Origin of the sequence: Legionella sp. PATHC032, assembly GCF_026191185.1 — a bacterium.
Taxonomy (GTDB): domain Bacteria; phylum Pseudomonadota; class Gammaproteobacteria; order Legionellales; family Legionellaceae; genus Legionella.
Genome location: NZ_JAPHOV010000001.1, coordinates 3,187,843 through 3,245,513 on the forward strand (window position 1 = coordinate 3,187,843; position 57,671 = coordinate 3,245,513).

Sequence of the window (57,671 nt, forward strand, 5' to 3'; positions counted from 1 at the left end):
GCGCTTTGCACCGATTCATGACCATAGAAGAAAATATTCAGGAATTTAAGAAATGCAAGGGGCCTGTCTTTGTATCGGTTGGATGTACTGAAACGGAATTACAAAGAGCCGAAGCACTGCGAGATGCAGGAGCCGATTTTTTTTGTGTTGATGTGGCGCACGCACACGCCAAATACGTTGGCAAAACCTTAAAAAGCTTACGTCAGTTATTAGGAAGTCGCTGCATTATGGCCGGGAATGTAGCCACTTATGCCGGGGCAGATTATCTTGCGTCTTGTGGTGCTGATATTATTAAAGCGGGTATTGGAGGCGGCTCGGTATGCAGCACACGAATTAAAACCGGTTTTGGCGTACCGATGCTAACCTGCATTCAGGATTGTTCTCGTGCTGATCGCTCCATCGTTGCTGATGGCGGTATCAAAACCTCGGGTGATATTGTCAAAGCACTGGCCTTTGGCGCTGATTTTGTGATGATAGGCGGCATGTTAGCCGGCTCTGCCCCCACACCAGGAGAAGTTATTCAAAAGGATGACGGAACCAAAGTCAAACGTTATCGCGGCATGGCATCCAGGGAAGCGCAGGAGGAATTTCTTGGACAAATGCATGAATGGAAAACAGCAGAGGGTGTTGCGACTGAAGTGCCGTTTAAAGAGAATCCTGATGGCATTATTGCTGATATAGTGGGAGGCTTGCGTTCTGGACTTACCTATGCCGGGGCAGACTCCATCAGTGAATTGCAAAGAAAATTAAACTATGTGATTGTCACCCAGGCGGGGCGCATAGAAAGTTTACCCCACAAATTATTGGAGGGGTAACTCACCAACCTAGACAATCTATTTTACCATCTATCCAGGCATAGACTGACTGGGCGTCGGAACATCAGAAGATGAGCCTGAGCCAGAGGATTGACCACTCCCACTGTTAGAACTACTGGATGTTTCATCATACTTTGTTTGGCTACCAAGATCTGGTGTACTTGTATTTGTATTCGAGTCTGGCGGCGGACTCAGTTGTGATGAAGTATCACTACTGCTACTAGTGCTATTACTGTCTGTTGGCGGTGATGAAGACTGACTGTCGCTGCCACTGCTACTGCTGTCTGTTGGCGGTGATGAAGACTGGCTGTCGCTGCCACTGCTACTGCTGTCCGTTGGCGGTGATGAAGACTGGCTGTCGCTGCCACTGCTACTGCTGTCCGTTGGCGGTGATGAAGACTGACTGTCGCTGCCACTGCTACTGCTGTCCGTTGGCGGTGATGAAGACTGACTGTCGCTGCCGCTACTTGACGAAGTAGGGGTAGGAGTAGTACTGCTAGAACTGGGACTAGAACTGGAACTCGAACTAGAATTCGAGCTGGAACTTGATTGTTGTGTGGAAGAATTGGGGCTTGGTTTGGGTTCTTCTGAACCAGCCAGTTTATTTTTAATCCCTTCCACTGCTTTATCTACGAGAAAACTGGCGCCAGCTGATATTTTGCCACCCACCCAGTAAAAAGGTTTGTTGATGCCGCCTTGCCATTGCTCGACCAGCTTCATATACCTTTCAATCATTTCCATCTGCGGATCTTTTTTATCATCACCTGCCTTTTGCCCTTCCTGAGGCTTATTTTCAGCACCAGGTTGAGGAGCATTTGAGCCAAATTGCTTGCCGATATTGTCAGCTAATTTACCCAACCCCTTTTTAGCAAGTCCTCCGATTACACTGCCCACTTTCCCCAGCGTACTTTGTTGAGGAGCTGGCTCAACAGGCTGCTCATCTGTTGGTTTCGGTTTTGGTTTCGGCGTTGGCGTTTGTGATTTGGGTTTTGGAGTTTCTGCCATGTTAATTTACCATGTCTGTTGATATCTAAATTATAGTACCTCATCAGGATTTTGTCTGAGGTTACTTTTCCAGGTTTACTGTTCCAGGAATATATTTTTTATTTACTAGTAATATAGTAAAACAAATGAATCAATAGAGCACAATATGAATCAATAATTTACAAAAACTTTACTAAATTAAAATCATGCCTGTAACTCTATAAACCAAGAATAATTATTAATCTTGATTTCTATAAAATTAATCTTTAGATAATTTCCATTAACACAGTATCCTTACATATTTTGAAAAAGAAGGATTTACACTCTTGGATCTATTAACAAAGAAAAATAGTGCAGTACTTATACTAAAATTAAACTGATACAATTATAACTTTTACATTTGTATATTTGCTAATACACTTTCTTCTTGGAAAATGTGTTGGCTCCAAATCAAGTCAATTATTATACAACCACATGGCATGACAATGAACAATGACTACTCTATGAAAATCAATGATTTTCGGTATATGCGCCGCGGAAAACATCTTAGTGAATTACGCTCGGAAGAAGCAAATCTCCTCTCCCCTGTCAATCAACAAGGCAAAGGCACAGAACGAGCATTACTGGTATTGCATGGTTTTTCTTCTTCACCGGCAGTTTACCGATATCTGATTCCTAATTTAAAAAATTATAATGCCATCCTTTGTCCTATATTGGCTGGGCATGCTGAAAGTATAGAAGCCTTTTCAAAATCCACAGCAACTGATTGGCTTCAATCAGCAAAAAACGCCTGTGAACTCTTAATAAATCAATATCAAAAAGTTGATGTTTTAGGGTTATCCCTGGGAGGATTATTAGCCTGTCAATTGAGTCAATTCTTTACTATCAATCACCTCTTTCTTTTGGCTCCCGCATTAAAACTACGCATGCGCATCAACGCCATGCTGAAATTAGCCCAGGTTCTTAAGTGCCTGGGATTTCGGCAACTTCGCAACGCCGCGGGGAATATTATCACCGATGAGCATGCCGAAATCGCTTATAGAAAACTTCCCATTTCCACAATCATTGAAATGCTAACCTTGGCTCGGGAATATGAATGGCTCCCCCCAACTTGCCCGGCAGATCTTTTTCTTGGGACTCATGATCAAGTAGTTGCGTCTCAACAAGTAGAACAACTATTTTGCGATTTACCTAATGTCAAAATACATTGGCTAAAAAATTCCGCTCACGTACTGCCACTAGACAACGATCTCAATGAAATTATTGATTGTATTAATAAAAGCAAATGAATGGAAATCAAAAATTGCCATGATTGATTTGTAACCAATCAAACAACCTGGTATTGGAACTTGTACTCGCTATAACAATTTAGATATTGAATAAGAAAAAAAATCATTGTATTTTAACAACTCATTTTGTTCTTTAGGAATTAAACATGCTTTTTTATAATGCCTCATTAAAAAATGATGAATTAAATGCATCAAAAATTGCTATTTTCGTTACAGGATTAGCCTCATTATTACTCATTGGAAATTATAGTGATGAAGAGTCCTACGAGGATGTCTCTCCCTCTTTCCTTAGTCGGATGATGGAAGATACTCCTAATTACCCATTCACATCCGATGAGGAAGGATTTGAAGTCAACATAGGGATTCCGTTTCAACTGTAATTTATAGCAAGCTAAATTCACCAAGGGTTTACCCTAATGAATTTAGCTCTTTTATCCTGAATAAATGCTAGGGAAACTGCTTATTGTATCTATCAAAATCTTTTAGATCAGATTGACTCCATTCGCGCATATCCAGCACAGAACCATTAAATGCCATGAAATCAGCCCGAGTTTTTGATAAGTTATAATAGTAAATATCACTGGCATCGGTAGCAAGGCTGCTTTGATGATTCACAGCAGAAATTTCTGCTACGGATTTATCATGGGTTTTCACAAAACTACGTTGAGCTCGTAAATATTTCCCCTTAAATTGAGCAAAATCCCATAATTCAACATCCAGCCGATTCACAATTCCAGCCAATTGAATTTTGGCGGCCTTTTTTGCTCTAATGGTTAAAGTATCACTTTTTATCCAATACAAACTTAATGTACCCTTCCCATACATATCAAGCTGTCTTAGATTGACAAAACCAGATATCAGCACTTTGGGATCCCCTTTCAATACGATTTGCAGATTCCTGCTGGATACTCCATTGATTTGAGTCACACCATTACCGACTGCCTCCAGTTTTTGCAAGCCAATATTCCCTGCCAACCTGGTGGTACCTTCATTCGCCAAATACAAATCCAAATAGCTGGTGCGTATATTATTCCCTGTCACAACCCCAGCGCCCTCATAGCGGAAGCGGTTGAGGAATTTGGTTTTAATATCCACAGTCACAGCCCCATAATCCGGGTATCCTTGCCCCAATGATACATAGAGTGTATTTTGTTTTACTACTGTTCTTACTTGAACTAAATCTCTGGGATCACCGCGTAACATGACTTCCGGTTTATTATATCCGGTATGCAAATTAACATTCAGTCGCCCCTGAACCACAATTTGATTGAACGATGACACTTGGCGAAACTGCCGTGTGCTGCTACCTGATTTTTTAACTTCCGCAGGAGGTGTTTGAGGTTTATGGTGGGCGCAGCTTGCCAATACAAAGATAAGTAAAATCAATAAGTAGCACCGCTTTAGCATAATCTTAATTCCTATATCAATAATCTCTCTACATTAGAGGAAGTTTTGACAATGTGCAAGGCAGTCCCCTATAAGGAAACAAGACAATAGTGTTTCTATAGATACTTTGTAAAAAACTCATATCCGCAACGTGAACGCTTATAACCATTTTTCATTACTAAAATCAGAAATGGTGACATTGCTATTACAATAATCATGGTGCTGCGAATGGCTGGCTTTATCAACCAAAGACTCTATAGATTCTTTAAAGGGTAGGAGAGCAGGTAATTGAACATAAATATCCACCAAGACACCATTCTTGCAACTTAAAGTAACTTTACCTGTATTGTTTTCCCCAAAAGATCTTTTAATGAATTCACGTAAGGTAGCCAGCTTTACTGTCTCACCACGATGAGCCGTAAGATATTGGCCAAACTCTGTATCATTAACTTCTGCATTTAGGCGCATGGCCAAAGTAAAATAACTGTCTGTGCTTAAATCCTGACAACTTCCATGCTTGTTCCATTCATGGCGCTCCAGGCAACTGCCATAATTGTAGCTTGGCATCAGTTTTTTTAAATTTTGAGCAACATCAGATGATAAATCCAGCGGCGAGTAATCGCAATGGTTTGTTCGAGGGCGTATTCCACAATAGCCATAATTTTGGCCGCAAGCTTCCTGATTAGGCCATAATCCGTGCAGGATCAAATGATTGGCCTGATAGGCTGTCTTTGTTAACTTCAAACACTCTGGTTTACCTATTTCATACCCGTAAGTTTCACAAAAACCTGGCTGTGAGCTTAAAGCCAACACATAAGAATCAGCCATCCCAGGCGTAAGATCACAGCTCGCTTTGGGACGCTCAGTGTATTCAATAACCCCGCAATCAACACTCACCCAGCGCAGATTAGGTTGATGGTCTGAAAATTGTATACGCAACCAATCCGGTTTGGTTTTATTTATTTCCTTTAATTGATATTTCTGGTTGGGCTCAACCATTAAATTATCAGGATTTGACTTACGATTTTTGGAAAGGTAAGCAGGGCATGATTTTGTTGCTTCGAAAGTACCATTGACGAGAATTGAGGCATTAACACTGAAAGAACAAAAAAGCAAAAGCAGGGTGATTGGTTTTATCATTAAGACATCCTGGCTTGTCTTTGGTATGCTCATTATACCCTAGTCTGATATGAATGCCAGCAATTATTTTTTCATGAAATTGATTAATAAAGATTTTTTGAATACAACTCCATTCCCAATAAAAAAGGCTAATATAGAAGTAGGTACCGGAGAAAATAAATGACCCAACAAGATCCTGTAGTGCTTAAATCCGAGGGAGACAAAGCTTTAGAAAAAGGGGATCTGCCACTTGCCTTAAAATTTTATGAGGACGCTTTGGCCATAAACTCTCAGTTTTCTGGCGCTTATTATCAAAAGGGAACCGTTTTGCTGCGCATGGGTAAAGCCATTCAAGCAGCTGCCATGTACTGGCAAGCTTATTTATTCAGTGAATTCAAAACAGACATAGGATTAATGACGGCAAAAACCCTGGCCCACGCTAATTATTCCTTTTCAGCCTGCAAGCTTTTTGAATCATTTAAAATGGAAGAAATGGATGGCGAAAGCCTCGCCTATTATCTTTATGCTCTCAGGCAACAGGGAAGGGTACAAGAAGCATACTCCTTATTCCCTTATGTACACCAATTCAATATTCCCAAAACAAGTTGGGCAAGGGCAATTATTTTGCTTGATCTCAATAAAATTGAGGAAGCGCGATTCTTACTTGAACCACTTGAAGAAACAGACAAGGATGGACACATCACCATTTTACTTCATGCGGTATATCTGGCTTTAAATGATAAAAAAGCAGTAAAAGCTCTTTTAGACAGGGCAATTCAACGAATACCAGCTAATGATTATTTTTGCTGCCAGCGAATTGCAATTGACATCCTCGATGGCTTAAACAAGACACCGATAGAAACGTATCGCTCTTTCAAACGCTTTGATCTCATCGATGCGGCTGATTATTTTCATCAACATTCGGACAAGCATTTGCTGCATAGTGGGACAACTTATCAGACATTTGATTTATTAGCACCACAGGTTCTTTCTGAAGGCTTAATACTGGAATTTGGAGTGCGGTTCGGTTATTCGATTTCCCATATTGCTGAACTCTTTCCCAAACGCAAAATTTTCGGATTTGACAGTTTTCAAGGTTTACCCGAAGATTGGCACCACGAAAAGGCTGGCTCCTATTCTACCTATGGTAAAATCCCATCCGTAGCAAAAAATGTGACTTTAATCGCTGGATGGTTTAATGAAACTTTGCCCGATTTTAAAAAAAATAACAGGGAACCCATAGCTTTTATAAATATCGATTGTGATCTGTATTCTTCGACTAAACTGGTGTTCAACGAATTAAACTCCCAGATTGTTCCAGGGACTATCATAGTGTTCGATGAGTACATTGGTAATATCAATTGGCGCCAAGATGAATTTAAAGCGTTTCAAGAATGGGTAAAAGAAAATAAAGTGGAATATCGTTATCTTACTGCCAGCTTTTATACCAAGCAGGTTTCAGTACAAATTCTTAAGAGAAAGTGAAAAAAAATTCAATAAAATAATGCCATTTATTGGCATAAAAAAACCACCTTCCTTTTTGTCGCTTTGAGACAAACAATAAAGGAAGGTAATTCAGTGAATACGGGATTATATAGCAGTTACTTCTTCTGCTTGCAAACCTTTAGCTCCCTTAGTAACAAGAAATTCCACACGTTGTCCCTCTAACAAGGTTTTGCGCCCGGCGCTGCTAACGATAGAGCGGAAGTGTACAAATACATCGTCTTGACCATTATCACGACTAATGAAGCCATAACCTTTATCATCATTAAACCACTTAACGTGGCCAGTTTCTTTCACAGACATTTCAAAGTTCCAAATAAAATTAAACAAACACTTGTAACGAGCGATAAGAGAAAAAATACAATGTAATTATCGAGAGAAATTCACGACCAAGGTAAGTATGAGGAAGGAGTTTGTCGAAAAACAAGATTTTAACCAATAATGCTCATAGAACAAGTGACTATAATTATAATACACTATTCTACAAATAGCGAGCATTATGTACAATATCTTCGATAAATGTACCACTTTTATCTTGTTATCTAAGGCCTGTTACAGTGATCATCCAACATTGCAGGCTTCTCCAACGATGCCAGTGGGGATTTCGTTGGTGAAGTAAAAAACTGCCAGGCTCTATGCACATTTTTCCAACTGAAATCTTCTTCATAGCGCATAGTCGGAGCATACATTTCCGTCATGGCATCGGTTGCCTTATTGGCCACACAGGCTACGTCTTCAAAACTTCCCAGAACATAGGAGCCCAAATACATAGTATTGGTACGCTGCTGTTCTTTATCCAGTTGCAAGCGCAAATCCCAGGGAAGAGTTGACATGTAATCTTCCCAGATTTTATCTTTTATAACCGTGACATCAGTTACTCCCGGGATTGATTCCAATTCTTTTCTTAGCGCTTCATGATCAAATTTAAATTCCTTGTTATTGGGCGGCAAATTGACATAAACCGTGCACAAGCGCCCGTCATCGGGATTACTCCGGTTATCTCTGGTTGTGATAAGTGCCAAATGTCCAAAACCTGTTTCCTCAAGCGCTTTTGTAAAAAAATATTGTTGCGGTGGTAATCCCTTGATTTTGTAAACAGCAACCGGATAGCGATAATAATCCAAGCTCACTATACAATTCTTTTCAACTTCAGTTAAATCCAAGCCCAGAGACTCCCAATTTCTTGGCGAAGTAGCTAAAACCAAAGTATCGGCAGTTTCGGTTTGCTCGATGCCGTTATGCACATAAGTCACCGTAACCTTATCTTTTTCTCTCTTAATCTGGGAAACAGCAGCATTGACACGCACATCAAATTGTTCTGCGATTTTCTCCATTAAAAGTTGAAAACCACCATGTATTGCTAACAGAGAAGGCCTGCCAATTAATTGTTCAGCCAAAAGAATATCCGGCATGGTTAGTTTGCCCATGTACTCAAGGACACAATAAGCTGGGCAAAAATTTAAATCCCCATAACCAAATCCAGGCACAAATGGCTTTAAAAAAACAGGTAAATACGTCATGTTGTTTAGCTTGCAATATTCAGAAAAAGGGACTAACAATTTATTTGGAAGTGCTTTTTTATTCTGCTTTGCCTTTTTATAACCATCGTAGTCACTATTAAAAGTCCATAATTCTCCAAACAAATTCATTTCCATACTTATTTTTTCTAAAGAACTGGCTTTTTCAAATAATTGCTTGATTTCTATCGTTTCAGAAGCCGTTGGCATGACTTTTTCGAATTCAATGCCATGCTCAGATAATGCATCAAGAACAACACCATAATTGGGGGCAACCAATGCAGCTCCCCACTCCGTTTTTAACTCAGGGTAATCAGCATCAGAATAAGTATGGCATTTACCACCTACCACAGGCTCACGTTCAAGGAATATACATTCCACTGTCTTATTTTGTAATTTTGCTATTTCCTTTAATCGACGCGCTGCAAATAAGCCACTAGGGCCTGCTCCTATAAAAATTACTTTGGATGGTAATGTCTTCATTGAAATCCTCTTTGGTGAAATCGATTTACAACTTACCTTTGTTAACTACAACCACTCAAATTGGAACTAGTTTCTGTCTATGCAAAATGCCCTGAAATCGAAAAAATATAGTGACTTGATTTTTAAACGACGCATTAAGCAGCTACATGCCTCGGCTTATCCGAAGCATCCAGCACCCACTGCGTGGATACCGCTGACAAGCAGCGGTAAATAGACAATCGATTCTTTAAAATTCAAGCGACTATAACTATAAAAAACAATCACTTATTCTTACTTTGATGAAAAACTACAGTTAACTTAACACAAGGATGGATAAATGAAAACTAACAAAAAATCAGCATCCAGGAATTGATGCAGGCACTAGATTTTTTGGCAGCACAAACTGTAATTCATGAGCCAATTCCAATAGTAACCAATCATTACCTTTTGCCGAACCCATTTGAACAGAGACAGGCAAATGATGGTGGAACATAACCGGTAAAGTCATAGCTGGTAATCCGCCTTGATTAAACAAGGAAGTAAATGGTGAAAACTCTTTCTTTTTTTGTAGATAGTTATTGAATTCCTCATCAGTACGCAATTGACCTATTAATAGGGGTAATTGAGCTAATGCCGGAGTTAATACAATGTCTGTATTTTCCAATAATTGATGCAAAGGCCTAAGTAATTGGTATAGCTTATTTTTGGCAACAATTAATTCATAGGCGGAAACTGCTTTCCCTCTGTAATAAAATTCCCATGTTATGGGTTCCAGTTCATTAATCATTGGTTTTCTGCCACTGATCTGTTCTTGAATTTTTACTTTTGTATACGTATTTGCTGCAATTAAAGTGTGGGCGCATGAGCTTATAGCTTGTAGCTCTAATGGCAAGTGCGCTTCATTTAGTCTGTGGCCTGAATTTTTCAGTATTTCTTTTATTTTCTCTACCGCCTCCTGACATTCCTTTGCAATTGGTACCTCGGCAAATGCACCCTTCAACTCAGTAATGAGCAATTTTTTTTTCTTTCTCGATAATTTGTTAAGTCGCATTGGGTTTATTAAATTTTTAAATAACGCGAGAGTATCTCTAATGGAGCGAGTGAGTATAAAGCTGGTAGCCATCCCGGACCATGACTCATCAACCCATGGCCCGGAGGGAACCAGGCCTGATGTTGGTTTGAATCCAAACAAGCCACAACAAGCCGCTGGAATACGAATCGACCCGCCACCATCGCTTGCCGTAGCCACAGGAGCAATCCCTGCAGTTATTGCAGCGGCCGATCCGCCAGAAGACCCTCCTGCAGTTCTCATAGCATCAAAAGGATTTCTGCAAGGTCCAAATAAGCGAGATTCAGTAACACAGGAAAGACCTAATTCTGAGGTATTTGTTTTTGCAAAAGGTACAAAACCCAGGGCAATCAATTTATCAATTAAATCACTGTTCCTTTCCGCCAGATTATTGGCAAAAAACCTTGAACCCTCAGTTAGCCTAATACCCTCTATCGCATGCCCCAGATCTTTGACTAACAGAGGGACTCCATAATAGGGTTCATTGCCTCTCATTTTCCCAAGACATTGATGCGCATATTCAAAACAATCTGTAACTACGGCATTTAATGAAGGATTGACTTCACACAAGCGCTCTTGTGCACACCGCAACACTTCCTCAACGCTAACCTGTTGATCTTTTATCAGTTTAGCGAGCTCATGCACATCATAATAAGTGTATTCATTGACAAACATACCGAATTCCTGCGATAACGAGATAGCTTTTTATAAAACAGCGCATTTCTCTTTGCCAGATCATCTATAACATTATAGCTGTTGTTATCATAGTCATCTGATGGAGCTTAACCAAATTATGACGGCATACAATCCGGCAGGAGCTTCGTGATTACAAAAAAAGATATAAATAAATTGTCAGTATTGACAGTAAAAGAACAATCGTCACAAGCCATCGCTTTTATAGATTTAATTTCTAAAATGGATTAATAGGAGGTAAATTACTGTTTTTTCGCTTTTTCACAGATTGGTTACGTTTCACTGCATGCACAGCCCGTAATAATTCATCCCCACGCCATAATGTTTTTTCCTGACTTCGATACAACACTTGCGAAAGCAGATGCAATTGCCTCTTTAAATGGGCATCTCTTACCAATTGGGCTAAATCAGTTAAGTTAAGCATTGGGGCATCAGGCCATTGCAAAGAAGCCCATTTTAAAACAGCATCACGAGCTTTTTGGGGATTGCATTGATTACAAGCTTTATTTAAAGCATCCAAAGCTTTTTTATACTCCTTTTTACTGGAGGACCTTCTCGGCAGCTTTTGCCATATCCATAAACTTAAAGTGATTAACCAGGCCAAACCAAAAAATATTGCCAGTCCAACAGCCCAAACTCCTGATTCATGAGAAACCGGCTCAGAATCTGGGACTGATTGACTACTGGCTGAAATTTCTTTATCAGTCACTTGAGGGTTCGCAGTATTAGTCTTGACTGAAGTTGAAGGGATGATATCTAAACTTCTTGGAGGCAAAACGGCTATTTCTTCTTTACCTGTTTCAGTATTAAACCAGGGAAGACGCAATTCGGGTATTGTCGTTTTACCAGCTTTATTGAATAAATAAGTGACCTTGATTTCAATACTGCCAATAAGCTCACCCTGCCTCACCTGATTGCGTTCCGCTCCTTTCTCTGGATAAACGCTAAAGAAATTGGTTTCATCAAAGGCAAGAGAAGGTAATAATTGAGCTGGAATGCCTACTCCTTCCAATGTCACTGTGCGTGTTAAAGTGCTTCCTTGGCTAAGAGTCTGATTGCTGTTTTCGTATTGCTCAGATAGCTTAACTTGTTTTGCTGGCAACCATAGTTTGCCTTGAAACTTATCAGGGATTGGTTTGACAGTTAAGTTAATCGTTTTATCTGTGGCTTTGATGCGTTGAGGGTTATAATCATACACAAGAGCATTAAAAGTCGGTGATATGATTTTCAAAGAACCACTTTTTTGTGGGTATATGGCATAAGTTTGTTCCTCAACAACATAATTAATGTTGTTATGAACAGCATGGTAACGTTTCGCATCCCCTAACGGAATCAACAAGGCATCATCCACTTTTGGACCTTGATAATCAGCATCTAACAATCGTTTGCTATTGTATAATTTGACCGTATAAATAATTTGTTGATTAACATAAGGTTTTTTCTCATCCACTTCAGCCGTCAGAAAAACGTCCTGCTTTTGAATAGCATCATCAGGCAAAGGCTGTGTTTTGGCATTAGCCTGAACATTGATAGTGATGGGAAGACTTTGTTCAAGACCTACTTTTATTGGGGGAATAGTAAAAATGCCTGGCTTTAAGGCTCTCAAAAGTACAACCCATTGACTTTGTGATTGCGCCTGCCCATTAATAATGGAATAGTTGACATGCCTTTCTGTACCCAAAATCACAAAATCCTTTTGCAATGCAGTCAGGTCAGGAACTCCTCCACCCTGTTGATCTTCTTGGGTAATGGATAATTTAAAGGTTTCTCCCATCGTGACTTGAGAAGGTTCAAGCTCGACTTTGATTTCTGCAAAAGATAATAATGAAAATAAACTCAATAAAACCCATAGCATTAATTTCTTCATTGGTACCACCCACGTTCTCTACGTAAATGATCACGTAAAAATTTTTCTCTCATTAATCCACCCGGATCATCAGGTATTAATCGCAACCATTGCTCTTTAGCAAGTTGTTTCTCCTGATTCGATTCGGACTGAATGTCTCCCTCTTGCTTATCATTTTTCTTATTTTGATCTTTATTCTGCTTGTCCTGATTTTGCTGATTCTGGTTCTGTTGATCTTTATTCTGCTTATCCTGATTTTGCTGATCCTGGTTCTGTTGATCTTTGTTCTGTTTGTCCTGATTTTGCTGATCCTGGTTCTGCTGATCTTTGTTCTGTTTGTCCTGATTTTGCTGATCCTGGTTCTGCTGATCTTTGTTCTGTTTGTCCTGATTTTGCTGATCCTGGTTCTGTTGATCTTTGTTCTGCTGATCTTGGCTTTTTTTCTTTTCTTTATCTTTCTTCAACAATTCACTGATTAATTTTCGATTATATAAAGCATCCTGATTGTTTGGGTTAAATGCCAAGGCTTTGTCGTATGCTCGTATTGCTTCCTCATATTTCCCCAGGTGCGCTAAAGCATTTCCCTGATTATAATAGCCTTGTTCTGTTTTTAACTCATTAAATAATTTTGCTGCCTGTTCATAATCTCCTGCTCTGTATGCTGCACTTGCAGCCCAGTCACTGCGCTCAAAAATATCTTTAGCTTTTGCAAATTGCCCCTTTTCCATCAAATGTTGCGCTTGTTGATCGGGAGTAAACCATAAATCAGACCAACTAAATGCATTAAGTTGATTCGATATGAATGAAACTGCCACAATAGCTAAAACCCGCCACATCATACGGTCACCCTTTGCATCCAACCTCGCTGAAATACGGGTAATAATAAAAACAATGCCGGAATTAAAAACCAACGGCCTTCATCACGCCATAATGGAATGTCGTCATTTTTTTCAAGGGCAAATTTTTCTTTACCTTGAGAGGAGCTCAACCACCTTTCCAAATCACTTGAATCAGGGGAGTATGCCAATAAGTATCCATCTCCTGCGTTTGCGAAGCGTTGAAATAAGGGGTTCAAATTTTTATCGGATCTAATTGGCATAATTGAAGAGAATATGCCTGATTCAGCCAGCTTTTTTGCTTTTTCAATAGCGCTTGAGGAAGGGGTTTCGGCAGTTAAAACTAAAATTTCACCATGCTCATAACCTGCTTGCTTAATTAATTGGCTAGCCTCCTCCAAAGCACTGTCCAAATTATACCCGCCAACAGGCATGATATCAGGGGTCAACGTAGACAATAAGGAAGATATCGTTTGACCATCGTCTGTTAAAGGGGATACAACGAAAGGCTCACCTGTAAACACAATCAAACCAAACTGCCCTATATCCTTTCGGGTAAATAAATCATGTAATTTGAATTTGGCCCGACTAAGGCGATTTGGCGATAAATCCCCAAGCATCATTTTATCTGACATATCCAATAACAAAACCCTTGGTTGAATTGGCTTATAAGTAGATTGTGGCAATTTATACCAGGTTGGGCCCGAAACACTCAAAATCATAAATAAAATACTAAAAAACAGAAATGATAAGGATAAGGCGCGTTTACTCTGGCCCTTACTTAGTAATAAATGCTCCAGAAGATTGGGATCACATACTGCCTCCCAAGCATGTAATTTTGGTTTTTGCCGCCAGTAAATTACTGCCAACGCAAGCAAAGGCACTATCATTAATAAGCACCATGGTCTTAAAAAATGAAACTCAGCCATCATGACTTAAGCCCCTCTCTGCTTTTAAAAAAGACCTTAAGTACACAAACAAATCCGCCTTGCTAATCAGCCAATAAAAACATAGCAACAAGGCAAAAGCGACGAACCAGGGATAATATTCTTTTTGAGGTCGAACAGAGGCTTGCTCTTGCTTCACGGTTTCTAACTGATTGATGGTTTGGTATATGGATTGTAAAGACTCAGGATCTGTCGCCCTGAAGTAACGACCACCTGTCATTTTTGCCATTTCTTCCAATGTCTTTTCATCCAATTCGGCAGAAAGGGTGGGCGCAAAAAAATCACCTGTTAATGCTCTTGGATCTGCCTCGGAACCTAACCCTATAGTATAAATTTTGATTTCATCTTGCTTGGCTAACTCCGCCGCTTTTAAGGGGGCTAATACACCCGAATTGTTCGCTCCGTCCGTCAGTAAAATAATCACTCTTCCTTTGGAGGGAACATCTTGTAATCTTTTGACGGCTAAACCTACTGCATCACCAATCGAAGTGGTTTTACCTGCAAGACCAGCAGTTGCATCGTCTATCCTCATTAATACACTATGTCTGTCATAGGTTAATGGTGTTTGCAAATAAGCTCGAGTACCAAACAGAATCAAACCAATTCTATCTCCAACTCTGTCTTCAACAAATTGTTCTGCAGCCCTTTTCACGACAAACAAACGACTGACTGGTCGGCCATGTAATAACATATCCGTAATTTCCATGCTGCCTGAAAGATCCAATACCATCATGATATTATATCCTTCTCGTGTTACAGGTTTTGGTTCACCAACCCAGCGCGGACCGGACAGGGCGATAACCAGCAATATCCAGACTAAAACAGGAATTAATAGCAGCGTTTTAGCCGAGATTAACTGCCTCTCCTGTTCAACAATACCTGCCATTGCCTCAAAAAAAGGAACCTTCAATGCAGCAGGTAATTTTACTTTTGCCCGCGGTAACAAATACCAGAAAAACAAAGGAACAGGGATGAGTAACAAGACCCATGGGGTAGCTAATTCGAACATGCCCCCCCCCTTTGCTTAATCCATTTTTCCGCACGAGTAAATAAAGGATTTAAATTCAGTGTATCCGATGTTTTATAGGGTGAATCCAATAGCATCGATTTAACCGGAGTAAAATCAATCCCCTTGCCAGTCTGATTTAAGAATTCAAGCCATGCTTCACCATGCATACTGGCAACTTCTACTCTTGGATAATAAACCAAGGCAACTCGCTTTAGCAATTCAGAAATACGGGCACTGGCCAGTTGAGTGTTTTTATCTTTTTCATACTGTTCTTTGTAGATTTTTAATAAACCTAAAGCCTGTTTCTTGGGTAATGCATTAACATGTCTTTTATAAATGAAATAAGCAATTCCTGTCATTAAAACAACGATAAGAACCATTAAACCATACCACCCTGGCGCAAGAGGCCACCAACTGACAGGCTCAGGCAAATGAATGTCTCTTAATTGAGCTAATGGTTCCGCTTTAGCCACGAGACCTCCGGGGAAAGGTCAAGCGCGCCAATTGACTGAGATTAGTATCAGCCGTCACCTGGACATACTGAACTTGCAACCGCTTAAATTGATCATTTAAGCGTTCAATTCTCTGCTGGCAATAGAGCTGATAAGCTGTATTAACAGATTCCAGACCAGTATCTAATATGATTTCCTGTTTACCATCGCTAATGGCATATTGTTGTGGCTTTGGTGGGGTCAATTCAATTGCGTCACAAATATGATAGGCTAATATGTCATTATGGCCTCGTAAACGATTTAAATGCTTCTCGCACTCAGCATCCATAGAATAAAAATCGCTTATTAAAACAAGTATACTTCCAGGTCGAATGACCCGACGCAGCCTCATTAAGGCGTCACTTAACATACGCGGTTTTTCTTCTCGCTGAGCATCTGTTTGAGCGGTATATCGACTTAAAGAAGCCAATAAAGGGAGTACGCCTGAATCTCGTCCTCGCGGAATAAACTCACTGTGTTCCGTAGCTGAAAAAAAGAATCCTCCTACACGATCTCCTTGTTTTATCACGGTCCATGCCAAAAGAGAGGCCAATCGTGCAGCAACCACTGACTTAAATGCTATCTTGGTACCGAAAACCATGGAAGGATTAAAATCTACAAGTAGAACCACTGGCCTTTCCCGCTCTTCCTGATAAATTTTAACATGAGGTCTTCCTGTACGGGCAGTAACACGCCATTCCATATGACGAATTTCATCACCAGCCTGATAATTCCTTACTTCCGCGAAATCCATCCCCCGTCCACGAAATTTGGAAATATGGTTTCCAGAACGCAACGCCCTTCCTTGCGGCTTATAATGAACAGAATGAACATACCGTCTTAAATCGATTAATTCGCTTAATTCAGCTACAACTCCGTCAGTCATAAAAACCTCTAAGGGATGGCGACTAAACGTAATAAAGAATCTATAAAGTCATCACTGCTTATGCCCTCTGCTTCTGCTTCAAAACTTAGCAAAATCCTATGGCGCAATACATCATGAGCGATAACATGTATGTCATCGGGAGTCACATAATCTCTACCTGCAAGCCAGGCATGAGCCTTGGAACAACGATCCAGTGCGATAGTAGCGCGTGGGCTTGCTCCAAAGCGTAACCAGCGTCCCAATTCATCACTGTATACACCAGGATTGCGAGTAGCAACTACCAACTGTACCAGATAATTTTCAAGTGCTTCACTGGTATGTACCTTCAATACTTGTTTTCGAGCTTCAAATAAAGTTTTTTGGGATAATTTCGTCACTTTGATTTCATTTTCTGTTGAATTACCCAGTGCTTCTTTACGTGCCAAAGTTAAAATATCATGTTCTACTTTTGCATCAGGGTAGCTAATTTTCACATACATTAAAAATCGGTCCAATTGGGCTTCAGGTAAAGGATAAGTTCCTTCTTGTTCTATAGGATTTTGAGTTGCCATGACCAGAAATAATTCCGGTAGAGGATAAGTTTTTCCTCCAATAGTGACTTGCCTTTCTGCCATTGCCTCAAGCAGGGCTGACTGTACTTTGGCAGGAGCGCGGTTAATCTCATCTGCAAGGATAAGATGATGGAATATAGGACCTGGCTGAAAGACAAAGGAACCATTTTGCGGATGGTAGACGTCTGTACCAGTTAAATCACCCGGTAACAGATCGGGTGTGAATTGAATACGATGAAAATCACCTTCAACTACGTCTGACAATTCTTTAACGGCTCTGGTTTTTGCTAAACCTGGGGCGCCTTCAACTAACAAGTGACCATCTGCAAGCAAAGCGATCAACAGACGAGAGATCAAATCCTTTTGACCCAAAATACGCGAATTAAGGTGACGACTTAACTGTAGTACTTTTTGTTGCACATTATCTGCGACTTTATCGTCTAGTTGCTCCATGACAATTACCCTTTTAAAAAAATAATATCCTAACTTGAATCCATTGGGATGCCAAGTAGAATGAGTCTATTTTGTATAAAAATAAATCATTTTGATGTTTGATTAGAGCATCTTGGGTCATACACAACATAAGTAAACTCAAGCCCAGGGACTTAACAGGGTGCTAATTCAATCGCTCACTCCAGATAATCACTTTGCAATTCCAGAGGCATCATCGACTGTACTCTCTCATACAATGAAATAATTTCCTCACAAAATACATGCAATTGTTGCTGATTTTCCCAAAGGTCATAATCTACGCCTTTATTAAACACTTGCTGTCTTGATAAAGTTTTTAAAAGAAAAATATCATTGCTGGATAAACCAAGATGACTATTCAACTCAACCAATTCCATTAGATTTTTATATTCTTTTATTGGTCTGTGATCATGCAAACAATAAGCTTTGAAGGTTAGCTGAAAAGCAAGGTACATTAGTGAAGTGATTGGAGACAAAACTTCGATGGTTTCTCCACCTCGATACATTCCATTGGAAATTTGTTGCAACATATAATCTGCGGTATAGGCATGTTGCGTAGCAATATTAAGTAGCTCCAAAGGTGATAAATACCTCCTGTCCATGTGGAAGCCTCTCCCTTTTTTCTGGTTCTTCATGGTAAATCATGTTAAAATAAAAAGCGATTATAGCCTTTAATTTCATTGATGCACACTTTTATTAACAGCCCCTTGCAAATCGGCTCTTTAAAAATCCCTCATCGACTGATTCAAGGACCTTTGGCAGGATACAGTTGTGCCCCTTTCAGAGAATTGTTTAATATTTACACACCTCCTGCTTATTGCGTTTCTGAAATGAGTTCTGCCATCGACATTCTTCATAAACACTCCTCTCAATCCCGGTATATTTATAGAGCCCCCACAGAAAAACACCTGGCTTACCAAATCTCCGGAAATGAGCCACATGTACTTGCAGAAGCAGCAGCTAAACTACAATCACTGGGTGCTGATATAATTGACATTAATTGCGGCTGTCCTAAAAGCAAAATTCGTAAAAAAGGGGCTGGTAGCGCTTTATTGGAAGATCCACAAAAATTGATTGCCATTATCTCTAAGGTACGCGCAGCAATCAGTATTCCGCTGACTATTAAAATACGCATTCAAAACAATGAAAAGGATTTAACCTTGGCCAAACAAATAGAGGACGCCGGAGCTAATGCCCTGATAGTACATGGCAGACGATGGACAGAAGATTATGATATTCCATGCAATTGGCATCAAATTGCAAATATCAAGAATGCTATCAATATACCAGTCGTTGTGAATGGTGATATTAACAATATATTCAGCTTAAGAAGTGCCATGGAAATCAGCGCATGCGATGGTTTTATGATTTCTCGAGCAGGCACAGGCAAACCTTGGCTTTATCGGGATTTATTGAATCTGGAAACAAATGATGTAATTTTTGATGAGAAATTAAAACTGTTTATGCTCCACCTCGAAGGATTGTCATGCCTTGAAAACGAGCATAAAGCAGTACTGCAAAGTAAATCCCTGGTTCGCTATTACTTCAAAAAGCAACTGAATGAACAACAACTGCAACAGTTCTATCAATTAGATTCATTAATGGAAATTAAGGACTTTTTAGCCGAGGCAGCTCATAGGCTTTCACCATATTAGTTGCAGTCTGCTATGGGGACTGTTCTATATTATTAGGGTAAGCATTACGTTCCGCTATTTAGCTCAGGTCACGCTGAATTTCTCGCGCCTCCATTCTGGCCTTGGTAATATCTGACTTAAAAACACAAGAAATATCTTCTGCAAATTTCATATTATTCATTGAGACTGAAAGCTCTTGTTTAGCCCCCTTGTAATTCTCATAAACAATTCTAATTTTTGCAGAGAATATTTTATTTGCAGCTAACGCCAGTTTATGCCGACATATCCCCTTGTACTGGCGGGATTCCAATTCCTTTAATTCCTCATGAAGAATCTGACATCTTTGCACTAACTGCTCTTTATCAAAAGAATTGGAGTTAACATTTAAAGAGAATAAGAATAAAAAAAATGAGCCAGATAATAAAATCCATTTTGACATAATAGTAATCCCTGTACTGTAAATTGATTGTTTCCCATGAAATCTATTATACAATTCTAGCTTGTCAAACTTCTACCTCCATCTACTTTCAATGTTTGACCTGTGATAAATGAGTTTTCAGCCAGAGTAAGGACGGCTTGCGCAATAAAATCGGGGCTGCCATGTCTTTTTAGTGGTGTTTTCTCGATAATTTTTTGTTGTTCTTCTGCAGTTAAACTATTTTCATTCTCAGGCCAGGCAATGGCGCCGGGCGCGACTGCATTGACCCTTATTTCTGGCGCCAATTCACGAGCAAGCGATCTCGTTTGCATCTCCAATGCGGCTTTAGTTTGACAATATACCGAATATCCTTTAAGTGGTTTATCTGCATGAATATCAGTTATGTTAATAATGGAACCTTTACATCGAGCCAGTAAAGGACGAGCCGCCATACTCAGTAGAAAGGGAGCATGGACATTCACTGCAAAAAGATATTGCCAGTCTGCCTCATTCAAAAAATGACAATCCGTTCGTTTAAAAACAGAAGCATTATTGACTAACAAATCCAAACGACCTGCCCAATGTTTCACTTTGACTATGATCTCTTCTGCTGCATCAGGTTCAGTTAATTCTTTTTGCAAGACAATCACGCTATTCATGCGCACTTGATTCAAATGTTTGGCCAGAGTATCTGCCTCATGCAAAGCAGAACGACAATGGATGGCTACCTGATATCCAGAGAGATGCAATTTTTTAACAATTGCCGCGCCAATACGTTTAGCGCCTCCAGTCACCAAAGCAACCCTGGCTTCTTGCGTGTTTTTCTGATTCAAGGTATGTTCCTCATTTGGTAACAGGCTTTTTTCGAAACCTCACTGCAAAAAGTAATCAGACAGGATGCTCGAATCCTCATGTATTATTGTGTACACTTCAGTTTTTTCTTTGTTTCTCCTCGCACTTTCGTGTTCACAGCGAGTTTTAAAAGAAGTCTAACGATAGTTTAAGTGATTATGAATTTAAAACAAACTCTAATAAACCAGTTAAAGTTGCAAAAAGAAATCCCTTTTATAGAATTTATGCAGCAAGCACTCTATGCCCCCTATGAAGGCTATTACACTTCGGGATTGCAAAAATTAGGAAAACACGGTGATTTTATTACTGCTCCTGAACTAACCTCCTTGTATGGCAAAACGTTAGCAAACCAATGCCAGCAAATCCTTCCCTTGCTGGAGTCCCCCGTACTATTCGAGTTTGGCGCTGGAACTGGGAAACTCTGTATTGATATATTAACGCATTTGGAACAATTACAGTGCTTACCTGAATCGTATTTTATTCTGGAAGTAAGTGCCAACTTACGCCATCGCCAACAAGAATTGATTGAGCAAAAAATTCCGCAATTGGCCGGCTTGATTCACTGGCTGGACAAATGGCCAGAAGCTCCTTTTAATGGAGTAATAATAGCCAATGAAGTACTGGATGCCATGCCAGTTTATCGTTTTATGCAATCTGAAACAGAAATCCTGGAAAGCTATGTCACTCTGGATGAGCACGATCAATTTGCAGAAATTTTCAAACCGGTACAAAATCAACGATTATTGGCCTATATCAAAAATCATTTACCAACACTCGATTATCCTTACCTTACAGAGGCTAATTTGTTTCTTGATGATTGGTTGTTGAATTGCAGTCATATGCTGAAAAAGGGGGCTCTGTTTATTATTGATTATGGCTTCCCTCGCCATGAATACTATCACCCTGATCGTAATCAAGGCACATTAATGTGTCATTACCAACATTATGCACATCCCAATCCTTTACTTAACCCTGGAGAACAGGATATCACTGCACATGTTGATTTTACTCATGTCGCTGAGGCGGGTCAGCAGGCAGGGTTTCATATTGCGGGGTATACTAATCAAGCCTCTTTTTTGCTGGCGAACGGTTTGCTAAGCTTAATCCATACTCTTGATGATGAACAGGAACTGTTTGCAGCAAAACAGGCAATTAAACAATTAACTCAACCGAGTGAAATGGGAGAGCTATTCAAAGTCATTGCGTTAACCAAAGATCTGGAAATTGATTTAAATGGTTTTCTGATAAATGATAAGCGAGTGAATTTATAATGATGAAAAAATACCTGACTACTGTGGAGTTACAGAAAGAATCCATGAAGTTTTCTGCCGGGCATACCACCATCTTTTCGGCAACAGAAAGAGAACCTTTGCATGGTCATATGTATTCTGTTTATTTGGCTCTTACTACCTGGGTAGAAGAAAATGGTATGACCTTTGACTACCGTTATTACAAAGAGCGGATTCATAAATTATGCCGCTACTTAAATCAAACCTTTCTTATGCCGCAATTTTCACCTTTTTTAGAATACTCGGAAGATGCAGAATATTATTATTTCATCTTCAATAAGAAAAAAATCCCGTTTCTTAAAGAAGATGTCACCTTATTGCCCTTAACTAATATTACTGTCGAAGAGTTATCACGCTGGTTTGTTAATGAACTGATTAAAGAAAAAGAGGAATTGGATAAACATCGTATTGAAAAAGTAGTAGTCAAAGTTTTTTCTGCACCCGGCCAGTCAGCGAGTCATGAATGGCTTAGAAGTTAAATGAACGATATTTATCAGGTTTGCATCCCCCATACCAATCGAGATTGTTTTGACTACGAAGCCCTGGATTTAACTCCCTGCATTGGTGGAAGGGTATGGGTACCTTTTCGTAATCAAACTCGAGTGGGCATTGTAATAAAGAAAGTCTGCTGTCAACAAATGAGCCATTCATTAAAGCAAATCACTTCAATAATCGATGAAAAACCTCTGGTTTCCGAAGATCTTTTAGAGCTTTGTCTATGGGTAGGAAATTATTATCAGTCCCCATTGTCTGAAGTGATTCCTTTGGTAATACCAAAAAAATATCGTCTGGGTTTACCTTGCTCACTACCTACAGAAGATTTTTATCAATTGAATCTCTCTGTTGAAAAGGCAAAAACATTAATCTCGAAAAAAGCAAAAAAACAACATGAATTGATTGATTTTTTAAGCAGGCAGCAGAAAGGGATTTCCAAACAAACCCTAAAACAACATGGCTACAAGGAAGCTCAAATTGCAGCATTACTTGCTTGCCAAGCCATTAACCTGTCACAGCAAGTGACCTTGCCAACGAAAATTCCTGAAAAACTCAGTCCGCCATTAACACTCAACCCTGAACAAGCCATTGCCGTTGCTTCCATTTTAGAACATATCCATCATTACCAATGCTTCTTACTGCAAGGTGTTACCGGAAGTGGTAAAACAGAGGTTTATTTGCATGTCATTGCCAAAATATTGGATCAGGGTAAACAGGTATTGGTGTTGGTACCAGAAATCGGGTTAACTCCACAGCTTTTATCGCGTTTTACAGCCCGATTTAATCAGCCAATAACCGTATTACATTCCAATTTGAATGAATCAGAAAGGCAAATTGCCTGGCAGTTGGCAAAAGAAGACAAAGTTAAAATGGTGATTGGAACTCGTTCGGCCGTTTTTACCCCTCTGCCCAATCTCGGTTTAATTATCATCGATGAAGAGCATGACAGTTCGCTCAAACAGATGGAAGGAGTTCGCTATTCTGCGCGAGACACTGCTTTAATGCGCGCTCATCTTGCTAATATTCCTATCATTCTTGGTACAGCCACTCCCAGTCTGGAAACCATTTATAACTGCAAACAAAAAAAATATAATTTATTACGCTTAACGCATAAAGCCGCCTCCACTACACCATTACATTATCAACTGGTTGATTTGCGCTCGCAAATGGTACAGCATGGATTAGCTCTCCCAACACTTAAAATCATAGAAAATCATTTGCTGCAACAAAACCAGGTACTTGTTTTCATAAACCGACGCGGCTTTGCCCCAGTATTACTTTGCCATCAGTGTGGATGGATGGTTGATTGCAAAGCATGCGATAGTCATTTAACACTGCATAAACAGGCAGGACAAATGATTTGTCATCATTGTGGATTAACCCAAAGAATACCCGTATTTTGTAATAACTGCCAAAGCAACGAATTAATCCCAGTAGGATCTGGAACCCAGAGAATTTATGAATTTTTAAGCCATCAGTTTCCAGATACGAATATTTTACGTATTGACCGAGATGAAGTTCGTAAAAAAAACGCACTAAACAGTCATCTGAACAAAATTAATAAAGGGGAAGCTCAACTGATTATAGGCACTCAAATGTTAGCCAAAGGACACCATTTTCCCCACCTATCTCTGGTGGTTGTTGTAGATGCCGATGCCGGCTTTTACAACCAGGACTTCCGAGCTATCGAACATTTGGGACAATTATTAACTCAAGTATCTGGACGAGCAGGAAGAGCAGAACATCCTGGGCAAGTATTGATTCAAACTTATTTACCTGATCATCCGCTGCTTAATCTACTCATTCAGCATGGGTACGATGAATTTGCTAACGCTTTATTAATTTCAAGGCAAGAGGCTGAAATGCCTCCTTTTCAATTTTTGGCAGTCATCAGAGCTCAGGGCAAAACCGTCAACAAGGTGGCTCAATTCTTAAAAGCGACCAAAGATCAAATTCAGAAGCATACTCTCACAGTGCTAGGTCCTGCGCCAGCGCCTTTGCCGCGAAAAGCGAACCAGCATAGAATGCAACTATTAATTAAATCTCCTTCAAGAAAAGTTCTAAAAAGTTCATTGACGCAATTAAGAGAGTGGTTAACAATGAACAAATTAAGTAATGGCATCCGCTGGAATGTGGATGTTGATCCTATGGACTTATCATGAATGAACTAAACAAAATGATACATAAGAAAACTTTTGATATCGCTTGGGGCGATATGGACGCATTAGGACATGTTAACAATGCTCGTTATTTTGACTATTTTCAGGAAGCACGGATTGATTGGCTCAGGGAGCTTGACATCAAAATGACAGGCCAAACAGGTCCTGTTGTCATTCATGTCGCTTGTACCTTTCTGAAACCAATAGTTTATCCTGCTACTGTAGCCATACACAGCAAGGTACATAGTCTTGGCAATTCCAGCATGATTATGGATCATGATTTGTATCAGGAAGAGGTTCTTATGGCTCAAGGAGTGAGTAAAATAGTCTGGGTTGATTATACCCAAAACAAATCAGTGCCTTTGCCCGATATTATTAGGAATTTAGTGTAGAGCCTATTCGGACAATCGCTCCCTTACGGTCGCGGCTCGGTTTTAGTTATAATCTGAGCCGCGACCGTAAGGAAGCGGACGATAAATTAATAGGCGCAGAGAATATCTTCAGCCCAATCAACGCTCATCACACACTGTAAAATAACCATGTCGATAAGGATTGGATCGCCCTCTGAATTCGTACTCACGGCAACGTTGGCCGCGATCATCAACATAACGCTCTTTCAAACGAAAAGCATAATCTCCAAAATTCATATCCTGTTGCCATTCCTGAGCATCTCTCTGTTTTTGCTCAGCATCCATTTTATTCAGAAATTTACTCAATTTACTGGCAAAGCCTGTGCTACAAACAAGAGTCAGCAATACAAACACCATAATTTTTTTCACAGCACTGGGCCTCCAATAAACATTTGAGGCAATATTAAACCATAAGTGACAATAAAAATCCAATGCTGATAATAATTAAACGGCGATAGGTGCTTTAATCGCAGGATGTGATTGATAATTCACAAATTCAAAATCCTCATAAGCATAATCAAATAAAGAAACCGGTTTTCTCTTGATTGCTAAGGAGGGTAATGGCAAAGGTTCTCTTGTTAATTGAGTTTGCGCTTGCTCCAAATGATTAAGATACAAGTGGCAATCTCCCCCGGTCCAGATAAATTCAGCCACATCCAAATTACATTGCTGAGCAACCATGTGGGTAAGCAAAGAATAAGAAGCAATATTGAAAGGAACTCCTAAAAATACATCGGCTGAGCGTTGGTACAATTGGCAAGATAACTTGTTATTGGCAACATAAAATTGAAACAAGGCATGACAAGGCATTAAAGCCATTTTATCCAATTCCCCCACATTCCAGGCACTTACAATCAAGCGACGAGAATCAGGATTACTCTTGATTTGTTGCACTATTTCACTTAATTGATCAATAGTGCGTCCATCCGCAGTTGGCCAACTTCTCCATTGCTTTCCATACACTGGCCCCAAATCACCATTATTATCTGCCCATTCATCCCAAATGGTTACCCCGTTTTCCTTAAGATAAGAGATATTGGTATCACCACGCAAAAACCACAGTAATTCATGGACAATACTTCTCGTATGCAGTTTTTTAGTAGTGACGAGCGGGAATCCCTTGGCCAAATCAAAACGCATTTGATACCCGAATACAGATAATGTTCCAGTTCCGGTTCTATCCGATTTTTCTATCCCATGTTGTAAAATATGTTCCAACAATTGCAAATATGTTTTCATCGCTTAGCCCACCATAACCAAATTCCAATTAATAACATCGGGATGGATAAAACCTGCCCCATTGTCAGCCAGCCAAATGCCACAAAACCTAATTGCGAATCAGGTTGTCTAAAGCTTTCGGCAATTAACCTGCAAATGGCATATCCCATTAAAAATAAAGCGCTCACTCGTCCTTGTTGTCTTGGCTTTGACGCATAACACCAAATCAAAATAAATAAAGCGACTCCTTCCAAACCAAATTCATACAATTGAGAAGGGTGTCTTGGCTGATCATCCACATGAGGATATCTCATACCCCATGGAACATCAGTGACACGCCCCCATAATTCCCCATTAATGAAATTCCCCAGGCGACCTGCCGCTAATCCTAAAGGGACTAAAGGCGCAACAAAGTCTCCAACCTCCAAAAAAGTTTTTTTGTATTTACGGCAAAACAGCCATACAGCAATCACTACTCCAAGCAAACCGCCGTGGAAAGACATTCCGCCTTCCCATATTTTAAATAATAGCCAGGGCTGGTGTATAAACTCCTGAAAGTCATAAAACAGCATGTAACCTACCCGCCCCCCAAGAATAACACCAAGTGCACTATAAAAGATCAAATCACTTAACTGATCGTTATTCCAGTTCAATTTATAATGTTTGATACGCCAATAACCCAACAACCAGGCACCAACAAACCCGATTAAATACATCAAACCATACCAATGAACTTTTAATGGCCCTAAAGAAAAAGCAATTGGATTAATATTTGGATAAGTGAGCATGGTTATTCAAATTCCTTTCACAAAAACATATGAATTGCAGTGATAATTAAAATCACAATAAATCCATATCTTAAATAATTTACGGGTAAAAGATAATTTAATTTCGCCCCAAATGGCGCAATCAAACTACTCGGAATTGCTACTCCTAAAACTGCTGGCCAATAAATATAGCCTGTAGAATACGAGATTTTTGTCATTTCTAATGTGCCAGTAATCATAAACATAACTGTACCCACTATGCCAACTGCAAAAGTACCCAAATTGGATACTGCGGCAATTTTTCTGACTGGCACTCCACAATAGGTCAGATAAGGAACGATGATTACACCTCCCCCAACACCTAATAAACCGGATATCGAACCTATAGAACTGCTGACTAAAGTATTGAGCCAATATCCCGGAAATTTATCAGTATGACTCACTCGGACATCAAGAAGCATTTTCATTGCAACACCAAGCAAAAACAGTCCAAATAGTATTTTCAATAAATGGGTTGGAATCACAGAGGCCATTATGGAGCCTAAAATAGTGCCAAGCACCAAACCAGGCCATAACTTCTTAAACAGAGGTAAGAGTATATCATCCATTTTATTATGTGCTTTTAAGGATGCATAAGAAGTAAAAATCATCACCGCCAGCGAACAACCTGCAGCGACATGCATAAGGACATCTTCTGGAATCACCTGCGAGTGTTGAAAAATATAGACTAGTCCTGGTACTACGATAAGCCCGCCACCAATTCCTAGAGTGCCTGCCATTATTCCTGCAAAAGCGCCAATAATGATGTAAATCACTCCATTAATTAGCAACTCGCCTGATATCATGACTTTCCTGCTCTGATTAATCCCCCTAATCCTTCCTCTTCCAAAGCTTTTTGCAAATGAAATCGTATTTCAGCAGGATGTTCAAACTCCAAAACTTCTGCCAGAATTTTACGGGCATTAGCAATGGCAAAATTACGAATAACCCACTTCACCCTGGGTAAACTGGCGGAATTCATGCTTAACGTGTCAAAACCCATAGCAATTAACAAGATCACCGCTAAAGGATCGCTAGCCATTTCACCACAAATACTCACCTCAACGCCAGCCGCATGCCCTCCTTCCACTATTTTTAGCAATGTACGCAACATGGCTGGATGCAAGGGATCATAAAGCGCGGCAACTCGGGCGTTATTTCTATCCACAGCCAATAAGTATTGAGTGAGATCGTTACTACCCACCGAAATAAAATCTACTCGTTTCGCCATTTCTCTTGCCAGATAAGCAGCAGCAGGCACTTCAATCATCACACCAATTTTAGGTTTTACTATTTTGCACCCCTCTTCCACCAGCTCTTCAAATGCCTGCTCAATCAAATAAACGGCTTCTTCTACTTCGCTAAGTGTTGTGACCATAGGCAACATGATACGTAAATTATCCAGTTCCTCACTGGCACGCATCATGGCACGGACCTGAATCAGAAAAACATCAGGATGATCAAGAGTTATTCTTATTCCACGCCATCCCAAATAGGGATTTTCCTCTTCAACTGGGAAATAAGGCAAAATTTTGTCGCCACCAATATCCAGGGTGCGCATAGTCACCAAACGTGGAGCAAAGGCCTTGAGAGTCTGTCTGTAAATAATGGTCTGCTCATCTTCTGAAGGGAATCGATCCCGACTCATAAATGGCACTTCGGAACGATACAAACCAACACCTTCTGCGCCAACACTCATTGACAAACCAGCATCCATTGCCAAGCCGGTATTGACTTGCAAGGACACTCTGTAGCTGTCAGTAGTTTCAGCTGGTTTATCACGCAAGCTTACCAGGCTTTGGTTTAATTCCTGTTCTTCTTGAGCTAATTGCTTAAATTCCGCTAATAGTGATTTGGAAGGTGAAATATAAACATGTCCATAATAGCCATCAACAATTAAAGCCCGGCGCGATACCAGTTCTACTTTTAATCCTCTCAACCCCATCACAGTAGGTACACCGAGAGCTCTTGCCAAGATAGCAACATGGGAGTTATTGGAGCCTTTAGCTGAAACAACACCAGCCAATTGGCCTTCTGGAACTTCTGCCAAAGCGGCAGCAGTAATTTCTTCGCCGATTAAAATGGTTCTCTTCGGATAAACGATTTCTTCTCTTTGGGTCCGTTGTAATTCCGCCAAAACTCTTCTGCCCAAGTCACGGAAATCACTGGCTCGTTCACGCAGATAATCATCACCCATGCTTTCAAATTGCTGCACATGTTTCTTAATAACCGTAGCCAGGGCAGCTTGAGCGCTAATTTGCTCTTCACGAATCACATGCTCGACTTCAGCACCCAAGCTATCTCTCTCCAAAATTCTTAAATACACATCGAATAAAGCATGCTCTTCCTCAGCAACAGTTTCTTTCATGCGTTTACTTAAACGCCTGATATCATCTCTTGTCGTTTCCAATGCTTCATAAAACGCATTGATTTCATCTTCCAATTCCTCAACTGGATTACGAGGGACCGCATCAATATCGGCAGGTGGGTACACAACTACAGCCGTACCAATTCCTATACCAGGAACACTGCCTATTCCAGTAAGAGCAGTGTAAGCCGCGTCTACCTTGTCGACTCCTATACCCTTTTTAGGTTGTGTTAACTCGGCCAGTTCACCTGTTGCCTCTGCATGAGCAATAATTCCGCCTAATTGAGCCGCCAAGGTAATAAGAAATGATTCTTCAGCATCATCAAAATAACGTTGTTCAAGCTGTTGAACAACTAAAACACCATATAATTTTCTATGCTGAATAATAGGGACGCCTAAAAAAGCGTTCAGGTGATCTTCGCCAATTAATGGATTATGGTAAAAATCCGGATGAGAAGGGGCATTTTCTATATTGATAGGTTCTTCTCTTCGTCCTATCAACCCGATAAGACCGCAATCAAGAGCAATTCTGACTCTAAACTCCGCTTGCTTGTTCAAACCTTCCGTGGCTATCAATACGTATTCGGCATTTTTATTATCAATAAGATAAACGGAAACAGCCTCCGCATTAATGGCTGTGTTAATACGTTGAACCAAAATGCCAAGTGCTTCTTTTAAATCACTGGCAGCGGTAACATCTTGTACTATCCGTTTAAGTATTTTAAGCATCTAAGCTCTTTGATTACCTCTTTTACGTTTTAAGCCATAAGGGGTACGGCGTTCTTTTTTTAACAAAGGTTCTAATTCTTTTAACGCTTGAATGTAGACCTGCCTCTTAAAGAAAATAACTTGTTGTTCGGGCTCATGAAAGTCTACCCACCGCCAGCTATCAAATTCGGGAGAATCACTCAAATCCAATCTCACTTTTTGCTCGCTTGTTACAAGCTTTAACAAATACCATTTTTGTTTCTGGCCAATAACCAAAGGCTCACTGCCATGACGCAAATATTGTTTGGGAAGTCGATACTTTAGCCAACGTCTGGTCGAACCCAATATTTCAACATCACCTTTATCTAATCCTACTTCTTCATGCAATTCACGATACATTGCTTGCATGGCCGTCTCGCCTGGTGCCAATCCACCTTGCGGGAATTGCCAAGCGTCATGCCCGCTTCGTCTCCCCCAAAAAACTCTATCGGAATCGTTGACGAGTATAATACCTACATTCAAGCGATATCCGGCACGATCGATAACCATGATGTCACTGCTTAGAATAAACCGTTAATAACTTGATTTTTCCACAAAGTACAAGAGCTTACAATTAAATCTGTAAATATTATTTGGACTAATTTATTCCTTGTTTTTATATTGCATTTTCTGATTCATTATAGAACAAAAATTGCTCATCATAATGACTCTCAACACCTTCGAGACTTATGGTTTTATTGTACTTAATAACATCACACATTATTCGCTTCCTAATGGTTACAGGCCTTATTGTGATAAGCCGAGCCGCGACCATTAGAGAGTACATAATAATATGGCAACATATTGATGATTTACGAAAAACCCCAAAATCAAAGCAAAAAATGTTTTTAATGAAGGAGTTTAGATAAACTAAATGACCGAATTAAAAACTTTTTTAACGAAAAGATTGGGGTTATTCGTGAGTCCTAAAATTAGTTGTTATTGGTATAGCCAAGTTTTCGCTATACTTATCGAAACAATAGCAAATCATTGATTATAAATCCGCATGAAAAAACGAGTTTTAATTATCAATACTGGTGGCACAATCAGTAGCATAAAAACATCGCATGGTTATGAGCCTTCACCAGGATTCATTCAAAAAGCGTTGGCAGGCATTCCTGCACTAAAACATCAAGACATGCCTGACTACATTATTAAAGAATATCAGCCGCTACTTGATTCCTCTAATATGACCGTCACGGAATGGAACAGGATTGCCAGAGATATTGCTCACGAATACGAACAATTTGACGGATTTGTTGTTTTACATGGCACCGATACTATGGCTTATACTGCTTCCGCTTTGTCATTTATGTTAGAGTATTTGGGAAAACCAGTCATAGTCACTGGTTCACAGATTCCTTTATCCGAGATCCGTAATGATGCGACAGATAATCTCATTACCTCCTTGTGGCTTTGTGCTCATCAGCCTATCCATGAGGTATGCATCTATTTTAATCAACATTTGTTTCGAGGCAACCGCACTCAAAAGATTAGCGCCCAACGCTTCAATGCTTTTGATTCGCCCAACTACCCACCTTTGGCATCGATTGGTATCAATATAGAATTACATCAACATCGTTTATTGCCACGTCCCAAAGCACCGTTCCATCTGCAAACTATTACTCCTCATTTTATCGCCAATTTCCGCCTGTTTCCAGGTTTTGCCTCTGACGTTCTTGAATACATTTTAAATCAACCTTTACGGGGTTTAATCCTTGAAACCTATGGGGCAGGTAATGCGCAGAACAATGATCCAAGATTTTTACATTTGCTTAAGGAGGCTTGTGGCAGGGGGGTTATTATTATTAATTGCACTCAATGCCACCAGGGAAAAGTGGAAATGAATCAATACGCAACAGGACATACTTTAAAAGAGGCGGGCTTGATTAGCGGTCATGATATGACACCTGAAGCGGCTCATTGCAAATTGCTGTACTTATTAAGCAAGAATCTGGAAATCCCTGAAATCAAAAAACTTATTGAAACCAATTTGTGTGGTGAACTGCAGGTTTAAGAACGAGGGATCTCCTTGCTCCAGCAGAAAATATCTTTTGGAGACCTCTCGCATAGATTTGAGCCTGAAAAATCAACCCATATCTATTACATTCCAATGTTGTCAGAAGGTGACTTACATCGTATGAGTCTGATCGGATGAATGTTCCTCATCCTCTTCTTCTGTTGCCTCTGTTTTTTTTACATCGGATGGTTTGCTGTCTTCTTGCTTTGTCGTTGTTTGTTTTACCACTGGTCTTTCAAATTGGCTTTCCGTCATTCCTTGAATAGTGCGAACAGCCGTATTAAATTCAACTCCAAAGCGTCCTTCTCCTGAACTAAACCAATCCGATGGCGTAACCACTGAAACACCCCAAAAGCTTAAACCAGGAAGCGAAAAACCTTTATCTTTCTTGATAGCGTTTTGATTGTCTTGGGCAAGATCTTGCAATACTTGCAACGCTCTTTTTCTTTGTTCTTCCAGATTGTGGGTTGGATTAATTCGCTCACTTAACGCTTGCAGTCTTACTGCCAATTGCCCTTCTTTTTTGGTTCTGATTTCGTAATCGATCCCTGTTCTGGGACTAAAAATTTCATCACCCAGATAGATGGCAGCATGGTAATAGACAATATTTTCAGGCGTTTCTGTATAAGCCCTATTTAACAGATCAAAATCAAATTTCTTTAGTTTGCCAAGAAAATCGTTGGAATGATTTTTCAAATTATTGAGACAAGTGACAGACTCTCCTTTATCTCTCGGCTCACCATAGGATTCTCTTATGGATTGAATTTGTATTCGGGCAGTATCTATCAATGTATTGATTGACAGCAAATCCGCTTCGTCATTGCCTGTATCTTTAAAGAGAACGATACTTTCTTCCAGTTTATCAATGACATTCTTTTGATCGATTGATAATTTTGTATTATACCCAAGGGTTTCTGACTTCCATTTCAAATTGGCAGATAACTCGCTCAATTTTTCCTTTATTAATTTCTTTAAAACCTTTAGAAATATATTCATTGCTCTACTCCTTTAACTGCAACTTATTTATCATATAACTCTTTACATCATTCATAACATTGGGGCAGACTGTTTAAATCAGCACCGATTATGATATTTAACTTAGGAAAACACAAATCTCATGAATTTACAAATTATTATTTTAGCTGCAGGGCAAGGTAAAAGAATGTATTCGGACACGCCCAAAGTTCTTCACCACCTAGCCGGCAAACCGATGCTAACCCACGTCGTGGAAACCGCTCGGCAACTAAGCCCCGATGCAATTCATGTCATTTATGGTCATGGTGGTGAACAAATTAAAAATTCACTCCCCGACTTACCTGTTCATTGGGTGCATCAGGCAGAGCAACTAGGAACTGGCCATGCCGTTTTGCAAGCCATACCCTATATCCCTGACGATGCATACGTTCTGGTTTTATCTGCTGATGTTCCCCTGATTCAAGTAGAAACTCTTCAATCATTAATTGAATGCAGCCAACGTCAAAATCCAGATCATCCTGTTTTAGCACTCCTGGTTGCAGAACTAGAAAATCCAAGCGGTCTTGGGCGTATTATCAGAAACAACCAAGGTGAAATTTATAGCATTGTAGAAGAAAAGGATGCAAGTGAGCAAGTAAAGAATATAAAAGAAATTTATTCTGGAGTTTGTTGCACTTTGGCAAGTAACCTGAAGAAATGGTTGCCTCAACTAAGCAACGACAACGCACAGGGTGAATATTATTTAACTGAAATTATCTCATTGGCTGTACAAAGTAAAATGCCCATTACGTCATTAACAGCTAAAAATAATTTTGAAATCCAGGGCATCAATAATCGCCAACAATTACAGCAACTGGAGCGCATCTGGCAACAAAGAATGGCTAATCAACTCATGGAAAAAGGCGTCACTCTGGCTGATGCCAATCGCTTTGATTTGAGAGGTGAGTTATATTGCGGCAAAGACGTCTACATCGACATTAATTGCATTTTTACTGGTAAGGTGGTTTTAGGCAATGGCTGCAAAATTGGCCCAAACTGCAGTCTGACAAATGTCACATTAGGCGATGGATGTGAAATTTATGCCAATAGCGTATTGGAAGGCTGTCATATAGCAAATGACTGCCACATTGGCCCCTTTGCCCGCTTGCGCTCAGGAACGCAATTGGCTTCCCATTGTAAAATTGGCAATTTTGTCGAAACTAAAAAAGCGATTTTTGATGAAGGCACGAAGGCCAGTCACCTCAGTTATTTAGGGGATGTTTTACTAGGGAAAAATGTAAACGTTGGCGCTGGAACCATTACTTGTAATTACGATGGGGTTAATAAACATCAGACCATTATCGAAGATGGTGTTTTTATTGGGTCAGATACTCAATTAGTTGCTCCAGTTACTGTGGGCGCTAATGCAACAATAGGAGCAGGGAGTACCATACGCAGGAATGTGCCACCTGATGAGTTAACATTAACCGAATCACGACAAAAAACCATCTATGGCTGGAAAAGGCCGGTAAAAAAGGAGAGAGGTTAAATAAAAGAGGACAGAAATGCCTTACGCTGTCATCATTCTTCTGATTGTTCTTATTGCGATTGCTTTGCGCCAGGTTGTCAGGGTTGTCATTCCAATTTGGGCAATTATGGCAACAGGAGCTATTGCTGTTTTGCTTTGTCAACAGATAACTCCATCACGCGCTTTTACTGCCATTGAACCGGATGTCATGCTTTATTTGTTTGGCGTTTTTTTTATTTCGCAAGCCGCAGAGGAAAGCGGCTACCTCGCCTTTCTTACCGATCAAATTTTTTATTATGCGACTAATGGAAAACAAACGTTAATGCTGATTGTTTCCATTCTCGGTTTAAGCTCCGCGTTGTTAATGAATGACACCATTGCCATTATAGGTACACCTATCATTTTACAACTGTGTCAGTCACACAAAAATTTAATTAAACCCCTGCTGTTGGCATTGGCATTTTCCATTACCATTGGAAGTACCATGAGTCCTATAGGCAATCCACAGAATTTATTAATTGCTATTAAAGGAGAGATGGCTTCGCCATTTTTTGAATTTTTCAAATATCTGGCTATGCCTACCTTGTTAAATCTGGGTATAGTTTATTTTTTTATTCATTTTTTATACAGAAATGAATTAAGAGTACCCATTAAAAAACCAGTCCTCCCACTGATAAATGACCGTCGCAACCTTACTTTGGTTAAAATGAGTTTGATCATGATGTTAGTTCTAACCATGATCAAGATATTGACAGATTTCCTGCATTATTCAGAGTTTCAAGTGAATTTTAGTTACATCGCGCTCTTGTCGGCTGTACCAATCTGGTTTAGCAAGCATCGATGGAATTATATAAAAAAACTGGATTGGGGAACTTTAGTTTTTTTTGCAAGTACCTTTATTTTAATGCAAAGCGTATGGGATAGCGGCTTTTTCCAAACCAGAATGAGTAATTTTCATATTGATGTCAGCCACATCATAGTGATTTTTATAATGAGTATTATCCTGAGTCAATTTATATCTAATGTCCCATTAGTAACAATATACTTGCCTTTATTGATGAGTCATACTCATTCCAGTATAAACCTGCTGAGCCTGGCTGCGGGAAGTACTATTGCCGGTAATCTCTCGATCCTGGGGGCAGCAAGTAACATTATTATTATTCAAAACAGTGAAAAACGTGGTATTAGAGGTTTTGGATTTCTGGAATTTATAATTGTAGGAGCTCCTCTCACCTTATTTAATCTATTAGTGTATATCTCATTCCTGCAAAAAGCATAAGAGAATGAGCGATGAGGTATTCATAATCTGTACAATTAAATCTATTATTTAATTTCTCTCTGCTTGCACAACTAATGAATAATTTTTTTCTAAAATCTTGCACATCCATAAAATAACAGGGAGAGAAATTAATGCCGTCAATAGTTTGTATTGCCAAACACTCACCGCTAAATTAATAATTTGTTCATAAGGATAAATGCCGCCATAAAGCAAACTGTAATCAACCAGACATAATAACGAGTTGACTGATATATTAGCGATTAATATTCGCAAGGAGCGGTTAATTTTCCATTTTGAATACTTTAAATAGTGCAACAACATTGCATTACCAAGAAAAGTGACAAACAAAGACAACGATGCCGCAGATAACCTGCGTGGCATAATGTAATGATAAAAAGGATTCAAATTAAAAAAAGGAGGAGAAGGCAAAGCAACGCTCCCCATCAATAAAATGTCAAAAATAAATTGTGCTGCAAGAAGAGCCAAGGCTAATTTCAAATTGGCCTGATAACCCCACAATTCGCCAACTATAGAACTAATAATGATAGTAATTGGAAAAAAAATACAGCTGGCAGATAAAACCAAGTCTTTATTGATTGCTATGATTCGATACTCACAAGCCAAACAAACCAATATCACGGTCACAGCGAAGCAAATCAAATATTGATAGATTGGAAAAAGCGTTACTTCTGTGGCTTCAATTAATGCTTTGCCCTTATATTGTTTGTCGTTCAATAAAAATGTTAAATAAACTACGCCAATAATTAGGAGTAAAAGAGACGCGATCATGAATGAATCGATAAAAATTTGTTTGAAACTATGAGCATGTGGAGCAGAAAATAATAGATAAAAGTCCAGGCAAAAAAAACTCACTCCTCCCAATAAAGCTAATAATACACATTGCTTTGGCGTTGATAAAACCCTGTCAGCTTTAGTACAAAACAATAAATGAGGCAAATAGAAACTGAGTGCAAAAGCAATAGTTGTAGCAAAAAATTTCTTGGGAATTTCTTCAAAAATAACTTGATAGGCAGGATTATCATGCATGTATTCAGCAGCAGGTAAATTGACAAGCACATAAACCCCAATACAAAACATATATAAGGTCATCAAACAAATATTAAGTAAATGACGTTGTTCTTTGAAGGTACAATTTCTCAATGCGAATAAAAACAAGGCTGCGATAAGGGGGCAAATCAAACTGTTTATTGCAAATACCAGTCCCCCGAGTAGAATAATTTTGAAAGAAACGTTAATTAATAATATCAGACAAGTTATCATGCTCACTGCGATGAATAAAAACCCAGGTGACTGTTGGGGTGATAACGATTGATTCATACGACAAGAGCTTCCATAGTATATAACAACTCATTCTACCTTTTGATAGATACTGGCTATAGGGGGTTAATTCTTTACGATTTACTTGGGAGTATTAACAACATCCCTATACGCTTCAAATAATAATTGCCCTTTATTAAGCTAATCAGGTCGCAAATATAGCATTATAGTCCTTTGCATAGCAAGATAAACAAAAGTAGTCAACTGTCGACTTAAACGATGACTAAATGATAAGTTAATAAAAAAATACATAGGCTGAGATAATTTCATGAATACTCATAAAACAAAAGCTTCAGCAAAAGCGGGACTATTACCGGGAACTGCCGTATATATAGGTGAACACCCACCGCAACCGACTCAAATTACTATACATATTTATGACAAAAAACATTATAAACGATTAGATTCCTTCGATACCCAACAAGTGAAAGAGGCTTATGAAGCTGGACATAATATTTGGATTGATATTTCAGGTCTTGCAGACGTCGAAAAAATTACTAAAATTTGCTCACAATACAACATACACCCCTTGGTTATTGAGGATTTGCTTAATACCAAACAGAGACCCAAACTGGATATTGTAGATGATTATATTTTTGTTGTTTTTAAATTATTACAATCCCCTCCCAATCATTTATCCTATAATACAGAACAGTTCTGTTTAATCATCAAACAAAAGCTCTTACTCACATTCAGAGAGTCGGGAAAATATAATTTATCCTCTATTTATCAACGTCTCAATGGAGAGCATTCATTAACACGGGAATACGGAAGTGATTATTTGACCTATCTGATCATGGACTATATTGTTGATGATTATTTCAACTTTGTTGAAACCTCAGCCCAACTGCTTGAAACGTTGGAAGATCAATTAATTAATAAACCTGAAACAATTAAGTTACAAACGTTATACACCATCAAAAGAAGAACCATTACCCTTAGAAAAATCATTCCTCCGTTGAGAGATATTGTCCATTTGTTACTTACAGATGATGGGGGGCTAATCAATAAAAAATATAATCTTTACTTCAGGGACTTATATGATCATTGCATTCGCCTGGTAGAATCGATCGACTTGCATAGAGAAATGTCGGCAAGTATGCTGGATATATACCTGTCTACTATAAATAACCGGATGAATGAATCCATGAAAATTTTGACCTTGTTTGCCAGTATTTTTATTCCGTTAAGTTTTATTGCAGGGGTTTATGGAATGAATTTTAAATTTATGCCTGAGCTGGATTGGCAATACGGTTACCCTATGATTCTGGTTACCATGATACTTCTGGCGATACTCATGCTGTATTTTTTTAAACGAAAAAAATTATTTTAAGCTGCAACAAGCGCCTCGTTTACACTCAGCATAATATCATCGATAAAAATGGGTAATCGACTTTACCAGGCAACAACTCCATGTTGCCCTTGTGTCAAAGCAACCCGGAAAATCTTATTTGGTCATGCTAAGTTCTGTTATCGCAACCTTTTCCTGATCTGGATTAACCCGACGTCTTCTGGTTGAAAATAAACTATCCGGGTTAATAGTCACCACAACTCCAGGCTGAGGCTGAGATCGAACAGGAACCAGGCTCTTGGCTGGCACCACTTCCTTCGTATCTTTTTCCGTAATGAGTTGATGGGGAGAAACTATAGGACCCTTTTCAACAGATATTGGAGTAGGCTCAAGAGGTGTCACCCCATTCAAAGCCAGATTGGAGCCTGTAATTAATTTGGGTTCACCTTTGATATTGTGTCTCTCAAACCACAACTTGAACGCTGTAGCCAGATTCCAGAAATCTTCTTCTTTGCTTAACATTAAAACAAAGCGTGTTACTTTTTTGGGGATCCCAAATTTGAGATTGATGGCAGCCGCAACAGTTTTTGGTGCCCATGCCAAAGTAGCCATGGTTTTGGTTTTTCCAACTCCCTCTACAAATTCAACAGCAGAAATAGCTCCTGAACGTATCGTAGGCCAGTACATAAATACAATTGGATCATTGATTAAGCCATTTGCACCCCGAAATACAGGGGGTAAAACCAAAACATACGCTTTATCTATGGCTTTCCTAAAAAATCCTGGAGTTGTTTTCTTTTCCTTCTCCAAATCCATGTTTAATACCATAGTGCCAAATTTTAAGGCGGGAGATAAAGGAATTAATGGTTCAGCATCTTTATCAGGTTTGAAATCAATGGGTATTCTCTTGATTAAACCGGAAAATATGACATCCGCCACAAAGCGATTGACACGTTCATAAACATTAAACGGATCGAAAGACGATGCTTTGTCTTTCAAACTTGACTTGGGTAACTCCATATGTGCTGCAACATTAATATGCAGCAGTAGCAATAAATGACGCAGGGCTCTGTAATATAAAAATGGAGGCATGCCTACAGTAGACTCCAATGCCTTATCCATTAACATGCTTGTCGCTTCAAACGTTAATCCAAAACCTAAAACAGACTCTGGTTTCATTGCCAGATATTTATGGCGCTCGCATAATTCTGGTGTGGTTAAACGAATAATATAGCGACCATTGAAATACACTCTTAATACTTGCGAGAGAGGCTCACCTACATAAGGAATTAAACTCACCCCGTAAGTCAGTGCATCATTACCCATTAAAACAAGAGGCTCTCTTCCCCAACCTTTAATTTTACGTTTATAGTTGCAATCCAATTCATCACAGATTGAAGGAGGAAGTGATTTTTTATTTGAATTAAATGAGGAAGGGCCTAATGAGTCAAGAACCGCAACATGGGCTACGGTTTGGACTCCTTGCCGCCAGGTGTATGCTCTGACAAAATAGCTCGCTAGAGTTAATCCCGATAAAAAAATAGAATAAGGGGCATACCAAGAAGCGTCCTCATCGTAGCCCTCTCTGAAATAATTTTGTGCCGTATTGTTTGCAAAATTCAAAGCTACTAACGGCAAAACATCGTTAACAAGAATATAACCCATGCCATAGGCAATTTTCTTTGCCTGAGGATTATTGACCAGGGTGGGCACAGCATCGCGCAACGCTATTGCCTGTTCTAAAACTTGAAAAGTTGTATTTGCGGTATAGCTAAATAAGCCAGTCGTCATTTTTGATAATGAGGCGTTGTTCCAAACCCATTTTGAACCTTCCCACAGACTTGACCCAATAGTTTTGACTCCATTTACCACCGATGAAAACCACTTCATAATGCTCTCCTGCAACAGCGGAATTTCATTTTATGAGTAAAAATTGGGAAATACCAGAGGGAAAGAGCACTTTTCTTGAACTTTATTGAAATTTTTTATAAGAGCTGATGGTCAATTGAACTTTTGTGCTTTAATTTTACAAAAATTAATCCCAACTCAGATGATTTGTTAGCATGAATTTAAAATACATCAGTCAGTCATTTTTGTGAGGAATAGATTACTTATTATTGTTTGACTTTCCTTCATGCTGGCTTTGTTAAAGTAAATTCTTGTCTGTGTATTCGCAAAGATCCTCAATGATGCACGTCTTGCAATGTGGTTTACGTGCTGTACAGACATAACGGCCATGTAATATTAACCAGTGATGAGCATCATGTAAAAACTCATGGGGCACTTTTTTTAATAACTCCTGCTCAACAGCCAGGGGTGTATTACCCTTCGCAATGCCAATCCGGTTAGCTACTCTGAAAATATGGGTGTCGACAGCTATAGTTGGCTGACCAAATGCTGTATTCAAAACCACATTTGCAGTTTTTCGGCCAACACCAGGCAATGCTTCCAGTGCCTCTCTCTGATTAGGAACTTGTCCCTCATGTTGTTCAATAAGTATTTCACAGGTTTTCATGATATTTCGTGCTTTGCTATTATATAGACCTATGGATTTAATATAATCTTTTAATCTATCTAATCCCAAATCCAGTAGGGCTTGTGGAGTGTTAGCTACTGGGAATAGTTTGGCTGTCGCTTTGTTCACACTGACATCCGTTGCCTGGGCTGAAAGCATGACGGCAATTAATAATTCAAAAGGGGTACTATATTGCAACTCAGTTGTAGGATGAGGGTTTTGCTCTTGAAAACGTTTGAAAATTTCTTTTGATTTTTGTTTATTCATATAGTTTTTTTGCTTTCACCCTAGCCAAAGCCTCAAGAATATAATTTTTTTTTGCTTCTACGTCTTGAGTATGATCTTGCGGGTGGGCTGAAAGTTTCTTTCTTTCCCTGTATATTTGCTGTTTTTCATGCTCATCCCGCAACTGGCGCATTTGTTTGGCATTATAACGCTGGCGGGCCAAATCCTTATCATATCCAGCCGCAGGCAAACTAACCATCTCAATGCAGTCAACAGGACAAGGATCCACACACAAGCCGCATCCAGTGCACTCATGAGTAATAATGGCATGCATTAATTTACTACTACCAATAATTGCATCAACAGGACAGGCCTTGATGCATTTAGTACAACCAATGCATTCATCCTCTTTGATAGCAGCAACTGAAGGAGGCCGAGTATTATCTATTGCTTCTTTCAAATATGGAGATGCATCAACATGCAGTAATTTTCCCAAAGCATTTACAGTTTCAACACCACCAGGAGGGCATTTATTAATAGGGGCAGCTCCTTGGGCAAGCGCTTCAGCATAAGGCAAACAACCTGCATATCCGCATTCCCCACACTGGGTTTGCGGCAATAGGGCATCAATTTCTTTAACAGAGGCCATTACTTCACCTTCATGCCAGGAAGTGCTCCAGCATCAGGCTGTAATAAATAAATTCCCTGTCCATCCCCTGCCGCCAATACCATGCCTTCAGAAACTCCGAAACGCATAGTGCGGGGCTCCAAATTAGCAACCATTACAGTCAAACGCCCAATCAACTCTTCAGCATCATAAGCCTTTTTTATGCCGGCAAAAACCTGCTTTTGAGCATCACCCAAATCTAAAATCAAGCGCATTAGTTTATCAGCTCCTTCCACAGGCTCTGCATTGATAATTTTTGCAATCCGTAGATCGACTTTGGCAAAGTCCTCGATACTGATTAAGTTGGTGTCCTCAACTGGCGTGTTTTCTTTTTTGGGGGTAGTCGCCAGAGATTCCTTACTTTGCAACAACATCGCTTCAATTTTTTCTTTTTCTACCCTGACCATCAAAGGCTGAAAAGTATTGATACGGTGGTTTAGCAAAGGCTTATCGATAGAACCCCAGTGTAAAGGCTCAGAATTTAAAAATTCTTCTGAAGCTTTGGCCATCATTGGCAAGACTGGTTTTAAATAGGTTATTAAAATGCGGAATAAATTGATTCCCATTGTGCATATGGCATGAACTTCATTTAGTTTACTTTCATCTTTAGCCAATACCCAAGGTTTATTGGCATCGATGTATTGATTGACTTTATCAGCACAATCCATGATTTGTCTTATTGCTCGCGCATAGTCTCTTGAAACAAATGCGTCAATCACGGACTCTCTTGCGCTCAGCAAGTCGCTGTATAATTTTGGATCATTCAACTCTGAGCTCAACCGATTATCAAAGCGCTTATTAATAAATCCCGCGCATCGGCTTGCAATATTCACTACCTTCCCAACCAGATCCGCATTCACCCTATTGACAAAATCGTCAAAATTCAAATCCAAATCGTCTACTCGACCATTCAATTTGGCAGAGAAATAATAACGCAGATATTCAGGATGCAAGTGAGCCAGATAAGCGCGTGCTTCTATAAAAGTACCGCGCGATTTGGACATTTTCTGCCCCTCAACCGTTAAAAACCCATGGGTATACACGGCAGTAGGTGTTCTGAAACCGCTAGCAGCTAACATAGCTGGCCAGAACAAAGCATGAAAATACACAATATCCTTGCCTACAAAATGATATAATTCTGTTTTTGAAGCCTTATCCCAAAACTCATCAAAAGAAACGCCACGCTCATCGCAATATTTTTTAAAGCTTGCCATATAGCCTATGGGAGCATCTAACCAAACGTAAAAATATTTATCTGGGACACCCGGAATGGGGAATCCGAAATAGGGGGCATCGCGAGAAATATCCCATTGCTTTAAACCCGCCTCAAACCATTCGCTGAGTTTATTCGTTACTTCGGTTTGTAAATGCCCCTTTCTTGTCCAATCCTTAAGTAACTCTTCGTAACGCGGCAAATCAAAAAAATAATGCTCTGATTCCTTTTCTACAGGGCTGGCTCCCGATATAACAGAAACAGGGTTAATCAAATCCGTCGGCGAATAAGTGGCGCCACAAACCTCGCAATTATCGCCATACTGATCGACAGCAGCACATTTGGGGCAAGTTCCCTTCACATACCTGTCCGGCAAAAACATTTGCTTTACGGGATCATAAAACTGGCGAATTGTTTTCTTGACTATATCACCGCCTGCCTGCAAACGTTCAAATATGGTAGTCGCCAATGCCTGATTTTCAGGTGAATGAGTAGTGTGGTAATAATCATAATCAATGGCGAAGGCTTTAAAATCCTTTTCATGACTTAACTTAATTTCAGCGGTTAAAGCTTCCGGAGTAATTCCCAGCTGCTCTGCTTTCAGCATAATGGGTGTTCCATGAGCGTCATCCCCACAAACGCTAATACATTGAATACCCAACATTTTGTGAGTACGGACCCAAATATCCGTTTGAATATGCTCAACCAAATGTCCCAGATGCAAATGCCCATTAGCATAAGGCAGGGCACTGGTCACTAACATTTTTCGTTCACTAGTCATAGTTATAGAATACTCATCACCTATAATAAAGCGACTAATTATAACGCAAAGACAATGGAAATGCTGCAATAGAAAACAGGTTTTTATTGGTAGTTATTTATGAAGTGTTAACTTTTACCGAGATGATCCGATAATTTAAGTACTACTTATTCTCTTATAATTTGTTAATATCAACAGGACTACGAGAAACCACAAGGTCAAGGTAAAAAATGTTTTTAATAAAGAGATTGGGGGGTCGTAAGTCCTGATCAAATTAAATTTTCAACGAGTGAATACACATGGCCAACAATCCAAGACTTATCATAGGCATCAGTGGCTCATCAGGCATAATCTATGGGATTAGACTATTACAAGTCTTGCAAAAGCTACCCATAGAAACACATTTAGTCATTAGCAAAGCAGGGCAATTGACCCGTGCTTATGAAACAAATATTAGTGCCGCAGAACTCAAAGCTTTAGCAGATGTCTATCATCCCTGCACTGATCTCACCGCATCCATTGCCAGCGGCTCATTTAAAACTTTGGGTATGATCATTGCGCCCTGTTCAATGAAAACCTTAGGTGAAATTGCGCATGGTATCAGTAGCAACCTGTTGACCCGAGCCGCTGATGTCGTTCTTAAAGAACGCAGAAAATTGGTGCTCTTGCCGAGGGAAACACCTTTGCATCTTGTTCATCTGAACAATATGGTGTGTATTACACAAATGGGAGGCATTATCTGCCCTCCAGTGCCCGCTTTTTATAATCATCCGCAAAACATAGACGACTTAATCAATGATACCGTTGGGAGAGTACTTGATTTGTTTGATTTGGACTGTGGATTGGTGAAACGCTGGGGAGAAACATAAAAAAACGCGGCCTTAGCCGCGTTTTTTAATTACCACTTGCTTGTAATATTTTTATATTACTTGGAGCCAGTGAGAGATATAGTAGAAGTTGGGTTCTCAACCACTTCAGAAGTAACATCCTTAGGTTGTGCAAATACTTTAGAGGTATGAACAGGCTCTTCATCTTCAGAACTTGAGCTGGAAAGGTTTGGTGCTTGCTCAGAACCTTTGCTCAAACCACTGAATTGGTTTTTACGTACTTCATCAAATGTCTCATCGTTAACGGGCTTAAACTCTGGGTTTTCAGAAGACTTTTTGCTACGCAAGTTAGAGATGCACTCTCTTAATGCGTTGAAAGCATTAACAACGGTAGCGCCAAGATAAACACCAGTAGTGGTTAAAGCAGCAGCAACACCAGCTGTAGCAGCAACTTGGGCAGCGTAGCCAGCACCAACTACAGAGGCGATTGATACTCCAAAAACAGAGAAGTTAACTACAGCAGCCAAAGCAGCAGGCCAGAAAGCGACTGTTAAAGCAGCAGCGCCAGCAACAACTAAAGAAGACCAAAATGCAACTGAAATTGCTTTTTGATGATTAGAAATGAAATTGGCAACACTTGTTCCCAAATACTTAACAGCGTCTAGAGTCAAACCAATCAAACCACGGTTTCTTACATAGTTGCCATCTTCATCTTGAATGAAGTTACCGCGTTTGTCTTTTGCATAAGAACCTAAAAATAGGTTAGTTAAACCAGAAAAAACGGCTGCTGGCAAATAAAATACGCCAGTTGCAAATTGTTTCAATGTCATTTTTTTTACTCCAAGGTTATAAATCGGAGCAGATTGTAGCAACCCATTTCCTAAATGTGAATTAATTGTGTGCAATATGTTGTTACAAAAGTGTAAAGTAAGTTCATTTTATTGTCTTCATCCCAATAAAATTCATGCTGCGATTACAATAAAATTCACAAAGTTTTAGACTCTAAGTTCTCTCATTTCATAAACCCCATCAAGAGCATGAGGGTTTGAATCTGTTGAAAAACTCAATGGGTTTGGTCTGTCTTCAGTAGAATCAGAAGATGTATAATCATTAAATTCTTCATCCACCTCGGCTTCAAAGGATTCGCCAGGTTCTCCCTCCAAATGATCCATTAAATAACGGTAGGTATCCCCTTCACTGATCTCGACTTGATGATCCTGCTTATGACCAAAGTATGAATAAACATGTTTAGCAATGCTAATGGATTGCTTCCATGCCATCAGACCTCCTAAAATTGCTCCAAAAGCAGCGCCAGTAACAATACAGCCAAGGGTTAGTACAGCGAGAGGAAGATGCAATGACGTTAAAAATGCCAATGGAGCCATTCCAAAAATACTTATACTGGCAAATGCCGCCAAAACGGGGGGGAAGAGCAAAGCCAGGAGTGTCACACCCAGGCCAATAACCGCCGACCCAATCAAGAGCATTGTCAAATAGCTCTTGTTATTTTTATACCACTCTTTGATTTTATCCCACATAAAAAAACTCCAAAGCAAAATTCCCGGGATTATATCATTAATTTAACTGTATGGGTTAAATATGAACATATTTTTGATATCGAGTAGGATCGTCTACTCCAGCACTCTTAAAACCCCGCTTTCTAAATGTGCAGCTATCACACTGTCCACAAGCTTCCCCTGCTTCATTCGCTTGATAGCAGGAAACGGTTAATCCGTAATCAACACCAAGCTCGATACCTAATTGAATAGTCTGAACTTTACTGAGGTATTGCAGAGGAGCATTGATAGTAAAGCGATCGCCTTCAATCCCTGCTTTCGTTGCCAAATTTGCCAGAGATTGAAACGATGCAATAAACTCCGGGCGACAATCAGGATAATGAGAATAATCAACAGAACTGGCACCAATAAAGATATCTCTGGCATCAATCGATTCGGCATATCCCAAAGCCATAGCCAAAAAAATAGTATTGCGAGCAGGAACATAGGTGACTGGTATTTCAGGGCTTTCCTTGAATTCAGGTACTTCAATAGATGAATCCGTCAAAGCGGATCCAGCAAATAAAGCAGTATCCAGGGTGACTATTTTATGTTCAGCCACATCCATATGTTTCGCTATTCGAGTTGCAGCACACAGTTCTGCGGAGTGCCTCTGGCCGTATGAAAAACTTAATGCATAACAAGCAAACCCCTGAGATTTAGCCAACGCAAGACAAGTCGTTGAATCCAAACCGCCAGAAAGCAAGACGACAGCTTTTTTCATAATGCAAAACCTCAAAAAATTGGAACAATTGCTTGCTCTTAAAAATTCCTGTTAAAATGCAGGCCAATTATGCCACAATATGGAATGTGATGACGACACCTCTTTATCCAATAATTCTGGCCGGGGGCTCTGGCACTCGACTATGGCCTTTATCAAGACAAAATTTTCCTAAACAATTTTTAAAATTAAATGGCGAATTGTCTTTAATTCAGCAAACCATGAAAAGAGCAATAAGATTGACTGGCCATCAAACCATTATCGTAAGTAATGATGCTCATTACTTTATCTGTCAGGATCAATTGCAAGATTTTAACATACAAACCACTTACCTGCTTGAACCTTGTGCAAGAAATACAGCCCCGGCGATAGCTTGTGCTGCTCATTATTTAGCAAATACAGTAGGAAAGGATGCAGTCATGCTAGTCTTACCCTCGGATCACTGGATAGCCGATGATAAAACATGGCTGGCAGCCATGTTAGAAGGAGGGCAATTTGCTTCAGAAAACAATGCGATAGTGACATTTGGGATAAAGCCTGATAGCCCCAAAACCGGGTATGGCTACATTGAGGCCGGCAATACTTTATTCAATGATATAAAAAAGGTTTTGAGTTTTAGAGAAAAACCAGACGCACACACTGCTGCACAATTTGTCAGCAAAGGGAATTATTTCTGGAATAGCGGCATGTTCATTTGTCGTGCAGGAGTTTATCTTGAAGAGTTAGAACAATTTGAAGCCGAAATCTACCAATTCAGTCAACAAGCACTGACCCTTGCCCAACATCATCATGATTTTTTGCGTCTTGATCTGGATTGTTTTTCTCAATGTAAAGAAGAGTCTATTGACTATGCCATCATGGAAAAAACAGATAAGGCCGTTGTAATACCCATTTCCATACAATGGAGTGATCTGGGCTGCTGGACTGCTGTTGCTGATGCGAACAAACAAGACGAGCAAGGCAATACTCTCATTGGAAATGTCATCGCTCAAGACAGTCACAATTGTCTCATTAATAGTGAAGAGTTGTTAGTCACAACCGTTGGAATTCAGGATCAAATTATCGTTGCAACCAGTGACGCCGTATTAGTTGCCGATAAACGCTATTCGCAACAAGTGAAAGATTTGGTTCACTCCTTACGTAAAGATCATCCTCATTTAACTCAAGATCACCAACGCGTTCCCAGACCATGGGGATATTATGAAATACTGGCTGAAGGCACCTCATTTAAAGTAAAACGCCTTATGGTTAAACCTGGTGCAAAACTCTCTTTACAAACGCATCAGCATCGGGCTGAACATTGGGTTATTGTTGGGGGTGAAGCAGAGGTAGTTAATGGAAACAATACATTCCGATTATCAAAAAACCAATCCACCTATATTCCGAAAAACGCATTGCATCGATTAAGTAATCCTCATAGTGAACCACTTTATGTTATCGAGGTACAAAGTGGCTCCTATCTGGGAGAAGACGATATCAAACGCTTTGATGATATTTATTTAAGAAAGGAAGTTGAACTGGCAGAGTGAATTTTATCCAAATAGCCTTCTTGATTTAGCTCACTGTCATTAGTCCTCTTGTATAAGCATATAAGCTGCAATACACCTCATCCTTATTCCTGCAAATTTTAGTATCAATACTGTAAAGCTAACCGCATTCATCTTGTACCAAAAACAAATACTATGTTATAAAAAAGAACAAATTTACTTTTTATAGTATCATTTATATAGGTAATTAACAAAAATTAAAAAAGAGATGACTTTATGGCAACCAGTAGTTTAATTCTTCAATCTTACCTGAAAACCCTCAAAACAGATGAGAAGTCTGAACTACGCTATGAAGACAAAGTAGAAGAACTTCTTGAATACAATAGCAAAGCCAAAGGGGGAGATTTTCTAGCACCACTGAGTTTTTATCTGCCTATTATAGAAAATACTGATGAAGTCATGCTTCGTTATATGAGTGATGAAAACAAGAAAAAACTCATACGAAATTTGCAAGTTGCCTACTTACTTTTACTCACGCAAAAAAAATACGAAGAAGAACATCAGAAATATGAAAACATAAAAACCTATGCGCAGCACATTAAACGATGTGAAGAACTGATAGACTACCTCAATTATAATCAAGTCTGCAAAGAACAAAAAAGAGCACCCTCGCCAGAACATGGCTATGCCAGCGATGGCTATCCAGTAAAATACTTGAGCATTTTTCTGGGTAAAGAACTGGCAGAAATGATAGTCGATTCCATGGATCGCAAAACCAAAACCATCAAAGAATCGATGGGCTGGTTTAATGAAAAGCGTTTGTATTGGGTTTGGGCATCCAGCTTGCTTAAAGTGATACTCGCTGCATTACCGGATGATTTTTTCAATGTCGGTCAGGCAACCCAAGTAGTCAAAGCCCCTGATCCCTATACAGGTACCCTCAGTTGGGCTTTGTATTATTTTCGCTTTTCTCTCAATATGTTTTTACTACTCAAACACACGATTAGTGGCCCATGGATGAGCGAAAGGGAAAAAAAGACACCGTGGACAGAACGATTCCTTACCCAGTGGGATCAAAGAAAATTTACCTTGCTCAATGATTCTATCTGGGCAACAGGAAACTTGATTTGCTTTTTCTGGCTTACTGGCAAAGGAGCTCTTGGAACCTGGGGTGATGTATTGACTTTAGCCCTTTTAGTCTTTGACATTAGCCTGGCCATTTGGGATTACGAAGAGCAAAAAACGCGCCACAACAAAGAAATGTTAGCTTATGAGGAAGACATTAAAAAATTAAAGCAATTAATTAACAAGGCAGAAGAAGAACCCGGAAAAGAAGGCGAAAAACTTAGAAAAATAAAAGAATACGAATTGCAATTGCAAGGTTTAATGCGAGCACAAAAAGAATCTGAAAGAAATTGGGACCTGCAAAAAGTCAGTTTATACACCGGTATAGCTTACGCTGTCGGACTCATGCTCGCTTTTGCATTACTGGCCGCCCCTTTCTTCCCTGTCTCCGGACCAGCTTTACTGGCAATCACCATAACAGGCGCTGTTCTTTGCCTGGCTTTTACAGTGATTTACAATGGCGTGAAAGGCGGTATGGAAGTCTATAAGGCACATTGCTCCGCCAAGGAAGCGAAAAAGGGCTATGATGATAAGCTTGAGTTATTTAAACTCTTATTGGAAAAAAATCCAGCTCTGGATGATAATGAAAAAAAATTTCTCTTCCTTGAAATCAAAAAATTAAAGGCAGAAACTGAATACCAGAAGCAGATGGTTGTTTTTCAAACCATGCATTTGCTGCGCTCGGTGATTTTGGAATCGTTTATACCAGCCGTTGTTTTCGCCAGTTTCGTTTTTTTACCGTTAGGAATTGGATTTGCCGTCCTGGGTGCCACAATTGGTGTTGCCTTGGCGACCAACTCAATGATCAATGCTGCTTTCAAACCTGCGAAAGAGGAAGTCAAAGCCTTTGATGAAAAAGAATATGAGGCTTTTTGTAAAGACCCGGATAATTGGAATAAGCCCTCCAAAGCAAAACAAGGGTTCTTTCAGCCTAAAGAGAAAAAATCTCTTTTAGATACCGTCGCTGCAAAAACACAGGAAGAAGAAAAGGACAGGCTCGACCTGCTGGATGATGAGAGCAGTGTACCCCTGTTGTTAAGTAGTAAAAATAATCCCAGCGCATAATCTTCATTACATCTTGGGACAATTGCCAAAAAAGTGTATAATTGCACATTTTTTTATATGTTGGCTTGGATCGTTTTGCAGAAAATCCAAAAATCCAATTTAGAATTTTGGCATAACTAATGGTTAAACATGAATCTTGAACAATTATATGATGTCATAGTCGTTGGCGGAGGACATGCTGGCACAGAAGCAGCGCTTGCAGCAGCACGCCTGGGTGTAAAAACCTTGTTATTGACCCATAACATAGACTTGCTTGGACAAATGTCCTGTAATCCAGCCATAGGCGGTATTGGTAAAGGTCACCTGGTTAAGGAAATTGATGCCCTTGACGGCGCGATGGCTAAAGCCGCCGATCAGGCTGGTATCCAATTTCGAATTCTTAATGCCTCAAAAGGGCCTGCAGTTCGAGCCACACGCGCACAAGCTGATCGTGTTTTGTATAGAAAAGCCATTCGCACACAATTGCAATCACAGGCTAATTTAACCATATTTCAACAAGCCGTTGATGATTTGAAAATTGAAGGCGGACTGGTTACAGGTGTTGTAACCCAAATGGGGCTCACTCTCAAAGCACGCGCTGTTGTATTAACAGTAGGGACTTTTCTGGGTGGCAAGATTCATATCGGTATGAACCAATACGCAGGAGGCAGGGCCGGAGATCCCCCTTCCATTGCGTTATCTAAAAGTTTGCGCGATTTGGATTTACCGGTAGGGCGTTTGAAAACAGGAACTCCTCCTCGAATTGACAGACGAACCATTGATTTTAGCCAGATGGTAGAACAACCAGGTGATACCCCGGTTCCAGTGTTTTCCTACTTGGGAACGGCAAAAGACCATCCTCAACAAGTTCCATGCCACATTACACATACCACAGAAGCAACTCATGACATAATAAGAAATAATTTGGATAAATCGCCAATGTATGCGGGAGTCATTGAAGGAGTTGGCCCTCGTTATTGCCCCTCGATAGAAGACAAAATTGTTCGCTTTGCTGATAAAACATCTCACCAGATTTTTGTGGAACCGGAAGGTTTGACAACGGAAGAAATATACCCTAATGGAATTTCTACCAGCCTCCCCTTCGAGGTACAAGTGCAATTTGTGCGCACTATTAAGGGTTTTGAAAATGCCCACATCACCAGACCAGGTTACGCCATCGAGTATGATTACTTTGATCCACGTGGATTAACCTCATTTTTGCAAACCAAAGCCATTCCTAATTTGTTTTTTGCCGGGCAAATTAATGGCACAACCGGATATGAGGAAGCGGCAGCACAAGGAATTATTGCGGGCATGAATGCTGCCTTACAAATCAAAGATCAAGCGTTGTGGTGCCCACGCAGAGATGAGGCATACATAGGCGTACTTATCGATGATTTGATCACTTGCGGGACGCAAGAGCCCTATAGAATGTTTACTTCAAGAGCAGAGTATCGTTTGTTATTACGTGAAGATAATGCCGATTTAAGACTGACAGAAAAAGGCCGACAGCTTGGTGTGGTAGGTGATGAGCGCTGGGACAGCTTTTCCAAAAAGCGTGAAGCGATTGAATCTACTCAAGCTTTATTATACAACAGCTGGGTGAGAGTCCATCACAATGATCTGTTTAAAGAGACCCTGCTTAATCCAATGCAGCACGATTGCCGCGCCGCTGAATTTTTGAAGCGACCAGAGATTAACTACCAGCATCTTTTAATGATGGATGACTTGAATTTGCCCGAATTACCACAGGAAATAACAGAACAAATTGAAATTCAGAATAAATATGCCGGGTACATCGACAGGCAGCAACAAGAAATTGAGAAATTACGCAAGCATGAAAATACCCTGCTCCCAGAAACTTTGGATTATAATGACGTCGTTGGTTTATCGAGTGAAGTCATTCAAAAATTAAACCGGATTAAACCAACTTCTTTGGCTCAAGCCGGGCGGATTTCTGGCGTAACCCCTGCAGCCCTCTCTCTTTTACTTGTTCACCTGAAAAAGAGCCGGCTTCCAGTATGATAGATAATACGAAAACAAGATCATTGCTTGAAAAGGGTTTAGCCGAATTTAAACTCGATTCTATCGGTGATCTTTTGCTGGATTTTTTGCTCCTGCTCAATAAATGGAATAAGACATATAATCTCACCGCAATACGCGATATTGAAACCATGGTCAGCAAGCACCTGTTCGACAGCCTGGCTATTTTACCCTGGATAAAAGGAAACCATATTATCGATGTGGGTACTGGACCTGGTTTGCCCGGTATCCCTTTGGCTATTGCCAAACCTGACCTGCAATTTGTATTATTGGACAGTAATGGGAAAAAAATTAACTTTCTCAATGAAGTGAAACGTCAACTCAATATAAAAAACATTGAACCAATACAAATTCGAGTAGAGAACTACCACCCAAACCAAGGTTTTGATACAGTAATAAGCAGAGCATTTAGCAGTCTCGAACAAATGATACAATGGACTCAACATCTTGTCGTTCAGGATGGTTTGTGGTTAGCCATGAAAGGGCGGATTCCGGATACTGAATTGGTTCCGATTCATCAAACATACCGAGTTGAGAGATATTCTGTCCCGGGTATCGAAGGAGAGCGTTGCTGCGTGCTTATTAACAACACGAACAAGGAATAATTATGGCGAAAGTCATAGCCATTGCCAACCAAAAAGGTGGAGTAGGTAAAACAACCACGGCCATCAATTTATCTGCATCTCTTGCCGCATCCAAACAGCAAGTTTTGCTGATCGATTTAGATCCTCAGGGTAATGCAACGATGGGTAGTGGGGTAGATAAAAGGCAGTTGGTTCACACAACCAACGATGTCTTGTTACGTGATTGCCTGGCTGAGCAGGCATGCCTTGCTACAACTTGTGGATATGATTTAATTCCCGGTAATGAGGATTTGACTGTCGCAGAAGTCAGCCTGATGGAGCGCAATCATCGGGAAACTTTCTTATTCAAAGCATTACAACCTATCCAGTCCAACTATGATTTTATTTTAATTGACTGCCCCCCTGCTTTGAATACATTAACCATTAACGCCTTTGTCGCTGCTGACTCCGTTTTGATACCCATGCAGTGCGAATACTATGCTTTGGAAGGATTGGCTGCCTTGTTATCAACCATCGAGCAAGTGAAATCGACAGTCAATTCACGTTTGCATATCGAGGGCGTCCTTCGTACCATGTATGATGCACGCAACAGATTATGTGCCGAAGTATCCAAGCAGTTATTAGAGCATTTCCCTGCAAAGGTTTATAGGACTGTTGTACCACGCAATGTAAGACTGGCTGAAGCGCCAAGTCATGGAATGCCTGCTTTGCAATATGATAAATCCTCACCGGGCGCAGCAGCCTATATGGTTCTCGCTGCCGAAGTGATAAGTAAACAAACTGTAGCCAGTTAATTTGGGGTAAGTAATGACAGTAAAACGCAGTAGTTTAGGCCGTAATTTATCTGCTTTATTAAGTCAATCAAGCAGCTCTTTATTATCAAATGAGCACCCCCAGACAGAACAACAACTCAAACTCGCAGTGACTTGTTTACAGCCGGGCAAGTATCAACCTCGTGGAGGAATGGAAGAAACCCCTCTCAATGAACTTGCGCAATCCATTAAAAAGCAAGGCGTATTGCAACCCTTGCTGGTTCGTGAGATAGACAATGGGCGATATGAAATTATTGCCGGAGAAAGACGCTGGCGTGCCAGCCAACTGGCAGGCCTTACCGAGGTTCCTGTTATCCTCAAACAGGTAGATGATGAAACAGCCATGGCGATGGCACTGGTTGAAAACTTGCAGCGTGAAGATTTAAATGCCATGGATCAAGCAAGAGCCATGTACAGACTCACTAATGAATTCGCTCTTACCCATCAGCAAGTAGCCGATCTTTTATGCAAATCAAGAACCGCGGTAAGCAATTTTCTGCGCTTGCTTTCCCTTTCAACACCAGTAAAAAAGCTCTTGGAAAATGGCGACATAGACATGGGACACGCTCGAGCGTTACTCGCTTTGGATGAAGAGCAGCAAAGTCAGGTCGCTCAATTGATCATTGCCAAGAATCTATCTGTCAGAGAAACGGAACAGCTAGTTGAACGAGTAAAAACCGGGAAACCGGAATCAAGAGCCCATCAAAAGGACAATCCTCAGTTTAAAGAGCAGCTAAACTCTTTAGCTAAACATTTACAGACTAAAATTAAATTAAAACAAGGAAAAACCGGCAAAGGCACATTGATTATTCATTATGAAAACGATCATAATTTGCAAAAAATTATTGAGCAATTATTAAGCTAACCTTTACGATTTGAAACTCAATACCTACCTATACCCGATTGGACTTAACTGCTAGACATGACAGTAAATTACGCACGGCTTCAAGTGCTGTTTGTTCTTGCGGATTAAAATCCATAGCCGCAGCAAAACCAATATCTGCCTCAATTTCAAAATTTTTTCTTTCAGCAAATTTTTGTTTAATGCTTTCTGTTAAAGAGTGAAGAGCTATTTCATCGATATAAATATCGTTTTGCCTTTTATTGGTTAGTATTTTATTCAAAGTCAAATGCAGGGCGTACTGTAATAAATATATAGCATTTTCTGATAATTGATTAAGAATGTTGTCATCGTGCTTAACCGAACCGGCATAAAGGTAGGTAAATTGATAATCAAAGGGCGAAAATTCATCTTCCAGAATATCTGTTTGATGCGCTTTAGTATACTCACACCTGTAAAATATCAAATACTCATTATAATTATCTCTATCAAGTATTTTAAATGATCCTTGAAAGACAAAAGGAAACCGCCATACTGCAACCAATACTAGCGTTTCTATATTTATAGAAGCATTTAAATTATTTTCTATTTTCATAATTCAGTACAAATTGCTTCTCTTATTCCCAAGATATATACACAGTATTCAGAATAGTGAACTTTCTAAGATTAAAAATAATCTAATTGTTTAATTTTGTTCCTTATAGTCTAGAATTTAAAGTATGGGGCTATTTTATCACTCCGATTTAATAGCACACAATTCAAAAGAAATTAGGGAATAGCTCCATCACGAATAGATCAATTTCTAAGTGGAATAATCTAAAAAGTTTAGCTAAGGGGAAACCGTGTTAATCCAGCCTATTCAACCAGTTGTTATAACAATAAAAATTGGTGTGAATAATTATGATTGTCAAATGATTAGCTTATCTGAATCGGAATTAGAATTAAAAAGTAATGACTATTTTGAAAAAGAAAGCCAAGTCACTTTTCTTGCGAAATATTTTAGAGGTCATGCCATTGTTCGTGAAATAGAGTTTTCAGATTACTGCTTTACTTACAAAATGGAAATCGTTCAAATTCAATTTCAACCGGGCTTGCTTATCAATACCCGGTTGTAATAAAGGATAAATTAGCTTGACTCTACAACCAATAGACAAAGACAAATAGGAACAACCACACCACATCCACAAAGTGCCAATACCAGGCAACCCCTTCAAAAGCAAAATGCCGCTCAGGTGTAAAATGATTTTTCTTGCAACGAACCAGGATAACGATAAGCATGATCGTCCCGATTGTTACGTGTAAACCATGGAATCCTGTCAGCATAAAAAAGGTAGTGCCATAAATACCCGCATCAAGGGTTAAATTCATTTCCGTGTAAGCTTCATGGTATTCGTAGCTTTGTAACATCAAGAACAAAATGCCCAAAGCGATGGTCAATGACATTCCCGTTAGTAATTGTGCACGTTTTCTTAATTTTAAAGCCCAATGTGCCCAGGTGATGGTTACCCCGGAAGTTAATAAGATAATGGTATTGATTGCAGCCAAACCCCATGCACCCATTGCTTCATGAGCCCCGGCAAAGGTCTGGTTATTTGGATTACTCAGTAAGGGCCAAATTGCTTTGAATTCAGGCCATAAGGTGTAATGAGTAATAGGATGCATCTCACCACCCAAAATAGGAACTGACCAATATCTTGTAAAAAACAGGGCGCCGAAAAAGGCGCCGAAAAAGCACACTTCCGAAAATATGAACCAGCACATACCCCAGCGAAATGAACGATCAACTTGCAAGTCGTATAGACCTTTATTGTTTTCATAGATGACTTGTCCAAACCAGCCAAACATCATTGCAACCAGAATACACAAGCCCGCTATAAATACGTAAGGACCATACCAGTCATGATGAAGCCAACATGCCGTACCAACCAATGTAGTAGTCAAACCAATTGAGCCAACCAAAGGCCAGTGACTGGGTTTGGGAATATAATATGTACCGTGTGCTCCCATTATTCTTTAATCTCCTGTAACAATAAGCCATTCAGCCAAAGCTGATACTCAAAGACCGCTGATATTTGGCTAGTATGAATTGTATTGCCTCGATTTCAAGAAACTAAGCTCAGAAAATCAAGGCAAAATAGCCACGAAGGTAGACATATCAACGACGCCTAATTACTTGATCTGCCTGTCACATCAAATAATGTATAAGACAGAGTAACCGTATTAACATTTTTCGGTAAATCCGTATCTAAATGGAATAGTAAAGGCATGTTCATTGCCTCATGACCATTTAATGTTTGTTGAGTAAAACAAAAACATTCCGTTTTTTTTAAATATTTCGCAGCAATTCCTGGCGTCACGCTCGGAATCGCCTGGACTGTCATTGTATGGTCGGTTTTATTTTCCGCATAAAATGCCAGCTTTACTATTTCTCCTGGATGCACTTTAATTTTTTTTGTCTTGGGGTAGAAGGCCCAAGGTACCCCACTGTTATTGGTGGCAACGAATTCAACCAAGACTTCTCTATCTGCTGCAATTTTTGCCTTGTTTTCATCATAAGCAACGGCTTCCATT

Annotated in this window: 55 protein-coding genes (2 of these 55 only partly in view); 21 read left to right on the forward strand and 34 right to left on the reverse strand. The window is 39.7% G+C overall.

Features of this window, described 5'->3' with window-relative positions; all coding sequences use genetic code 11:
• On the forward strand, positions 1–815 hold the 3' portion of the coding sequence (locus OQJ02_RS14190) for a guanosine monophosphate reductase (protein ID WP_027222966.1). It extends 199 nt beyond the left edge of the window; only the last 815 of its 1,014 coding nucleotides appear in the window; its start codon lies off the left edge, out of view; it ends in the stop codon at positions 813–815.
• Positions 816–845: 30 nt separating this feature from the next.
• On the opposite strand, the gene OQJ02_RS14195 is transcribed toward OQJ02_RS14190, so the two are convergent.
• Positions 846–1,820, reverse strand: a complete 975-nt coding sequence (locus OQJ02_RS14195; RefSeq protein ID WP_265719625.1) for a hypothetical protein — start codon at positions 1,818–1,820, stop codon at positions 846–848.
• 482 nt (positions 1,821–2,302) lie between these two features.
• On the opposite strand from OQJ02_RS14195, the gene OQJ02_RS14200 reads away from it, so the two are divergent.
• Together OQJ02_RS14200 and OQJ02_RS14205 are read left to right on the forward strand one after the other, a co-directional pair.
• Positions 2,303–3,088, forward strand: coding sequence for an alpha/beta hydrolase (locus OQJ02_RS14200; RefSeq protein WP_265719845.1), 786 nt, complete (start codon positions 2,303–2,305; stop codon positions 3,086–3,088).
• A gap of 146 nt (positions 3,089–3,234) precedes the next feature.
• Positions 3,235–3,468, forward strand: a complete 234-nt coding sequence (locus OQJ02_RS14205; protein ID WP_265719626.1) for a hypothetical protein — start codon at positions 3,235–3,237, stop codon at positions 3,466–3,468.
• A gap of 67 nt (positions 3,469–3,535) precedes the next feature.
• Here the strand turns inward: OQJ02_RS14205 and OQJ02_RS14210 are convergent, their stop codons facing one another.
• Entirely contained in the window at positions 3,536–4,495 is a 960-nt protein-coding gene (locus OQJ02_RS14210; protein WP_265719627.1) for a GIN domain-containing protein, read from the reverse strand.
• 138 nt (positions 4,496–4,633) lie between these two features.
• Entirely contained in the window at positions 4,634–5,614 is a 981-nt protein-coding gene (locus OQJ02_RS14215; protein ID WP_265719628.1) for a ribonuclease T2 family protein, read from the reverse strand.
• A gap of 159 nt (positions 5,615–5,773) precedes the next feature.
• Between OQJ02_RS14215 and OQJ02_RS14220 the strand changes: the two genes are divergently transcribed.
• On the forward strand, positions 5,774–7,078 hold the full coding sequence (locus OQJ02_RS14220; RefSeq protein WP_265719629.1) for a class I SAM-dependent methyltransferase: 1,305 nt from the start codon (positions 5,774–5,776) through the stop codon (positions 7,076–7,078).
• Positions 7,079–7,183: 105 nt separating this feature from the next.
• On the opposite strand, the gene OQJ02_RS14225 is transcribed toward OQJ02_RS14220, so the two are convergent.
• The 11 genes from OQJ02_RS14225 to OQJ02_RS14275 form a co-directional block, all read right to left on the reverse strand.
• Complete coding sequence (locus OQJ02_RS14225; protein ID WP_011216684.1) at positions 7,184–7,399, reverse strand: cold-shock protein; 216 nt, start codon at positions 7,397–7,399, stop codon at positions 7,184–7,186.
• Positions 7,400–7,638: 239 nt separating this feature from the next.
• Positions 7,639–9,096, reverse strand: a complete 1,458-nt coding sequence (locus OQJ02_RS14230; protein ID WP_265719630.1) for an FAD-dependent oxidoreductase — start codon at positions 9,094–9,096, stop codon at positions 7,639–7,641.
• A 334-nt stretch (positions 9,097–9,430) separates the two neighbouring features.
• Complete coding sequence (locus OQJ02_RS14235; RefSeq protein ID WP_265719631.1) at positions 9,431–10,819, reverse strand: amidase; 1,389 nt, start codon at positions 10,817–10,819, stop codon at positions 9,431–9,433.
• Between the two features lie 235 nt (positions 10,820–11,054).
• A complete protein-coding gene (locus tag OQJ02_RS14240; protein ID WP_265719632.1) occupies positions 11,055–12,704 on the reverse strand; it encodes a protein BatD in 1,650 nt (549 codons plus the stop codon).
• Positions 12,701–13,522, reverse strand: a complete 822-nt coding sequence (locus OQJ02_RS14245) for a tetratricopeptide repeat protein (protein ID WP_265719633.1) — start codon at positions 13,520–13,522, stop codon at positions 12,701–12,703. The genes OQJ02_RS14240 and OQJ02_RS14245 overlap by 4 nt, the downstream gene beginning before the upstream one ends.
• Entirely contained in the window at positions 13,519–14,451 is a 933-nt protein-coding gene (locus OQJ02_RS14250) for a vWA domain-containing protein (RefSeq protein ID WP_265719634.1), read from the reverse strand. Before OQJ02_RS14250 ends, OQJ02_RS14245 begins: the two co-directional genes overlap by 4 nt.
• A complete protein-coding gene (locus OQJ02_RS14255; protein WP_265719635.1) occupies positions 14,441–15,475 on the reverse strand; it encodes a vWA domain-containing protein in 1,035 nt (344 codons plus the stop codon). The genes OQJ02_RS14250 and OQJ02_RS14255 overlap by 11 nt, the downstream gene beginning before the upstream one ends.
• Complete coding sequence (locus tag OQJ02_RS14260) at positions 15,463–15,948, reverse strand: DUF4381 domain-containing protein (RefSeq protein WP_265719636.1); 486 nt, start codon at positions 15,946–15,948, stop codon at positions 15,463–15,465. The genes OQJ02_RS14255 and OQJ02_RS14260 overlap by 13 nt, the downstream gene beginning before the upstream one ends.
• On the reverse strand, positions 15,941–16,852 hold the full coding sequence (locus OQJ02_RS14265) for a DUF58 domain-containing protein (protein ID WP_265719637.1): 912 nt from the start codon (positions 16,850–16,852) through the stop codon (positions 15,941–15,943). The genes OQJ02_RS14260 and OQJ02_RS14265 overlap by 8 nt, the downstream gene beginning before the upstream one ends.
• An 8-nt stretch (positions 16,853–16,860) precedes the next feature.
• A complete protein-coding gene (locus OQJ02_RS14270) occupies positions 16,861–17,856 on the reverse strand; it encodes an AAA family ATPase (RefSeq protein ID WP_265719638.1) in 996 nt (331 codons plus the stop codon).
• 176 nt (positions 17,857–18,032) lie between these two features.
• Positions 18,033–18,476: a hypothetical protein gene (locus OQJ02_RS14275; protein ID WP_265719639.1), complete on the reverse strand. Its 444-nt coding sequence runs from the start codon at positions 18,474–18,476 to the stop codon at positions 18,033–18,035.
• A gap of 81 nt (positions 18,477–18,557) precedes the next feature.
• On the opposite strand from OQJ02_RS14275, the gene OQJ02_RS14280 reads away from it, so the two are divergent.
• Entirely contained in the window at positions 18,558–19,529 is a 972-nt protein-coding gene (locus OQJ02_RS14280) for a tRNA dihydrouridine synthase (RefSeq protein WP_265719640.1), read from the forward strand.
• A gap of 58 nt (positions 19,530–19,587) precedes the next feature.
• On the opposite strand, the gene OQJ02_RS14285 is transcribed toward OQJ02_RS14280, so the two are convergent.
• Positions 19,588–19,947: a hypothetical protein gene (locus OQJ02_RS14285; RefSeq protein ID WP_265719641.1), complete on the reverse strand. Its 360-nt coding sequence runs from the start codon at positions 19,945–19,947 to the stop codon at positions 19,588–19,590.
• A gap of 56 nt (positions 19,948–20,003) precedes the next feature.
• Positions 20,004–20,759 carry a pteridine reductase gene (locus tag OQJ02_RS14290; protein ID WP_265719642.1) on the reverse strand — a complete coding sequence of 252 codons (756 nt, stop codon included), beginning with the start codon at positions 20,757–20,759 and terminating at the stop codon, positions 20,004–20,006.
• A gap of 177 nt (positions 20,760–20,936) precedes the next feature.
• Here OQJ02_RS14290 and OQJ02_RS14295 point away from each other — a divergent pair, with 177 nt between their 5' ends.
• Genes OQJ02_RS14295 through OQJ02_RS14310 form a run of 4 tightly spaced genes read left to right on the forward strand, consistent with a single transcriptional unit; the run spans position 20,937 to position 25,113 of the window.
• The gene (locus OQJ02_RS14295) at positions 20,937–22,049 is read left to right on the forward strand and encodes a class I SAM-dependent methyltransferase (RefSeq protein ID WP_265719643.1); all 1,113 of its coding nucleotides are present in this window, start codon (positions 20,937–20,939) and stop codon (positions 22,047–22,049) included.
• Between the two features lie 2 nt (positions 22,050–22,051).
• On the forward strand, positions 22,052–22,546 hold the full coding sequence (locus OQJ02_RS14300) for a 6-pyruvoyl trahydropterin synthase family protein (RefSeq protein WP_265719846.1): 495 nt from the start codon (positions 22,052–22,054) through the stop codon (positions 22,544–22,546).
• Entirely contained in the window at positions 22,547–24,724 is a 2,178-nt protein-coding gene (locus tag OQJ02_RS14305; protein WP_265719644.1) for a primosomal protein N', read from the forward strand. It begins immediately after the preceding gene.
• Positions 24,721–25,113, forward strand: a complete 393-nt coding sequence (locus tag OQJ02_RS14310) for an acyl-CoA thioesterase (protein WP_265719645.1) — start codon at positions 24,721–24,723, stop codon at positions 25,111–25,113. The genes OQJ02_RS14305 and OQJ02_RS14310 overlap by 4 nt, the downstream gene beginning before the upstream one ends.
• A 117-nt stretch (positions 25,114–25,230) precedes the next feature.
• On the opposite strand, the gene OQJ02_RS14315 is transcribed toward OQJ02_RS14310, so the two are convergent.
• The 6 genes from OQJ02_RS14315 to OQJ02_RS14340 form a co-directional block, all read right to left on the reverse strand.
• Complete coding sequence (locus OQJ02_RS14315) at positions 25,231–25,500, reverse strand: hypothetical protein (protein WP_265719646.1); 270 nt, start codon at positions 25,498–25,500, stop codon at positions 25,231–25,233.
• A 75-nt stretch (positions 25,501–25,575) separates the two neighbouring features.
• The gene (gene thyA, locus OQJ02_RS14320) at positions 25,576–26,370 is read right to left on the reverse strand and encodes a thymidylate synthase (RefSeq protein ID WP_265719647.1); all 795 of its coding nucleotides are present in this window, start codon (positions 26,368–26,370) and stop codon (positions 25,576–25,578) included.
• Positions 26,367–27,137 (reverse strand): prolipoprotein diacylglyceryl transferase, encoded by a 771-nt coding sequence (gene lgt, locus OQJ02_RS14325; RefSeq protein ID WP_265719648.1) that lies wholly within the window; start codon positions 27,135–27,137, stop codon positions 26,367–26,369. The genes thyA and lgt overlap by 4 nt, the downstream gene beginning before the upstream one ends.
• 17 nt (positions 27,138–27,154) lie before the next feature.
• A complete protein-coding gene (locus OQJ02_RS14330; RefSeq protein WP_265719649.1) occupies positions 27,155–27,961 on the reverse strand; it encodes a sulfite exporter TauE/SafE family protein in 807 nt (268 codons plus the stop codon).
• Positions 27,958–30,252, reverse strand: coding sequence for a phosphoenolpyruvate--protein phosphotransferase (gene ptsP, locus OQJ02_RS14335; protein ID WP_265719650.1), 2,295 nt, complete (start codon positions 30,250–30,252; stop codon positions 27,958–27,960). Before ptsP ends, OQJ02_RS14330 begins: the two co-directional genes overlap by 4 nt.
• On the reverse strand, positions 30,253–30,780 hold the full coding sequence (locus tag OQJ02_RS14340) for an RNA pyrophosphohydrolase (protein WP_010948558.1): 528 nt from the start codon (positions 30,778–30,780) through the stop codon (positions 30,253–30,255). It abuts the gene before it with no gap.
• A gap of 496 nt (positions 30,781–31,276) precedes the next feature.
• Between OQJ02_RS14340 and ansA the strand changes: the two genes are divergently transcribed.
• Entirely contained in the window at positions 31,277–32,287 is a 1,011-nt protein-coding gene (gene ansA / locus OQJ02_RS14345) for an asparaginase (protein WP_265719651.1), read from the forward strand.
• A 114-nt stretch (positions 32,288–32,401) separates the two neighbouring features.
• Here ansA and OQJ02_RS14350 read toward each other — a convergent pair whose 3' ends face one another.
• The gene (locus OQJ02_RS14350) at positions 32,402–33,286 is read right to left on the reverse strand and encodes a lpg2874 family Dot/Icm T4SS effector (RefSeq protein ID WP_265719652.1); all 885 of its coding nucleotides are present in this window, start codon (positions 33,284–33,286) and stop codon (positions 32,402–32,404) included.
• Between the two features lie 121 nt (positions 33,287–33,407).
• On the opposite strand from OQJ02_RS14350, the gene glmU reads away from it, so the two are divergent.
• Both glmU and OQJ02_RS14360 read left to right on the forward strand, forming a co-directional pair.
• A complete protein-coding gene (glmU, locus tag OQJ02_RS14355; RefSeq protein ID WP_265719653.1) occupies positions 33,408–34,793 on the forward strand; it encodes a bifunctional UDP-N-acetylglucosamine diphosphorylase/glucosamine-1-phosphate N-acetyltransferase GlmU in 1,386 nt (461 codons plus the stop codon).
• Positions 34,794–34,809: 16 nt separating this feature from the next.
• Complete coding sequence (locus OQJ02_RS14360) at positions 34,810–36,051, forward strand: anion transporter (RefSeq protein ID WP_265719654.1); 1,242 nt, start codon at positions 34,810–34,812, stop codon at positions 36,049–36,051.
• A 48-nt stretch (positions 36,052–36,099) separates the two neighbouring features.
• Here OQJ02_RS14360 and OQJ02_RS14365 read toward each other — a convergent pair whose 3' ends face one another.
• Positions 36,100–37,389 (reverse strand): VUT family protein, encoded by a 1,290-nt coding sequence (locus OQJ02_RS14365; RefSeq protein WP_265719655.1) that lies wholly within the window; start codon positions 37,387–37,389, stop codon positions 36,100–36,102.
• A gap of 268 nt (positions 37,390–37,657) precedes the next feature.
• Between OQJ02_RS14365 and corA the strand changes: the two genes are divergently transcribed.
• Positions 37,658–38,722, forward strand: coding sequence for a magnesium/cobalt transporter CorA (gene corA, locus OQJ02_RS14370; RefSeq protein WP_265719656.1), 1,065 nt, complete (start codon positions 37,658–37,660; stop codon positions 38,720–38,722).
• A gap of 114 nt (positions 38,723–38,836) precedes the next feature.
• Here corA and OQJ02_RS14375 read toward each other — a convergent pair whose 3' ends face one another.
• The 4 genes from OQJ02_RS14375 to metG all read right to left on the reverse strand — a co-directional run bounded on the left by OQJ02_RS14375 (position 38,837) and on the right by metG (position 44,081).
• Entirely contained in the window at positions 38,837–40,588 is a 1,752-nt protein-coding gene (locus OQJ02_RS14375) for a lpg2879 family Dot/Icm T4SS effector (RefSeq protein WP_265719847.1), read from the reverse strand.
• A 238-nt stretch (positions 40,589–40,826) separates the two neighbouring features.
• Complete coding sequence (gene nth, locus OQJ02_RS14380; protein ID WP_265719657.1) at positions 40,827–41,462, reverse strand: endonuclease III; 636 nt, start codon at positions 41,460–41,462, stop codon at positions 40,827–40,829.
• Positions 41,455–42,069 carry an RnfABCDGE type electron transport complex subunit B gene (locus tag OQJ02_RS14385; RefSeq protein ID WP_265719658.1) on the reverse strand — a complete coding sequence of 205 codons (615 nt, stop codon included), beginning with the start codon at positions 42,067–42,069 and terminating at the stop codon, positions 41,455–41,457. The genes nth and OQJ02_RS14385 overlap by 8 nt, the downstream gene beginning before the upstream one ends.
• Positions 42,069–44,081, reverse strand: a complete 2,013-nt coding sequence (gene metG / locus OQJ02_RS14390) for a methionine--tRNA ligase (RefSeq protein WP_265719659.1) — start codon at positions 44,079–44,081, stop codon at positions 42,069–42,071. Before metG ends, OQJ02_RS14385 begins: the two co-directional genes overlap by 1 nt.
• Before the next feature lie 278 nt (positions 44,082–44,359).
• Between metG and OQJ02_RS14395 the strand changes: the two genes are divergently transcribed.
• Positions 44,360–44,929, forward strand: coding sequence for a UbiX family flavin prenyltransferase (locus OQJ02_RS14395; RefSeq protein ID WP_010948569.1), 570 nt, complete (start codon positions 44,360–44,362; stop codon positions 44,927–44,929).
• 56 nt (positions 44,930–44,985) lie between these two features.
• Here the strand turns inward: OQJ02_RS14395 and OQJ02_RS14400 are convergent, their stop codons facing one another.
• From OQJ02_RS14400 to queC, 3 genes are all read right to left on the reverse strand, one after another.
• Positions 44,986–45,717 (reverse strand): hypothetical protein, encoded by a 732-nt coding sequence (locus OQJ02_RS14400; RefSeq protein ID WP_265719660.1) that lies wholly within the window; start codon positions 45,715–45,717, stop codon positions 44,986–44,988.
• A 165-nt stretch (positions 45,718–45,882) separates the two neighbouring features.
• Positions 45,883–46,425, reverse strand: coding sequence for a hypothetical protein (locus OQJ02_RS14405; protein WP_265719661.1), 543 nt, complete (start codon positions 46,423–46,425; stop codon positions 45,883–45,885).
• Between the two features lie 55 nt (positions 46,426–46,480).
• Positions 46,481–47,167, reverse strand: a complete 687-nt coding sequence (queC, locus tag OQJ02_RS14410) for a 7-cyano-7-deazaguanine synthase QueC (protein WP_265719662.1) — start codon at positions 47,165–47,167, stop codon at positions 46,481–46,483.
• An 89-nt stretch (positions 47,168–47,256) separates the two neighbouring features.
• Here queC and OQJ02_RS14415 point away from each other — a divergent pair, with 89 nt between their 5' ends.
• The 6 genes from OQJ02_RS14415 to OQJ02_RS14440 all read left to right on the forward strand — a co-directional run bounded on the left by OQJ02_RS14415 (position 47,257) and on the right by OQJ02_RS14440 (position 55,124).
• On the forward strand, positions 47,257–48,693 hold the full coding sequence (locus OQJ02_RS14415; RefSeq protein WP_265719663.1) for a mannose-1-phosphate guanylyltransferase/mannose-6-phosphate isomerase: 1,437 nt from the start codon (positions 47,257–47,259) through the stop codon (positions 48,691–48,693).
• 234 nt (positions 48,694–48,927) lie between these two features.
• A complete protein-coding gene (locus OQJ02_RS14420) occupies positions 48,928–50,841 on the forward strand; it encodes a lpg2888 family Dot/Icm T4SS effector (RefSeq protein ID WP_265719664.1) in 1,914 nt (637 codons plus the stop codon).
• 129 nt (positions 50,842–50,970) lie between these two features.
• On the forward strand, positions 50,971–52,845 hold the full coding sequence (gene mnmG / locus OQJ02_RS14425) for a tRNA uridine-5-carboxymethylaminomethyl(34) synthesis enzyme MnmG (protein ID WP_265719665.1): 1,875 nt from the start codon (positions 50,971–50,973) through the stop codon (positions 52,843–52,845).
• The gene (rsmG, locus tag OQJ02_RS14430; RefSeq protein ID WP_265719666.1) at positions 52,842–53,468 is read left to right on the forward strand and encodes a 16S rRNA (guanine(527)-N(7))-methyltransferase RsmG; all 627 of its coding nucleotides are present in this window, start codon (positions 52,842–52,844) and stop codon (positions 53,466–53,468) included. Before mnmG ends, rsmG begins: the two co-directional genes overlap by 4 nt.
• 2 nt (positions 53,469–53,470) lie before the next feature.
• Entirely contained in the window at positions 53,471–54,241 is a 771-nt protein-coding gene (locus OQJ02_RS14435) for a ParA family protein (RefSeq protein ID WP_010948577.1), read from the forward strand.
• Between the two features lie 13 nt (positions 54,242–54,254).
• Positions 54,255–55,124: a ParB/RepB/Spo0J family partition protein gene (locus tag OQJ02_RS14440; RefSeq protein ID WP_265719667.1), complete on the forward strand. Its 870-nt coding sequence runs from the start codon at positions 54,255–54,257 to the stop codon at positions 55,122–55,124.
• 28 nt (positions 55,125–55,152) lie between these two features.
• Here the strand turns inward: OQJ02_RS14440 and OQJ02_RS14445 are convergent, their stop codons facing one another.
• On the reverse strand, positions 55,153–55,695 hold the full coding sequence (locus tag OQJ02_RS14445; protein WP_265719668.1) for a hypothetical protein: 543 nt from the start codon (positions 55,693–55,695) through the stop codon (positions 55,153–55,155).
• Between the two features lie 247 nt (positions 55,696–55,942).
• On the opposite strand from OQJ02_RS14445, the gene OQJ02_RS14450 reads away from it, so the two are divergent.
• Complete coding sequence (locus OQJ02_RS14450) at positions 55,943–56,215, forward strand: hypothetical protein (protein WP_265719669.1); 273 nt, start codon at positions 55,943–55,945, stop codon at positions 56,213–56,215.
• 22 nt (positions 56,216–56,237) lie between these two features.
• Here OQJ02_RS14450 and OQJ02_RS14455 read toward each other — a convergent pair whose 3' ends face one another.
• Together OQJ02_RS14455 and OQJ02_RS14460 are read right to left on the reverse strand one after the other, a co-directional pair.
• Positions 56,238–57,107, reverse strand: a complete 870-nt coding sequence (locus OQJ02_RS14455; protein ID WP_265719670.1) for a cytochrome c oxidase subunit 3 — start codon at positions 57,105–57,107, stop codon at positions 56,238–56,240.
• 158 nt (positions 57,108–57,265) lie between these two features.
• A protein-coding gene (locus tag OQJ02_RS14460; protein WP_265719671.1) for a cytochrome c oxidase assembly protein crosses the window boundary here: on the reverse strand, positions 57,266–57,671 show its 3' portion. Its footprint extends 137 nt past the window's final position; the window shows 406 of its 543 coding nt (coding positions 138–543); its start codon lies beyond the right edge, outside the window; its stop codon occupies positions 57,266–57,268.

What these genes read in the sequence shown, in the direction of transcription:
- OQJ02_RS14405 (WP_265719661.1), bottom strand. Translation starts at nt 46,425, where the DNA reads ATGTGGGATAAAATCAAAGAGTGGTATAAAAATAACAAGAGCTATTTG.
- nth (WP_265719657.1), bottom strand. Translation starts at nt 41,462, where the DNA reads ATGAATAAACAAAAATCAAAAGAAATTTTCAAACGTTTTCAAGAGCAA.
- OQJ02_RS14385 (WP_265719658.1), bottom strand. Translation starts at nt 42,069, where the DNA reads ATGGCCTCTGTTAAAGAAATTGATGCCCTATTGCCGCAAACCCAGTGT.
- lgt (WP_265719648.1), bottom strand. Translation starts at nt 27,137, where the DNA reads ATGCTCACTTATCCAAATATTAATCCAATTGCTTTTTCTTTAGGGCCA.
- OQJ02_RS14200 (WP_265719845.1), top strand. Translation starts at nt 2,303, where the DNA reads ATGAAAATCAATGATTTTCGGTATATGCGCCGCGGAAAACATCTTAGT.
- OQJ02_RS14195 (WP_265719625.1), bottom strand. Translation starts at nt 1,820, where the DNA reads ATGGCAGAAACTCCAAAACCCAAATCACAAACGCCAACGCCGAAACCA.
- queC (WP_265719662.1), bottom strand. Translation starts at nt 47,167, where the DNA reads ATGAAAAAAGCTGTCGTCTTGCTTTCTGGCGGTTTGGATTCAACGACT.
- ansA (WP_265719651.1), top strand. Translation starts at nt 31,277, where the DNA reads ATGAAAAAACGAGTTTTAATTATCAATACTGGTGGCACAATCAGTAGC.
- OQJ02_RS14265 (WP_265719637.1), bottom strand. Translation starts at nt 16,852, where the DNA reads ATGACTGACGGAGTTGTAGCTGAATTAAGCGAATTAATCGATTTAAGA.
- OQJ02_RS14340 (WP_010948558.1), bottom strand. Translation starts at nt 30,780, where the DNA reads ATGGTTATCGATCGTGCCGGATATCGCTTGAATGTAGGTATTATACTC.
- OQJ02_RS14205 (WP_265719626.1), top strand. Translation starts at nt 3,235, where the DNA reads ATGCTTTTTTATAATGCCTCATTAAAAAATGATGAATTAAATGCATCA.
- OQJ02_RS14415 (WP_265719663.1), top strand. Translation starts at nt 47,257, where the DNA reads ATGACGACACCTCTTTATCCAATAATTCTGGCCGGGGGCTCTGGCACT.
- OQJ02_RS14305 (WP_265719644.1), top strand. Translation starts at nt 22,547, where the DNA reads ATGAACGATATTTATCAGGTTTGCATCCCCCATACCAATCGAGATTGT.
- metG (WP_265719659.1), bottom strand. Translation starts at nt 44,081, where the DNA reads ATGACTAGTGAACGAAAAATGTTAGTGACCAGTGCCCTGCCTTATGCT.
- OQJ02_RS14310 (WP_265719645.1), top strand. Translation starts at nt 24,721, where the DNA reads ATGAATGAACTAAACAAAATGATACATAAGAAAACTTTTGATATCGCT.
- OQJ02_RS14455 (WP_265719670.1), bottom strand. Translation starts at nt 57,107, where the DNA reads ATGGGAGCACACGGTACATATTATATTCCCAAACCCAGTCACTGGCCT.
- OQJ02_RS14285 (WP_265719641.1), bottom strand. Translation starts at nt 19,947, where the DNA reads ATGTCAAAATGGATTTTATTATCTGGCTCATTTTTTTTATTCTTATTC.
- glmU (WP_265719653.1), top strand. Translation starts at nt 33,408, where the DNA reads ATGAATTTACAAATTATTATTTTAGCTGCAGGGCAAGGTAAAAGAATG.
- OQJ02_RS14210 (WP_265719627.1), bottom strand. Translation starts at nt 4,495, where the DNA reads ATGCTAAAGCGGTGCTACTTATTGATTTTACTTATCTTTGTATTGGCA.
- corA (WP_265719656.1), top strand. Translation starts at nt 37,658, where the DNA reads ATGAATACTCATAAAACAAAAGCTTCAGCAAAAGCGGGACTATTACCG.
- OQJ02_RS14220 (WP_265719629.1), top strand. Translation starts at nt 5,774, where the DNA reads ATGACCCAACAAGATCCTGTAGTGCTTAAATCCGAGGGAGACAAAGCT.
- OQJ02_RS14395 (WP_010948569.1), top strand. Translation starts at nt 44,360, where the DNA reads ATGGCCAACAATCCAAGACTTATCATAGGCATCAGTGGCTCATCAGGC.
- OQJ02_RS14270 (WP_265719638.1), bottom strand. Translation starts at nt 17,856, where the DNA reads ATGGAGCAACTAGACGATAAAGTCGCAGATAATGTGCAACAAAAAGTA.
- ptsP (WP_265719650.1), bottom strand. Translation starts at nt 30,252, where the DNA reads ATGCTTAAAATACTTAAACGGATAGTACAAGATGTTACCGCTGCCAGT.
- OQJ02_RS14295 (WP_265719643.1), top strand. Translation starts at nt 20,937, where the DNA reads ATGAATTTAAAACAAACTCTAATAAACCAGTTAAAGTTGCAAAAAGAA.
- OQJ02_RS14420 (WP_265719664.1), top strand. Translation starts at nt 48,928, where the DNA reads ATGGCAACCAGTAGTTTAATTCTTCAATCTTACCTGAAAACCCTCAAA.
- OQJ02_RS14445 (WP_265719668.1), bottom strand. Translation starts at nt 55,695, where the DNA reads ATGAAAATAGAAAATAATTTAAATGCTTCTATAAATATAGAAACGCTA.
- OQJ02_RS14280 (WP_265719640.1), top strand. Translation starts at nt 18,558, where the DNA reads ATGCACACTTTTATTAACAGCCCCTTGCAAATCGGCTCTTTAAAAATC.
- OQJ02_RS14400 (WP_265719660.1), bottom strand. Translation starts at nt 45,717, where the DNA reads ATGACATTGAAACAATTTGCAACTGGCGTATTTTATTTGCCAGCAGCC.
- OQJ02_RS14360 (WP_265719654.1), top strand. Translation starts at nt 34,810, where the DNA reads ATGCCTTACGCTGTCATCATTCTTCTGATTGTTCTTATTGCGATTGCT.
- OQJ02_RS14245 (WP_265719633.1), bottom strand. Translation starts at nt 13,522, where the DNA reads ATGATGTGGCGGGTTTTAGCTATTGTGGCAGTTTCATTCATATCGAAT.
- OQJ02_RS14440 (WP_265719667.1), top strand. Translation starts at nt 54,255, where the DNA reads ATGACAGTAAAACGCAGTAGTTTAGGCCGTAATTTATCTGCTTTATTA.
- OQJ02_RS14365 (WP_265719655.1), bottom strand. Translation starts at nt 37,389, where the DNA reads ATGAATCAATCGTTATCACCCCAACAGTCACCTGGGTTTTTATTCATC.
- OQJ02_RS14240 (WP_265719632.1), bottom strand. Translation starts at nt 12,704, where the DNA reads ATGAAGAAATTAATGCTATGGGTTTTATTGAGTTTATTTTCATTATTA.
- OQJ02_RS14435 (WP_010948577.1), top strand. Translation starts at nt 53,471, where the DNA reads ATGGCGAAAGTCATAGCCATTGCCAACCAAAAAGGTGGAGTAGGTAAA.
- rsmG (WP_265719666.1), top strand. Translation starts at nt 52,842, where the DNA reads ATGATAGATAATACGAAAACAAGATCATTGCTTGAAAAGGGTTTAGCC.
- OQJ02_RS14235 (WP_265719631.1), bottom strand. Translation starts at nt 10,819, where the DNA reads ATGTTTGTCAATGAATACACTTATTATGATGTGCATGAGCTCGCTAAA.
- OQJ02_RS14215 (WP_265719628.1), bottom strand. Translation starts at nt 5,614, where the DNA reads ATGATAAAACCAATCACCCTGCTTTTGCTTTTTTGTTCTTTCAGTGTT.
- OQJ02_RS14255 (WP_265719635.1), bottom strand. Translation starts at nt 15,475, where the DNA reads ATGTTCGAATTAGCTACCCCATGGGTCTTGTTACTCATCCCTGTTCCT.
- OQJ02_RS14225 (WP_011216684.1), bottom strand. Translation starts at nt 7,399, where the DNA reads ATGTCTGTGAAAGAAACTGGCCACGTTAAGTGGTTTAATGATGATAAA.
- OQJ02_RS14275 (WP_265719639.1), bottom strand. Translation starts at nt 18,476, where the DNA reads ATGGACAGGAGGTATTTATCACCTTTGGAGCTACTTAATATTGCTACG.
- OQJ02_RS14300 (WP_265719846.1), top strand. Translation starts at nt 22,052, where the DNA reads ATGAAAAAATACCTGACTACTGTGGAGTTACAGAAAGAATCCATGAAG.
- mnmG (WP_265719665.1), top strand. Translation starts at nt 50,971, where the DNA reads ATGAATCTTGAACAATTATATGATGTCATAGTCGTTGGCGGAGGACAT.
- thyA (WP_265719647.1), bottom strand. Translation starts at nt 26,370, where the DNA reads ATGAAAACATATTTGCAATTGTTGGAACATATTTTACAACATGGGATA.
- OQJ02_RS14250 (WP_265719634.1), bottom strand. Translation starts at nt 14,451, where the DNA reads ATGATGGCTGAGTTTCATTTTTTAAGACCATGGTGCTTATTAATGATA.
- OQJ02_RS14230 (WP_265719630.1), bottom strand. Translation starts at nt 9,096, where the DNA reads ATGAAGACATTACCATCCAAAGTAATTTTTATAGGAGCAGGCCCTAGT.
- OQJ02_RS14330 (WP_265719649.1), bottom strand. Translation starts at nt 27,961, where the DNA reads ATGATATCAGGCGAGTTGCTAATTAATGGAGTGATTTACATCATTATT.
- OQJ02_RS14350 (WP_265719652.1), bottom strand. Translation starts at nt 33,286, where the DNA reads ATGAATATATTTCTAAAGGTTTTAAAGAAATTAATAAAGGAAAAATTG.